At 38.1% G+C, this 57,671-nt stretch carries 61 protein-coding genes and 1 riboswitch (2 of these 62 running past the window's edge); of the genes, 18 read left to right on the forward strand and 43 right to left on the reverse strand.

The annotated features are described in order from the left end of the window. On the reverse strand, positions 1 to 1,095 hold the 5' portion of the coding sequence (locus tag HXV90_RS09615) for an acetyl-CoA C-acetyltransferase (RefSeq protein ID WP_269898875.1). Its footprint begins 90 nt before the window's first position; the window shows 1,095 of its 1,185 coding nt (coding positions 1–1,095); the start codon lies at positions 1,093 to 1,095; its stop codon lies off the left edge, out of view. Positions 1,096 to 1,302: 207 nt separating this feature from the next. Here HXV90_RS09615 and HXV90_RS09620 point away from each other — a divergent pair, with 207 nt between their 5' ends. Further along, positions 1,303 to 2,274: an alpha/beta hydrolase gene (locus HXV90_RS09620; protein ID WP_036080551.1), complete on the forward strand. Its 972-nt coding sequence runs from the start codon at positions 1,303 to 1,305 to the stop codon at positions 2,272 to 2,274. A 48-nt stretch (positions 2,275 to 2,322) separates the two neighbouring features. Here HXV90_RS09620 and HXV90_RS09625 read toward each other — a convergent pair whose 3' ends face one another. The 3 genes from HXV90_RS09625 to sirA form a co-directional block, all read right to left on the reverse strand. Then, entirely contained in the window at positions 2,323 to 2,826 is a 504-nt protein-coding gene (locus HXV90_RS09625; protein WP_048391314.1) for an S-ribosylhomocysteine lyase, read from the reverse strand. 110 nt (positions 2,827 to 2,936) lie between these two features. Beyond that, a complete protein-coding gene (locus HXV90_RS09630; RefSeq protein ID WP_004232154.1) occupies positions 2,937 to 3,155 on the reverse strand; it encodes a YneF family protein in 219 nt (72 codons plus the stop codon). 98 nt (positions 3,156 to 3,253) lie between these two features. Beyond that, a complete protein-coding gene (gene sirA / locus HXV90_RS09635; RefSeq protein WP_004232148.1) occupies positions 3,254 to 3,679 on the reverse strand; it encodes a sporulation inhibitor of replication protein SirA in 426 nt (141 codons plus the stop codon). A 337-nt stretch (positions 3,680 to 4,016) separates the two neighbouring features. Here sirA and HXV90_RS09640 point away from each other — a divergent pair, with 337 nt between their 5' ends. The 5 genes from HXV90_RS09640 to HXV90_RS09660 all read left to right on the forward strand — a co-directional run bounded on the left by HXV90_RS09640 (position 4,017) and on the right by HXV90_RS09660 (position 7,467). After that, positions 4,017 to 4,373, forward strand: coding sequence for a lmo0954 family membrane protein (locus tag HXV90_RS09640; RefSeq protein ID WP_269898876.1), 357 nt, complete (start codon positions 4,017 to 4,019; stop codon positions 4,371 to 4,373). 15 nt (positions 4,374 to 4,388) lie between these two features. Next, positions 4,389 to 5,027 (forward strand): PspA/IM30 family protein, encoded by a 639-nt coding sequence (locus tag HXV90_RS09645; protein ID WP_269898877.1) that lies wholly within the window; start codon positions 4,389 to 4,391, stop codon positions 5,025 to 5,027. 112 nt (positions 5,028 to 5,139) lie between these two features. Further along, a complete protein-coding gene (gene liaF, locus HXV90_RS09650; protein ID WP_004232142.1) occupies positions 5,140 to 5,823 on the forward strand; it encodes a cell wall-active antibiotics response protein LiaF in 684 nt (227 codons plus the stop codon). Further along, positions 5,820 to 6,860, forward strand: a complete 1,041-nt coding sequence (locus HXV90_RS09655; RefSeq protein ID WP_016992954.1) for a sensor histidine kinase — start codon at positions 5,820 to 5,822, stop codon at positions 6,858 to 6,860. Before liaF ends, HXV90_RS09655 begins: the two co-directional genes overlap by 4 nt. After that, positions 6,835 to 7,467 carry a response regulator transcription factor gene (locus HXV90_RS09660; RefSeq protein ID WP_269899037.1) on the forward strand — a complete coding sequence of 211 codons (633 nt, stop codon included), beginning with the start codon at positions 6,835 to 6,837 and terminating at the stop codon, positions 7,465 to 7,467. Before HXV90_RS09655 ends, HXV90_RS09660 begins: the two co-directional genes overlap by 26 nt. A 45-nt stretch (positions 7,468 to 7,512) precedes the next feature. On the opposite strand, the gene HXV90_RS09665 is transcribed toward HXV90_RS09660, so the two are convergent. The 3 genes from HXV90_RS09665 to HXV90_RS09675 form a co-directional block, all read right to left on the reverse strand. Continuing rightward, positions 7,513 to 8,160 carry an HAD family hydrolase gene (locus tag HXV90_RS09665; RefSeq protein ID WP_269898878.1) on the reverse strand — a complete coding sequence of 216 codons (648 nt, stop codon included), beginning with the start codon at positions 8,158 to 8,160 and terminating at the stop codon, positions 7,513 to 7,515. Between the two features lie 109 nt (positions 8,161 to 8,269). Then, positions 8,270 to 10,264 carry a transketolase gene (gene tkt / locus HXV90_RS09670; RefSeq protein WP_269898879.1) on the reverse strand — a complete coding sequence of 665 codons (1,995 nt, stop codon included), beginning with the start codon at positions 10,262 to 10,264 and terminating at the stop codon, positions 8,270 to 8,272. 126 nt (positions 10,265 to 10,390) lie between these two features. Then, complete coding sequence (locus tag HXV90_RS09675) at positions 10,391 to 10,624, reverse strand: DUF896 domain-containing protein (protein WP_004232132.1); 234 nt, start codon at positions 10,622 to 10,624, stop codon at positions 10,391 to 10,393. Positions 10,625 to 10,811: 187 nt separating this feature from the next. Here HXV90_RS09675 and HXV90_RS09680 point away from each other — a divergent pair, with 187 nt between their 5' ends. The 4 genes from HXV90_RS09680 to def all read left to right on the forward strand — a co-directional run bounded on the left by HXV90_RS09680 (position 10,812) and on the right by def (position 12,920). Beyond that, positions 10,812 to 11,345, forward strand: coding sequence for a GNAT family N-acetyltransferase (locus tag HXV90_RS09680; protein ID WP_269898880.1), 534 nt, complete (start codon positions 10,812 to 10,814; stop codon positions 11,343 to 11,345). Between the two features lies 1 nt (position 11,346). Then, on the forward strand, positions 11,347 to 11,880 hold the full coding sequence (locus HXV90_RS09685) for a DJ-1/PfpI family protein (protein WP_269898881.1): 534 nt from the start codon (positions 11,347 to 11,349) through the stop codon (positions 11,878 to 11,880). A 280-nt stretch (positions 11,881 to 12,160) separates the two neighbouring features. Then, entirely contained in the window at positions 12,161 to 12,352 is a 192-nt protein-coding gene (locus HXV90_RS09690) for a helix-turn-helix transcriptional regulator (RefSeq protein WP_066036592.1), read from the forward strand. Next, positions 12,345 to 12,920 carry a peptide deformylase gene (gene def / locus HXV90_RS09695; RefSeq protein WP_269898882.1) on the forward strand — a complete coding sequence of 192 codons (576 nt, stop codon included), beginning with the start codon at positions 12,345 to 12,347 and terminating at the stop codon, positions 12,918 to 12,920. The genes HXV90_RS09690 and def overlap by 8 nt, the downstream gene beginning before the upstream one ends. Before the next feature lie 30 nt (positions 12,921 to 12,950). Here the strand turns inward: def and HXV90_RS09700 are convergent, their stop codons facing one another. Then, positions 12,951 to 13,616, reverse strand: coding sequence for a YneB family resolvase-like protein (locus HXV90_RS09700; RefSeq protein WP_004232122.1), 666 nt, complete (start codon positions 13,614 to 13,616; stop codon positions 12,951 to 12,953). Beyond that, positions 13,613 to 13,927 carry a cell division suppressor protein YneA gene (gene yneA / locus HXV90_RS09705; RefSeq protein WP_048391327.1) on the reverse strand — a complete coding sequence of 105 codons (315 nt, stop codon included), beginning with the start codon at positions 13,925 to 13,927 and terminating at the stop codon, positions 13,613 to 13,615. Before yneA ends, HXV90_RS09700 begins: the two co-directional genes overlap by 4 nt. Before the next feature lie 166 nt (positions 13,928 to 14,093). On the opposite strand from yneA, the gene lexA reads away from it, so the two are divergent. Beyond that, complete coding sequence (gene lexA / locus HXV90_RS09710) at positions 14,094 to 14,711, forward strand: transcriptional repressor LexA (RefSeq protein WP_004232118.1); 618 nt, start codon at positions 14,094 to 14,096, stop codon at positions 14,709 to 14,711. A gap of 107 nt (positions 14,712 to 14,818) precedes the next feature. Here the strand turns inward: lexA and HXV90_RS09715 are convergent, their stop codons facing one another. From HXV90_RS09715 to HXV90_RS09765, 11 genes are all read right to left on the reverse strand, one after another. Next, on the reverse strand, positions 14,819 to 15,541 hold the full coding sequence (locus tag HXV90_RS09715) for a gamma-glutamyl-gamma-aminobutyrate hydrolase family protein (RefSeq protein ID WP_048391332.1): 723 nt from the start codon (positions 15,539 to 15,541) through the stop codon (positions 14,819 to 14,821). Between the two features lie 33 nt (positions 15,542 to 15,574). After that, entirely contained in the window at positions 15,575 to 16,327 is a 753-nt protein-coding gene (locus HXV90_RS09720; RefSeq protein ID WP_269898883.1) for a prepilin peptidase, read from the reverse strand. Between the two features lie 64 nt (positions 16,328 to 16,391). After that, positions 16,392 to 17,084 carry a hypothetical protein gene (locus HXV90_RS09725; protein WP_048391335.1) on the reverse strand — a complete coding sequence of 231 codons (693 nt, stop codon included), beginning with the start codon at positions 17,082 to 17,084 and terminating at the stop codon, positions 16,392 to 16,394. Then, the gene (locus tag HXV90_RS09730) at positions 17,081 to 17,674 is read right to left on the reverse strand and encodes a PilN domain-containing protein (protein WP_257961756.1); all 594 of its coding nucleotides are present in this window, start codon (positions 17,672 to 17,674) and stop codon (positions 17,081 to 17,083) included. Before HXV90_RS09730 ends, HXV90_RS09725 begins: the two co-directional genes overlap by 4 nt. Continuing rightward, complete coding sequence (pilM, locus tag HXV90_RS09735) at positions 17,674 to 18,648, reverse strand: type IV pilus biogenesis protein PilM (RefSeq protein ID WP_066036585.1); 975 nt, start codon at positions 18,646 to 18,648, stop codon at positions 17,674 to 17,676. The genes HXV90_RS09730 and pilM overlap by 1 nt, the downstream gene beginning before the upstream one ends. 112 nt (positions 18,649 to 18,760) lie before the next feature. After that, the gene (locus HXV90_RS09740) at positions 18,761 to 19,219 is read right to left on the reverse strand and encodes a prepilin-type N-terminal cleavage/methylation domain-containing protein (RefSeq protein WP_269898884.1); all 459 of its coding nucleotides are present in this window, start codon (positions 19,217 to 19,219) and stop codon (positions 18,761 to 18,763) included. A gap of 56 nt (positions 19,220 to 19,275) precedes the next feature. Beyond that, a complete protein-coding gene (locus HXV90_RS09745) occupies positions 19,276 to 19,752 on the reverse strand; it encodes a prepilin-type N-terminal cleavage/methylation domain-containing protein (protein ID WP_054550585.1) in 477 nt (158 codons plus the stop codon). Between the two features lie 125 nt (positions 19,753 to 19,877). Next, the gene (locus HXV90_RS09750; RefSeq protein ID WP_269898885.1) at positions 19,878 to 21,083 is read right to left on the reverse strand and encodes a type II secretion system F family protein; all 1,206 of its coding nucleotides are present in this window, start codon (positions 21,081 to 21,083) and stop codon (positions 19,878 to 19,880) included. Beyond that, positions 21,080 to 22,126: a type IV pilus twitching motility protein PilT gene (locus HXV90_RS09755; protein ID WP_269898886.1), complete on the reverse strand. Its 1,047-nt coding sequence runs from the start codon at positions 22,124 to 22,126 to the stop codon at positions 21,080 to 21,082. Before HXV90_RS09755 ends, HXV90_RS09750 begins: the two co-directional genes overlap by 4 nt. A 10-nt stretch (positions 22,127 to 22,136) precedes the next feature. After that, entirely contained in the window at positions 22,137 to 23,807 is a 1,671-nt protein-coding gene (locus HXV90_RS09760) for a GspE/PulE family protein (RefSeq protein WP_370635348.1), read from the reverse strand. A 17-nt stretch (positions 23,808 to 23,824) separates the two neighbouring features. Next, complete coding sequence (locus HXV90_RS09765) at positions 23,825 to 25,156, reverse strand: G5 domain-containing protein (protein WP_269898887.1); 1,332 nt, start codon at positions 25,154 to 25,156, stop codon at positions 23,825 to 23,827. Positions 25,157 to 25,522: 366 nt separating this feature from the next. Between HXV90_RS09765 and HXV90_RS09770 the strand changes: the two genes are divergently transcribed. The 3 genes from HXV90_RS09770 to HXV90_RS09780 are packed head-to-tail and all read left to right on the forward strand — an operon-like array spanning position 25,523 to position 28,083. Beyond that, entirely contained in the window at positions 25,523 to 25,948 is a 426-nt protein-coding gene (locus HXV90_RS09770; protein ID WP_269898888.1) for a type IV pilus modification PilV family protein, read from the forward strand. 5 nt (positions 25,949 to 25,953) lie between these two features. Beyond that, complete coding sequence (locus HXV90_RS09775; protein WP_269898889.1) at positions 25,954 to 26,394, forward strand: PulJ/GspJ family protein; 441 nt, start codon at positions 25,954 to 25,956, stop codon at positions 26,392 to 26,394. Positions 26,395 to 26,424: 30 nt separating this feature from the next. Continuing rightward, entirely contained in the window at positions 26,425 to 28,083 is a 1,659-nt protein-coding gene (locus HXV90_RS09780; RefSeq protein WP_269898890.1) for a polymer-forming cytoskeletal protein, read from the forward strand. A gap of 46 nt (positions 28,084 to 28,129) precedes the next feature. On the opposite strand, the gene HXV90_RS09785 is transcribed toward HXV90_RS09780, so the two are convergent. The 5 genes from HXV90_RS09785 to HXV90_RS09805 form a co-directional block, all read right to left on the reverse strand. Next, positions 28,130 to 30,217, reverse strand: coding sequence for a DUF2339 domain-containing protein (locus HXV90_RS09785; RefSeq protein ID WP_269898891.1), 2,088 nt, complete (start codon positions 30,215 to 30,217; stop codon positions 28,130 to 28,132). 81 nt (positions 30,218 to 30,298) lie between these two features. Next, on the reverse strand, positions 30,299 to 30,550 hold the full coding sequence (locus HXV90_RS09790; protein ID WP_054550579.1) for a phage holin: 252 nt from the start codon (positions 30,548 to 30,550) through the stop codon (positions 30,299 to 30,301). Positions 30,551 to 30,859: 309 nt separating this feature from the next. Further along, complete coding sequence (locus HXV90_RS09795) at positions 30,860 to 32,215, reverse strand: YjiH family protein (RefSeq protein ID WP_103117620.1); 1,356 nt, start codon at positions 32,213 to 32,215, stop codon at positions 30,860 to 30,862. A gap of 388 nt (positions 32,216 to 32,603) precedes the next feature. Then, positions 32,604 to 32,924 (reverse strand): monooxygenase, encoded by a 321-nt coding sequence (locus tag HXV90_RS09800; RefSeq protein ID WP_269898892.1) that lies wholly within the window; start codon positions 32,922 to 32,924, stop codon positions 32,604 to 32,606. A gap of 14 nt (positions 32,925 to 32,938) precedes the next feature. Continuing rightward, positions 32,939 to 33,862, reverse strand: coding sequence for a DsbA family protein (locus tag HXV90_RS09805; RefSeq protein WP_269898893.1), 924 nt, complete (start codon positions 33,860 to 33,862; stop codon positions 32,939 to 32,941). Between the two features lie 165 nt (positions 33,863 to 34,027). Here HXV90_RS09805 and HXV90_RS09810 point away from each other — a divergent pair, with 165 nt between their 5' ends. Continuing rightward, positions 34,028 to 34,600 (forward strand): TetR/AcrR family transcriptional regulator, encoded by a 573-nt coding sequence (locus tag HXV90_RS09810; RefSeq protein ID WP_269898894.1) that lies wholly within the window; start codon positions 34,028 to 34,030, stop codon positions 34,598 to 34,600. A 63-nt stretch (positions 34,601 to 34,663) separates the two neighbouring features. Here the strand turns inward: HXV90_RS09810 and HXV90_RS09815 are convergent, their stop codons facing one another. The 5 genes from HXV90_RS09815 to HXV90_RS09835 form a co-directional block, all read right to left on the reverse strand. After that, positions 34,664 to 35,425 carry an IucA/IucC family C-terminal-domain containing protein gene (locus tag HXV90_RS09815; protein WP_112117543.1) on the reverse strand — a complete coding sequence of 254 codons (762 nt, stop codon included), beginning with the start codon at positions 35,423 to 35,425 and terminating at the stop codon, positions 34,664 to 34,666. Then, positions 35,422 to 36,249, reverse strand: coding sequence for an ABC transporter ATP-binding protein (locus HXV90_RS09820; protein WP_054550571.1), 828 nt, complete (start codon positions 36,247 to 36,249; stop codon positions 35,422 to 35,424). The genes HXV90_RS09815 and HXV90_RS09820 overlap by 4 nt, the downstream gene beginning before the upstream one ends. 48 nt (positions 36,250 to 36,297) lie before the next feature. Then, positions 36,298 to 37,338: a FecCD family ABC transporter permease gene (locus HXV90_RS09825; RefSeq protein ID WP_066036575.1), complete on the reverse strand. Its 1,041-nt coding sequence runs from the start codon at positions 37,336 to 37,338 to the stop codon at positions 36,298 to 36,300. Further along, positions 37,331 to 38,347, reverse strand: a complete 1,017-nt coding sequence (locus HXV90_RS09830; protein WP_269898895.1) for a FecCD family ABC transporter permease — start codon at positions 38,345 to 38,347, stop codon at positions 37,331 to 37,333. Before HXV90_RS09830 ends, HXV90_RS09825 begins: the two co-directional genes overlap by 8 nt. Positions 38,348 to 38,470: 123 nt before the next feature. Beyond that, on the reverse strand, positions 38,471 to 39,481 hold the full coding sequence (locus HXV90_RS09835) for an ABC transporter substrate-binding protein (RefSeq protein WP_048391385.1): 1,011 nt from the start codon (positions 39,479 to 39,481) through the stop codon (positions 38,471 to 38,473). Positions 39,482 to 40,039: 558 nt separating this feature from the next. Here HXV90_RS09835 and HXV90_RS09840 point away from each other — a divergent pair. Next, positions 40,040 to 40,345, forward strand: a complete 306-nt coding sequence (locus tag HXV90_RS09840) for a CotD family spore coat protein (protein WP_016991980.1) — start codon at positions 40,040 to 40,042, stop codon at positions 40,343 to 40,345. A gap of 98 nt (positions 40,346 to 40,443) precedes the next feature. On the opposite strand, the gene glnA is transcribed toward HXV90_RS09840, so the two are convergent. The 3 genes from glnA to HXV90_RS09855 all read right to left on the reverse strand — a co-directional run bounded on the left by glnA (position 40,444) and on the right by HXV90_RS09855 (position 43,619). Then, the gene (gene glnA, locus HXV90_RS09845) at positions 40,444 to 41,778 is read right to left on the reverse strand and encodes a type I glutamate--ammonia ligase (protein WP_004225810.1); all 1,335 of its coding nucleotides are present in this window, start codon (positions 41,776 to 41,778) and stop codon (positions 40,444 to 40,446) included. A gap of 55 nt (positions 41,779 to 41,833) precedes the next feature. Further along, a complete protein-coding gene (locus tag HXV90_RS09850; RefSeq protein ID WP_112117538.1) occupies positions 41,834 to 42,211 on the reverse strand; it encodes a MerR family transcriptional regulator in 378 nt (125 codons plus the stop codon). A 154-nt stretch (positions 42,212 to 42,365) separates the two neighbouring features. Beyond that, the gene (locus tag HXV90_RS09855; RefSeq protein WP_112117537.1) at positions 42,366 to 43,619 is read right to left on the reverse strand and encodes a methionine gamma-lyase family protein; all 1,254 of its coding nucleotides are present in this window, start codon (positions 43,617 to 43,619) and stop codon (positions 42,366 to 42,368) included. A gap of 341 nt (positions 43,620 to 43,960) precedes the next feature. On the opposite strand from HXV90_RS09855, the gene HXV90_RS09860 reads away from it, so the two are divergent. Next, complete coding sequence (locus HXV90_RS09860) at positions 43,961 to 44,566, forward strand: trimeric intracellular cation channel family protein (RefSeq protein WP_004225816.1); 606 nt, start codon at positions 43,961 to 43,963, stop codon at positions 44,564 to 44,566. A gap of 51 nt (positions 44,567 to 44,617) precedes the next feature. Here HXV90_RS09860 and cobT read toward each other — a convergent pair whose 3' ends face one another. Next, on the reverse strand, positions 44,618 to 45,673 hold the full coding sequence (gene cobT, locus HXV90_RS09865; protein WP_269898896.1) for a nicotinate-nucleotide--dimethylbenzimidazole phosphoribosyltransferase: 1,056 nt from the start codon (positions 45,671 to 45,673) through the stop codon (positions 44,618 to 44,620). Positions 45,674 to 45,764: 91 nt separating this feature from the next. After that, positions 45,765 to 45,940: riboswitch (cobalamin riboswitch) on the reverse strand. 408 nt (positions 45,941 to 46,348) lie between these two features. On the opposite strand from cobT, the gene HXV90_RS09870 reads away from it, so the two are divergent. After that, positions 46,349 to 46,744 (forward strand): hypothetical protein, encoded by a 396-nt coding sequence (locus tag HXV90_RS09870; RefSeq protein ID WP_269898897.1) that lies wholly within the window; start codon positions 46,349 to 46,351, stop codon positions 46,742 to 46,744. Between the two features lie 43 nt (positions 46,745 to 46,787). On the opposite strand, the gene HXV90_RS09875 is transcribed toward HXV90_RS09870, so the two are convergent. The 9 genes from HXV90_RS09875 to cotE all read right to left on the reverse strand — a co-directional run. Next, entirely contained in the window at positions 46,788 to 47,090 is a 303-nt protein-coding gene (locus HXV90_RS09875) for a rhodanese-like domain-containing protein (protein WP_009371183.1), read from the reverse strand. Positions 47,091 to 47,185: 95 nt separating this feature from the next. Then, positions 47,186 to 47,416 carry an RNA chaperone Hfq gene (gene hfq, locus HXV90_RS09880; protein ID WP_004225825.1) on the reverse strand — a complete coding sequence of 77 codons (231 nt, stop codon included), beginning with the start codon at positions 47,414 to 47,416 and terminating at the stop codon, positions 47,186 to 47,188. A 97-nt stretch (positions 47,417 to 47,513) separates the two neighbouring features. Next, positions 47,514 to 48,416, reverse strand: coding sequence for a tRNA (adenosine(37)-N6)-dimethylallyltransferase MiaA (gene miaA / locus HXV90_RS09885; RefSeq protein WP_269898898.1), 903 nt, complete (start codon positions 48,414 to 48,416; stop codon positions 47,514 to 47,516). After that, the gene (locus HXV90_RS09890) at positions 48,403 to 49,320 is read right to left on the reverse strand and encodes an alpha/beta fold hydrolase (protein ID WP_269898899.1); all 918 of its coding nucleotides are present in this window, start codon (positions 49,318 to 49,320) and stop codon (positions 48,403 to 48,405) included. The genes miaA and HXV90_RS09890 overlap by 14 nt, the downstream gene beginning before the upstream one ends. A 3-nt stretch (positions 49,321 to 49,323) precedes the next feature. Beyond that, entirely contained in the window at positions 49,324 to 50,970 is a 1,647-nt protein-coding gene (locus HXV90_RS09895; protein ID WP_112117525.1) for a glycerol-3-phosphate dehydrogenase/oxidase, read from the reverse strand. Between the two features lie 18 nt (positions 50,971 to 50,988). Further along, positions 50,989 to 52,482, reverse strand: coding sequence for a glycerol kinase GlpK (gene glpK / locus HXV90_RS09900; protein WP_054550562.1), 1,494 nt, complete (start codon positions 52,480 to 52,482; stop codon positions 50,989 to 50,991). An 18-nt stretch (positions 52,483 to 52,500) separates the two neighbouring features. Beyond that, the gene (mutL, locus tag HXV90_RS09905) at positions 52,501 to 54,363 is read right to left on the reverse strand and encodes a DNA mismatch repair endonuclease MutL (RefSeq protein WP_269898900.1); all 1,863 of its coding nucleotides are present in this window, start codon (positions 54,361 to 54,363) and stop codon (positions 52,501 to 52,503) included. 15 nt (positions 54,364 to 54,378) lie between these two features. Continuing rightward, on the reverse strand, positions 54,379 to 56,949 hold the full coding sequence (mutS, locus tag HXV90_RS09910) for a DNA mismatch repair protein MutS (protein ID WP_269898901.1): 2,571 nt from the start codon (positions 56,947 to 56,949) through the stop codon (positions 54,379 to 54,381). Positions 56,950 to 57,077: 128 nt separating this feature from the next. Beyond that, positions 57,078 to 57,671 carry the 3' portion of an outer spore coat protein CotE gene (gene cotE / locus HXV90_RS09915; protein ID WP_269898902.1) on the reverse strand. Its footprint extends 63 nt past the window's final position, so the window shows 594 of its 657 coding nt (coding positions 64–657); the start codon falls outside the window, past its right edge; it ends in the stop codon at positions 57,078 to 57,080.

Genomic DNA, 57,671 nt, shown 5'->3' on the forward strand with positions numbered 1-57,671 from the left:
ATGTAATAGCGTTACCAAAATCCGAGCACCACTTGCACCGATTGGATGACCAAGAGCAATAGCACCCCCGTTAACATTTAGTTTATCATGATTAAAGCTTAATTCACGATCTACAGCAATCGATTGTGCTGCAAATGCTTCATTTGCTTCAATTAGATCGATATCGTTTAAAGTAATATCAGCCTTTGTCAGCGCTTTTTGTACTGCTTTTACAGGACCTGTCCCCATAATTGCAGGATCTACACCAGCACTAGCATTCGCTGTAATGATCGCCATTGGTTGAATGCCTAGCTCTTGTGCTTTTTCCTTTGACATCACCACTACCGCTGCCGCACCATCATTAATACCAGACGCGTTCGCTGCTGTGACAGAGCCATCCTTTTTAAATGCTGGTCGTAGCTTACCTAATGATTCTGCTGTCACACCTGCTCGGGGAAATTCATCTTTATTGAAAAGCAGTGGCTCTCCCTTGCGCTGTGGAATCTCAACAGCAACGATTTCATTTTCAAACTTGCCCGCTGCAATTGCTGCCTCTGCACGTTGCTGAGAACGAGCTGCAAAAGCATCCTGCTCTTCTCGAGAGATTTGATACATATCACATAAATTTTCAGCTGTAAAGCCCATATGATAATCGTTAAAAGCACACCATAGGCCATCTTGAATCATTGTATCTACTACCTTTTGGTCGCCCATTCGGAAGCCTTCTCGTGCATTTTTTAAGACGTATGGAGCCTGGCTCATATTTTCAAATCCACCTGCAACAACAATCTCTGCATCTCCCGCTATAATCGCCTGTGTTGCTAAATGAACAGCCTTTAAACCTGATCCACATACTTTATTAATTGTTAAGGCTGATACCTCTTGAGGTAACCCCGCTTTAATTGCCGCTTGACGCGCTGGATTTTGTCCAAGTCCAGCCGATAAAACATTCCCCATAATAACCTCATCGACCTGTTCACCTGCTACGCCAGCACGCACTAATGCTTCTTTAATAACAATGCTACCTAACGTTGTCGCTGGTACGTCTTTTAATGTCCCCTGAAATGAGCCGATTGCTGTACGCACCGCACTCACGATTACTACCTCGTTTGTCATAATCATTCTCCCCTTTTCCCCGTTCAAGAATCAACACTGCATGCATATGCTACTAGCAGATATGTATATTTTAACAAATATTTTGACGATTTTCGATAATAGAAATAATCGCAGTTTTGCCAAAGATATTGTAAAATGTTGACGTGTTTTAAACAATCTTAGTTGGGAACATTACAAATAAGAAACAGCATGTGGAGGTGTTTTATGATGAAAAAGAAGATGCTTTTATTCTCTGGTATTACAACAACGCTAGCCGCCGCTGCAACAGGTCTGTTTGGCTTCGCGCTTTCCAATAAATTAATGTATATCCAACAAAAAGACCCTGAATTTATACGGGAACGAGAAACGACCGCAAAGCGCTTTGATGAAGCTTGGTACAATAAAAACTTGAAATGTGAACTGAATATTGATTCTCCAAATGGCTATACAATTCGAGGCATTATGTTTCAGCCATTGCAAACAAATAACACTATCATCATTTGCCACGGTGTTACCGAAAATAAAATAAATTCCGTGAAATATGCTCGCCTTTTTGAAAGACTTGGCTATAATTCTGTTATATTTGACCACCGTCGCCATGGTGAATCTGGAGGCAAGACAACAAGCTATGGCTACTATGAGAAAAACGATCTTGATGCCGTGGTGAAAACAGTAAAAGCCATGATTGGAGAGGATGCTATACTTGGCATTCACGGTGAATCGATGGGTGCTGCAACCATGCTCCTCTATGCAGGAACAGTCGAGGATGGCGCTGATTTTTATATCTCAGATTGCGCGTTCTCGGACTTTTCTATGTTACTCAAACAAATTGCGAAAACTGAATTTAAATATGGCTCCATTATTCCTATTCGTTTTGCTGACTTTTTTGTTCGTCTTAGAGATGGTTACTCATTTAAAAGTGTAACACCTGCCGAAGCCGTCACACATATTGAAAAACCTGTGCTCTTTATCCATAGTATTCCAGATACGTTTATTCCAGCTTCCATGTCACTCGATCTCTACAATAAAAAAACCGGTCCAAAAAAATTAAAACTTTTTGATACGGGGGCACATGCACAGTCCTTTAATGAAAATATGGATGAATATGAGGATTTAATTCATGATTTTTTAGACAATTTTATTTATCAAAAAATCAATCGGGATTCTTCTTCTTCGAATGTCATTCCATTCCATTTTTAGGGCAATGAAAAACCTTGCGTCATTTTACTCGCAAGGTTTTTATTTTATTTAATCTTCAAAAATAATATGCCATTCATCACGTTTCGCTAAAAACTCTTTCGCTAATGCTTGGGCCCCTTCTAAACTATGGCTAGCAGCCCAGCCACATTGCACTTCATTGCAGGCAGGCACTGCGGTTGCCTTTGTCACATCTGTAAATGTGTTCTCTAAAATAGCTAATAAATCCTCATAATCATTATGATTGATCAAGGACACATAGAAGCCTGTTTGACAACCCATTGGACTGAAATCAACAATATGATCAGAGTAATTACGGATAATGTCAGCAGATAAATGCTCCAAAGAATGCAATGCAGGCATTTCCATATGCTCCTTATTTGGCTGTTTAAAGCGAATATCGTATTTATATACTTCATCGCCATTTTTGCCCGTTTTCACACCTGCTAAACGAACATAAGGTGCCTTCACTTTTGTATGATCTAGATCAAAACTTTCTACATTTGTTTTTTCTTTTTGCAATATACACAACTCCCTTCCGTATAGTAACTCCATTATACATAGTTTCCCGATAGAGTTGTATGATTTTTAAGAATTATTTAAATACTATTAAAAATAAAAAAACAACTAGTTAAGCTTGAACTAGTTGCTCGGAACATTCCAAATTACTTCTGGAATTTATTCATTTGCGCCATCATTTGACGTACTTGCTTTTCAGACGGCGTACGACCCATTTGCGCCATCATCATACGAATCATTTGCTCATTAATAGGTGGGTTTTCTTTCAAATATTTCATCATAGCTTGACGAGCGAAATAGAAACCAAGTGCTGCGCCCGCTGCTAATGCGATAATTACGATAATAATCCAGCCCCATGTAGGCATACAACCAACCTCCTCCACTACAATATACCGAGAAAAACTCTCCACGCTCCATTATACACCAAATAATAGCGTGTTACTATATATTGTAGTGAATTTTCCTAGTGCATTGTATACTTCATCGGCTTTAACCACCCACACTCATTATCCTGTTTATTAAAAGCAATAAAACGTTCACTCATTTTAGCAAGCATTTGAAATAAATCTAAATCTAGCATTCGCGAACCTTCGCAATAAACACAAATTTTACGATCTACTAAATAAATAGCCATTTTACCTTTGATCGGATGTTCTAAAAACAAAGCATTACGAGCTCTTTCTAGGTGTGCATATTTGGAATCAAGTTGATGCTCTAACATGGCTGCAATCTCCTCAAAACGAACGGATTCACATATATATGCAAGCTCTTTTAAGGATTTCTCATTGGCATCTTCACAACCTTGCATCATCTCTAACAACTTACGCTCTCTGCCAAAAATAAACGTTAAATGCTCTTCTTTTATCTTATATATAGAATAGGTTCTCACCAGAAATCCTCCTTCGCTCAGTTTCTTTTTCATAAGTATAGCTCATTCAATCTTGTTTATTTGTCAAACGAAGGAGGGATCTCTCTTCTATTTTTGTCGAAAAAATTCTAGTTTCGGGTCTATAAATGACTTTATGACAAATGGTATTTTCAACCAAAAATAATTAATATTTTTCCAAAAACAAGAAAAAGTCTTATTAAACACGGCTAAAAACCTTCTATTTTGCTGCTTAGATGGATCTCAGCCTCAAGACCTAGTTCAAAATCAATTTCGAGTCCGTTTTAGACAATCTTGTAAATAGGTAACATAAAGGTACAAACGAAAGGAGCTAAAACAAATGAAAAAATTTCTTTTATTAACTGGAGGCGTCATTGCAGCATGTGTTGCACTAGCGTTAATTGGACCACTGGCGGGGTTATTATTCTCTGGATTATTTGTAGCACTGGGCATGCACTTCTACATTGCTAGTAAGTCATCTTTTGGTAAAATTTTCTGGTTTACAGTTGGTCTAATCGGTGTCCTATCAGCAGTGTCTAACATTCCAGCAATGGTAGGTCTTGCTGCCATCGCCATTATCTATGTTATCTATAAAAAATGGAATGGCGAAGATGTAAAAATCCCTACAATTGAAGAAAAAAAAGAAGAAGATCCGTTTACAAACTTTGAAAAAGAATGGTCAAATTTAACAAAATAAAAGGAGCGATTTTAAATGAACTTATTTCAACGTTTTAGATATACAGTAGAGGCAGACTTACACCAATTATTTGATAAGAAGGAACAAAAAAATCCGATTGCGATGTTAAATCAATACATTCGTGAAGCAGAAAAACAAACAGAACAAACAGGCAAATTATTAGAGCGACAAGGGCAATTAAAAGAAAAGCTAGAACAAGAATATAAAGAAAACGCTGATTTACTAGCGAAACGTGAATCTCAATTAGCATTAGCAAAATCTAGCGGAGAGCAAGACTTAATTGATTTCGCTACGGATGAAGTAACAGCTTATTCAGCTCGTAACCTTACATTACAAGCTAGCATTGAAGCAAGTACTCGTGAATACTTCGAGCTCGAGCGTAAATTTGAAACAATGAAGCATAAAATTAAAGATATGAAAGTACGTCAATTACAGCTGATGGGGAAAGAAAATGTAACTCGCGCCCATCATCAAATGGATGGAATGATTGCCAAAAATAATAAAACAAACTTTGAAGATTTAGAAGCATATATCGATAAATTAGCTTATCAAATCGATAAAGACCATGAGCTTACAACTTTTGAGGCAAGACTGGCAGAATTAGAAAAAAAAGCAGTAGAAGAAAGCTCAACACTGCTAATTGAAAATAAATAACATGGTATAATGAAAGCAATGCGCCAACATTAAAAGGCGCATTCTTTCACGTTTAAGAATAGAGGGTCCCATTCCCTCTCTTATACTATTAGTAGAAGGAAGGGTGACCCTCATGCAAAATTTCACAACAAATAAGCTCACATTTTGGGTTCTTTGCTTCTTTTTACTCGTCTTTGTGGAGCTAACTATATTTAATAATGGTGGTGCCTTCTGTTTATTGATTGGGGCTGTACTTCTTTATTTAAGTTTTTCCAAAAAAGTTCGATTTTTTAAATGGACAGGAATTTTCTTTATTGCTATTGCTTTGTTCACGATGTGGAGCTTACGTTTATTTATCGTCATCATGCTCTTATATATGCTCTATCAATACTTGCAAAGAGAAAACGAGCCAAAAGTAGTTGGTGCAGAGCTATTTGAAAAGCTTCCTGCAATTAAAAATGACCTAATTGGCACAATGCCAGCGCCTATAGAAGCTTATAAATGGCAAGATGTACAAATTCAGCGCCTTGCAGGAGATATTACCATTGATACAACGCAAACGATTTTACCAGCTGGCACTAGTCTTATTACAATTCGACAAGGTATCGGTAAAGTTCAAATCTATGTTCCTTATGAAATTCCATTCCGTTTACAGTATACGACGTTATTTGGTGAGCTCTCCTGCTTACACGTAGGGCCGCAACGTATAGTAAATGAAAGTATTACTTTCTCAGACGGCAACCCTGAGGATGCTAAACGTGTACTGATTATTCATGTCGCAACCTGGCTTGGAGATTTGGAGGTGCTACGAAAATGATAGCATTTATCTCAAGATTATTTACATTATTTTTTATTTTAATGAGTGCTGTTTTCGGTCTTCTTGTTGCACTATGGGGCAATCCTGATGAAAAAACATGGGAGCCCTTATGGCAGCAGAATTACGATAATATCCCTCTAGGTGGCATCATCATAGTTAGCCTGTTTATACTTAGCTTCCTGTTTGCTAGCTGGATCAGTATGACTGCAAGGGCACGAGAAGCGCAGGCAACACGAATAGTGAAACAACTGATCGAGCCTGATTTTGTTTTTCCTAAAAAACAAGCTCTTCCGAAATCGTTAAAAAAAGCACTTGTCCAAACGAGTGAATTAATTGATACGCAACGTAAAAGTTTACAGCGTTTGTCCAATGAACGGGCTGAGGCCAATGATAAAATTATTCAGGAGCGTATTATTGCTGAACGCCAACGACTAGCTAGAGAACTCCATGATTCTGTGTCACAACAACTATTTGCTGCCTCTATGTTACTATCTGCATTAACTGAAAATGACGAACATGCTACTAGCTTAAAACAGGTGGAGAAAATCGTTCAGCAGGCACAGCTAGAAATGCGTGCATTACTGCTACACTTACGGCCTGTTGCTTTACACAATAAAACATTGGCACAAGGCTTAGAGGAATTGATTATTGAACTTCAGCAAAAAGTTTATTTCCATATAGAATATGAATTAGAAGAAATGGCCTTAACTAAAGCAGAGGAAGATCATTTATTTCGTATTGCACAAGAGGCACTCTCCAATACGCTGCGTCATGCCAAAGCAAGTGAGGTGGAATTACTTCTTGTGGCACGAGACGACTTAGCTATTTTACGAATTCAAGATAATGGTTTAGGCTTTGATGTGGAGGAAGATAAATCCACATCATACGGTTTACAAAATATAGCTGAACGAGCAGTTGAAATTGGCTGCACCTATAAAATTGTATCAGTGCCTGGTGAAGGAACAATTGTAGAGGTTAAAATTCCTTTACAAAAGGAGGAGGTCAATGTCGATGATACAAGTGCTCATAGTGGATGATCATGAAATGGTACGGATTGGTGTGTCAGCCTATCTTTCAGCACAGCCGGATATTACGGTTGTAGGTGAGGCTGAGAACGGTAAAGAGGCTGTGGAACGTGCCCTAGCGCAAAGGCCTGATATTATTTTAATGGATAATGTGATGCCTGTTATGACAGGAGCAGAGGCAACAGTGGAAATATTAGCAGCATGGCCTGAGGCAAAAATCATGATGGTGACTAGTTTTTTAGATGATGATAAAGTATATCCTGCCTTAGAGGCTGGCGCGGTAAGCTATATTTTAAAAACATCTAATGCCAAACAAATTGCAGATGCTATTCGAAAAACGATGGGTGGCGAAACGGTATTAGAGCCAGAGGTCACTTCCAAAATGATGCACCGCATGCGCCACGGCAATAGTACGCCACTATACGAACAATTGACTGAACGTGAAATGGAAGTATTATTGCTAATGGCCCAGGGTAAAGCCAATCAGGAAATCGCTGATGAGCTATATATTGCCTTGAAAACGGTAAAAACACATGTTAGTAATATTTTAGCAAAGCTAGAAGTTCAAGATCGTACTCAAGCCGTCGTCTACGCCTTCCAAAACGGACTTGCTAAATAATCCTACATAAAAAAACTGCATGCTGACATGCAGTTTTTCGTGTTTTTAGAGGTATTTTAGGAGATCATTTACATGGTCCACAATATATGTAGGCTCTTCATTTTTTAATTCTTCTAGCGACCCAAAACCATATGTCACACCGATGGCATCGATTTGATTTTCACGAGCGCCGATTAAATCATATTTTCGATCCCCAATCATAATAAATTGCTCTTTTGGATAGGAATCAAGCTGTTGAAGTACCTCTGCAATAATCTCACCTTTGGCAGAACGTGAACCATCTAAGTGACTTCCTACGACAAGATCGAAATAGGACTCTAGCTGAAAATACTTTATGATTTGCTCCGCAAAGACAGTTGGTTTTGAGGTGGCAATAGTTAGTATATATCCTTGTTGCTTTAAATGAGCTAACAAAGCTGGAATATCTTCATATAGTTTATTTTCAAACATTCCCCTTTCCGTAAATCGTTCTCGGTAATCTCTAATTGCTTGCGTTATTTGTGTATCATTGAATCCATAAATTTCTTGAAAAGATACTTGTAATGGTGGTCCAATGAATGGTTCCAGTTCATCCAAATCATTCACCATGACGCCCGCCTTCTGTAAAGCATATTGCACTGATTTAGTGATTCCTATTTTGGGATCAGATAATGTTCCATCTAGGTCAAATAACACAACTTTATAGTTCTTCATTCGATCACCCTTTTTATGGAGTTTTCACATACTGTGTTTGCCGCTAAAAAAAGTACCACAACACTCAGTTGATGTTTAAATCGCTGAGTATTGTGGTATTTGTTGTAAATTATAGTGCTTTCACTTTTGCTACTACGTTTTCAACAATGAAGCCGTATTTTTCCATTACTAATTCACCCGGAGCAGATGCACCGAACTTATCAATTGCTAGAACATCGCCTTCAAAGCCAGTATATTTATGCCAACCGAATGATGCCCCCATTTCAATTGCAAGACGTTTTGTAACAGCTTTTGGTAGAACAGATTCTTTGTAAGCTGCGTCTTGTTTTTCGAAGCGATCCATAGATGGCATAGAAACAACTGCTACATCTACACCGTCTGCTTTTAATGCTTTTTGTGCTTCGACAGCAAGCGAAACCTCAGAGCCTGTTGCAATTAAAATAGCATCTGCTACTTCTTTTGTAGCTGGAGACACTGTGTAAGCACCCTTTGCTACGCCCTCACGTACTGTTTCAATAGAAGCGTCAAGAACAGGTAAGTTTTGACGAGATAATACAAGAACAGTTGGTGTTTTTTCTGCTGCTACTGCAAGCTCCCACGCAACTGCTGATTCATTTGCATCCGCAGGGCGAATAACAGATAGGTTTGGCATTGCACGTAATGATGCAAGGTGTTCGATTGGTTCATGTGTTGGACCATCTTCCCCTACTGCAATCGAATCATGTGTGAATACATATGTTACAGGAAGACCCATTAATGCAGATAGACGAATTGCTGGACGAACGTAATCAGAGAATACGAAGAATGTACCACCGAATACATTTAAACCACCGTGAAGAGCCATTCCGTTCATAGCAGCACCCATTGCAAATTCACGAACACCAAACCAGATGTTACGTCCAGCATAGTCGTCTGCTGAGAAATCTCCTGCACCCTTCATCGTTGTTTTATTGGAGCCAGCAAGGTCAGCTGAACCACCAAAGAATGAAGGTGTTTTCTTCGCAATAGCATTAATTGCATCGCCTGAAGAAGAACGAGTTGCTACAGATTTACCAGCTTCATATACAGGTAACTCAGAAGCAAAGTCTTCTGGTAATTCACCATTCATCGCTTTCTCGAATTGAGCTGCTAACGCTGGGAATTCTTCTTTGTATGCAGCAAATTTTGCATTCCAAGCTTCCTCTGGTTGTGCGCCTTGCACTTCAGCAGCCGCATTAAATGTATCGTAAACTTCTGCAGGAATTTGGAATGGTTCATGTGCCCACTCATAGGCAGCCTTCGTTAAGACAACTTCATCTGTACCAAGTGGTGCACCGTGAGAATCTGCTTTACCAGATTTATTTGGAGAACCAAAACCAATCACTGTTTTCACTTCAATTAATGTTGGCTTGCCAGTAGATTTTTTGGCTTCTTCAATGGCTGCATTAATAGCATCTACATCTGTACCGTCTGCCACTTTTAAATAATTCCAACCATAAGATTCAAAGCGTTTTTGAACGTTTTCTGAAAATGACTTTTCTAAGTCACCATCTAAAGAAATATCATTAGAATCGTAAAGTACGATTAATTTTTCAAGTTTTAAGTGACCAGCTAATGAACTCGCCTCTGCTGCAACACCTTCCATTAAGTCACCATCGCCACATAACGCAAATGTGTAGTGGTCAACAATGTCATGACCTGGTTTATTGTAAGTAGCGGCTAAATGGCGCTCAGCCATTGCCATACCAACAGTCATAGCGATTCCTTGTCCAAGAGGACCAGTTGTTGCCTCTACCCCTACTGTATGACCATATTCAGGATGTCCTGGTGTTAATGAATCCCATTGGCGGAAGTTTTGAATTTCTTCCATTGGTAAACCATAGCCTCCAAGGTGAAGTAAGCTGTATAAAAGCATTGAACCATGACCTGCTGATAGTACAAAACGATCACGGTTAAACCATTTTGGATTTGCTGGATTATGGCGTAATTGTTTTGTCCAAAGCGTATAAGCCATTGGCGCTGCTCCCATTGGTAAACCTGGGTGACCAGAATTTGCTTTTTCAATAGCATCGATTGACAAAGTTCGGATAGCATTAATTGCTAAAAGATCCGCGTGTTGAGTCATTATATTGTGACATCCTTTCTCGTCCTATATATTGTTCTTTTACAGTTTAGTCAACATTGCTTTAGAAAACAATGCTTTTGTTATACTATTTGCGTTTTCATACATACTTTATTGAATTGTGTCACATTAATTTAGAAATTTATTTTTTTGTGCTTGTTTTACCTTCTCAGGAGTTACATCATTTCCTTCTGCATCTACCACTTTAACGTTTTCAATCGTATCTCGCATAGTTGCTCTAAACGTATCTAAATACTCCTTGCGAAGCGCTGTTCGCTCCTTTGCTTCTTCCTCTGTTAATTGTCCGCTTTTTGCTTTAGCAGATAATTCATTAATTCGGTTAATTTTTTCCTTTGATAACATGGTTACACACCTTTCAGTACCTAGCTTAATGACCTCAGTATGCAAAGTATAGCATGGTTTCCCTTAAAATGCAGTTATACCAACCCTTAAAAACACTTCTTAGCCATTATTTACATGACTTCCAGAAGTTAGAGGTGTATAAATAATAATAAAAGGAAAAATTTGATAGATAATAGGAGGAGCTATCATGAACATCACAACACCTAGACTACTTATTCGAACATTTGAAGCCCAAGATTGGCAGGCTGTTTATAGCTATATGTCCGACAAAACGGTCATGCACTATATGCCAGAGGGTGTGTTGAATGAAGATCAGGTTCAAAATTTCGTAACAGAGAATAGCAACGAGCAAGCAAAACATTTCGCCATTGTTTTACGTGAACAACAGCGAGTCATTGGTCATCTTGTTTTCCACAAATACTTTGGCGACCATACGTATGAAATTGGATGGGTTATGAATCCTGCCTATCATAATCATGGCTATGCTTCTGAAGCTGCTCTGGCCCTATTAGATCACGGCTTTAATAAAATGAAACTTCATCGAATTATTGCCACATGCCAGCCAGAAAATATCGCTTCTTACCGAGTCATGGAAAAAATCGGAATGCGCCAAGAAGGATTTTTCAAAAAATGCATTCCTTATGGAGAGACATGGTGGGATGAATACTATTACGCTATTTTAGAGGAAGAATGGAACAATCTAAAGGTAAGAGGTGTATGAAATGAAGAAAACTGCGGTGTTATTATACCCACAATTTAGTGAATATGAATTGAGTGTTGCTTTGTCCATATTAATGCAAGGCGGTAAACCCATCATCACACTTGGATCGAATACCAAACCTATCAGAGGAGAATCTGGTTTAAATTGTATAGCTGATTTATCCGTGAATGAGGTAGAGCTTGACGATATTGATAGTCTACTATTACCAGGCTGTATGGATATTTCTACATTACAACTTGAAGAGAGCTTAATAGACTTCATTCGTCTTCTATCTGCAAAAGGAGGAATGATTGCAAGTATTTCTAGCTCCCCTTACCTATTAGCAAAAGCAGGGGTCTTAAAGAACAAAAAATATACAGTAGGACTACCTTTAGATGGCATGGAGCAGTTAGGATGCTTTGAACTTCATAACTATTCAGATGAACTAGTGGTACAAGATGGAAATATCATTACAGCAAGAGGAAGAGGTTTTATTCCTTTCGGTATTTGTTTCGGGCATGCGTTAAAGCTAAATTTTGATGAAAATTGGTATTAAGTGATGACTTAAAATCCAAATGTCCAATTAATCGGGCATTTCATGTTATTGAAAAAAGATGATGTCATTAGTAGAATGAGAACTTTTAACAAGGCTGTGGGGTGATTTCCGTTCCGTCAGCGTGCCACAGGAAAGCAAGCAGCCTGCACCGGAAATCAATTTCTCCCCTTCAATTGACTGTTTTGTTTTTCACACCAAAAAATGTCCAATTAGTTGGACATTTTTTAATTCTTATCTTACGATATATGTCTAATACTTTGGACAAAATGGAGGGATCTTTCTGAAGAACATCATCAAAATTTTAAGAAAAAAATTAGGCATAACACAAGCTGCGCTTGCAAAAGAATGTGGAGTTGTGAGACAGACCATTAATAGTATTGAAAATGATAAATATGATCCGACCCTTGAATTAGCTTTTAAGATTGCTAAGGTTCTTAATAGCCGTATTGATGAGGTATTTATCTATGACTAAATTTCACCCAAATTATATGATTACAATGAAGGACTTCGTGAAAGAACACTCAGCAATTTTAAGAAAACAAACTCAAGAAGTGTCGATACCCGTGACCAATAAGGACCGAAATACCCTCCTAGCCATGCTACAATATCTGAAAAATAGCCAAAATCCAACGCTAGCAAAAAAATATAAGCTTCGCCCTGGAAGTGGACTCTCTGCTAATCAAATTGGCGTAGATAAACGAATGTTTGCTGTACTCTTTGATGACCAAGAAATAATGCTGATTAACCCTAAAATAATGAGTCATTCCCTTAATATGATTTATCTACCGGAAGGAGAAGGCTGTCTATCTGTAAATCGACCTGTCCCTGGTTTTGTACCGAGATATGAGAGAATTAAAGTCAAAGCTTACGACATCGATGGACATGAAATTATTGTACAGTTACAGGGCTACGGGGCCATCGTTGTACAGCATGAAATCGATCATTTAAATGGCATCATGTTTTATGACCGAATAAATAAAGAGCACCCTTTCCAACTGCCAAATCATGTTATCATCGAAAGCTTTTCTTCCCTTCAGTAGTTTTTTACAAAAAAAAAATTAGCAGGAATATTATTTTCCTGCTAATCTTTCTTGGTGCTCTTGGAAACGACGATGTACTGTCGCCTTACTTACCTCAAAGCCTAACCCTCTAAGCGTTATAGAAATTTCTTCAAAGGTAAATCCACGTTTGCGTAGTTTCACAATTTCCTCTACAGGTAGATCTTTTCGCTCCTGCCCCTGCGGATTACCTCGATTCGATAAATTATTTTCTGGACGATAACCGTTTTCTACAGCACGTCGCATACCTCGTCGAATTTTAGCATTATGGATTCTACGCTGATATTCCTCTACAATCGCTAAAATTTCAAGCAGCATCGTATCCATTTCATTTAATTGGACTGGGCCTGCATCACGCATAGAAAAAACATCAGTTGCTGACTTTTGTAATAAATGTAATACAGCCATCCTTGCATTGCCTCGTCCTAAACGAGTTTCATCTTGGACAAAAAGAGCATTAATGTTCTTATCTTTTATAAAATCAAGCATTTCTAGCAAGCCTTCACGTTCTACATCATAGCCACTATGTTGATCTTTAAACACGCCCTTCACCGCATAGCCTTGCTCTTTAGCATAGCGCAGCAACTCTTCCTGCTGGCGCTCTAATGAGGAGCTTTGTGTTTCTTTTTCAGTACTTACGCGACAATAGACAACAGCCGATAGTTGATTATTTATCATTGTTCATTTCTCGCAATTTCGATAGTATTGATGGGACTGGCTTGATCACTCACTACAGGAATAACTAGAGATTTTCCCGCTACAATTTTAATATCTGCTAGTTCATTTTCAGTTTTTACAAGCTTTATCCAATCATCAGTACTCATTTTACCACGATATTGCTCGGCTAACGACCACAAGCTATCCCCATGTTCGATTTGAATTTCTGCGTAACTAACTTTTCCTGGATCAGTAATGTAAAGGTATGCTGCAAATAATAAACAAGCTCCTATTAAAATTGAGATATGTGTGTTTTTCTTAAACCATGTCATAATCATTACCCCTTTTTAAGAATGTTTGTTCGGAATGTATGTTCCCATAATAAAGCGAACAAACGTTTTTGTCAAACACTTTTCGAACCTATGTTTGCATACATGTTCGCATTCTGTTATACTATCAAATAAGAAGAATGATTTTAGAAAAAAGAGGTGAGCACTCATGAAAAAAGTTTCGAAAAGACAAGAGGACATTTTAGCTTTCATTAAGGAAGAGGTACGAGCTAAAGGATATCCACCATCAGTACGTGAAATTGGTGAAGCAGTTGGACTTGCTTCCAGTTCAACTGTTCATGGACATTTAGCTCGATTAGAACAAAAAGGCTTTATTCGTCGAGATCCAACAAAGCCACGCGCAATTGAAATTTTAGAGCCTGAAGAATCCATTCAAAAACAACAGGTGATCCATGTCCCACTTGTCGGGAAGGTTACAGCTGGTTCTCCAATTACAGCAATTGAAAATATTGAAGAATACTTCCCATTACCCGATACGTATGGCACAAGTGAAGATCAATTGTTCATGCTAGAAATCATGGGGGAATCAATGATTGAAGCTGGGATTTTAGATGGAGATTTAGTCATTGTAAAACAAAAGGCAACAGCTAATAATGGGGATATTGTTGTAGCTATGACAGCTGAGGATGAAGCAACTGTAAAACGTTTCTTTAAAGAGAAAAACCATTTCCGTTTACAGCCTGAAAATTCTTCTATGGAACCAATTATAGTCGATCAAGTTTCTATTTTAGGACAAGTTGTAGGTCTTTACAGACGTGTACATTAACGATTAAAGCAGATTTTGAGGATTATGTTCCTTCTAAGAGCATGTATCCTCTTTTTTACGCAAAAAAAGAATCCACATATGATTGGATTCTTTGTACAATGCCTCTTCTAAGCTTCCTTCTTAAATTTTAAGCTCGCTTCAATAAAGGCTGAAAATAGCTTTTGAGCACTCTCATCTCCTGCTATGGCTAGTTCCTCAGGATGCCACTGAACAGCTAAGCAAAATGGCATCTCCTCATGAACTACCGCTTCGATAATACCGTCGTTAGATTTTGCCGCTACTTTTAATTTTTCTGCTAAAACATTCACCGCTTGATGATGAAATGAATTCACTGCTATTTTCTCTTGTTCAACGATAGTCGCTAATAGATTGTCAGCAATAACCTGTACAGAATGGGTAGCTACAGCTCGACCTGATTGCTGCATATGTTGGAGTAACTTGGTACTAAAGTGATCACTATCAATATCCTGATATAAGGTACCACCTAATGCAACATTTAGTATTTGAATTCCTCGACAGATCCCGAAAATAGGCATCTTACGTTGGAATGCGGCTTCAATCAATGCTAACTCAATCGTATCTCGCGCTGGATGAATTTTTCCAAGCTTTAATGAAGGCTCAGCCCCGAATAGAAATGGGTGCACATCATGACCACCTGATAATAATAAACCGTCTGTAAGGGCTAAAATCTGGGCTGCCTCTTCTTCTACTCCAATTGGAATAATCAGTGGAATTCCACCTGCTTCAATGATGCTTTTACTGTAAGCAGCATTTAATCGAGAGGATAAATCATCCTCAACAAAGGCTGTAATACCAATAATCGGTTTCACTTGCTTCCCTCCAAATTCTTGAAAATTGCACAATTACCAAAAGCCTAGATACCAATTAATTAATACATCGCCATAGAAATAAACAATAACTGCGGCCAATGCAATAGATGGCCCAAACGGAATGGGTGTTTTTCTCCCCTGTTTGTTTTTCGATAACATGGTAATCCCGACAATCATACCAATAACTGCAGCTAAAAATAGCGTTAACAGTGTATCAATCGTACCCAGAACGAGACCAATTAAAAAGAATAATTTAATATCGCCTCCACCCATGCCACCGTTTGATAGCACAGCAATGATATATAATATGCCAAAACCAACCACAGCACCCACTAGAGAGTCCCACCACGGTGTTAATGGTGACAGCACTCGTCCAATAGCTAGCAAAGGTAAAAAGAATACTAACACCTTATCTGGAATTAGCATATAGGCTAAATCTGATACAACGATAATAACTAATAAGGAGATAAAAAAGAGTGCTACTATCAATTCTATGCCCCAGCCTAGCTGCCAATAAGCAAAGGCAAATAATACACCTGTCATTAATTCTATGACTGGGTAAACCCAAGAAATTTTATTGCCACAACCACGACATTTTCCTCCTAAAAATACATAAGACAAAACTGGTACTAAATCAAGCGCCGTCAGTCGTCTCTGACATTTTGGACAATGTGAAGGAGGATGTACAATCGACTCCTTCTGTGGTACACGTAAGCCAACTACATTATAAAAAGAGCCAAAGACAAGTCCAAATAAAAAAATAAAGATCGTATAAGCCATTTCCAATTTTATGTCCTCCTAAACCAATAGGCGCCCATACAAATGCAGTATGGTGCGCCTATCAATAAAGTTATTGTTGTTCTTCGTAATAGAACGTTGTCACTTGCACTGTTGCCTTTAACGTAAGATCTGCATCTTTCTCAAGCTGTGCCTGCTCTCCAGGCAATTTAAATTCAATCTTATCGGTTTTCATGACACGCTCTAATTGTTCAACCTCCTGTAAAAAGCTTTCAAGAGAATTAAAATCAAGCGCACCCACCTCTAATATAAAAGTAACAAGCTTTAAATTAGTTGGTAAAGAGTCCTTCGAAAGAGATGCAATCGGTGTAGTAGTCTCCTTGTTCTCCTGATCACCATTGACCTCTGCTTCAGCCTGCTCCAACATATTAAGATCATTCGATACATCTGAAGGTGTCACAGTGCCGTCCTCACCTTGAACAGTTAAAGACAGTATACGAGTTCCTGTCACCTCTTCAATCTCAGCTAAATCAAGAATAATCTTTTCAACGGCTCTTGTTGCAGGTAGCTTTTGTCTTAAGGCTAATATATTGATAGTAGGTTGTCCCTGCTCTTTGTCTAATTGTGCTAGTTGTTCTTTGACACTAGCTAATTCTTGCTGCACCTGCAATACATTACTCTCTTTTTCATTCACTTCATCCAATTTTGGTGAAAGCAAATAATAATACAGCGCAAATAAAATAGCAGCTATCAGCGCCAGTAACAAGATCATAGATGAATTTTTACTACTCGTTAATTTATTCATGAGCGTCGTCCTCCAGCTAAATACATAAAATCGATTGTCGCTGTAATGGACACTGAATATCGCGGTACTTCTTTAAATTTTTGTTGGGGTGTTAACACCCTTTGTTCACCTAGCTCTATTTCAAAGTTTGAGACAGTGTTAATTTGAGCATCTGTAAAATAGCTACTCATTAAAAGTCGCTCCACATATTTCGATATATCTGTCATCGTTTCAAAATCCACTTCAATATTCACCGAGTTCTCTCCAAAAACATAGCTACGTAAATAGGAATGAGTTGGTAATAAAGTTTTTGTTTCATCAATTAACGGTGTTACAGGATAAGAAACGCTTTGAATAAAAGTTACTGACTCTTCCAACGAACCCTGATCGACATTTTGTCGTGCGTCTAGCTCTTGCTGCAATTGATCAAGCTGTGTTGTTAATGCCTGTTCCTCTGCAGTCAATCGTGACAATTCACTTTTGGATGTAAAAAATAAAAAAAGTAAATAAGCTACAATAAGTCCCACAATGACAATCACCAAGCTATAAAAAAGCTTGGGAGAGGTTGTTCTTTTTTCAAGTTGTGGTAAGAGGTTTATATCTGGAACCATTAACGAACCTCCTTCAAAGCTAAGCCAAGCAACGTTGAAAATTCTCGCTTAAAGCGAGGAAACGATTTCTCAATTTTTTTCCCATCGACAACCCTTAGTGGTGGTTCTAAATTAGAAGCGAGTAAGTTCCCAATTGATTTCAATAGTGGGTTATCGCCAAGCATGATAATTTCATCCACTGTTTTTTCACCTTTATGTAAAGAAAACTTAAAGAAATTCATCATCCGATCAATCTCTAAAACCTGATCCATTACGACCATTTGATAATTCTCTGATTCGCCATTATAAATAAATTGATAGCTAAACTCATTCTCTTTCTTTCCCAGCCATTGCGTCATATCTACTTCAATGGTTTGATAGCGCAAAAACTCCACTTGGCCATTGGAAAAAATACTGATAGAGAGTTCATTAATCGACCATTCTGCAATTAAATATGTTTTATTAGGCATTAATAAGGACATGTGCTCTAATAAGCGTATATTACAAAGCGCACGAATATCGGCAGCTTCGGGTTCTAATGAAACATCTAACAGCATCCCTACTAGTTTCGTAATCTCTTCAGAAGGCGCAGCAAATAAGATAGCCTTGCCATCCTCGGCATCTGCATCATACACATCAATTAAAGGGTCTTGAAATGGTAAATGAATAGAATGTCCCAATTCCATTTCAGCATATCCTCTTAATTCCTGAGGCTTTACATCTTTAGGGTGCTCAAAGTTTTTTAATAGAACCGTCGTATCAGGGACAAACATACGAACAGCCTGTTTTTTCCCTGTCCATTTCATTACTTGCTCTTTAATCACCTCAAAAAGAGCTACCTCATCGATAATAGTTCCATTTTCAACGATTCCAGCTGCTAAAGGGTATTCATAGCCCTGCCACTGATTAGGCTCTGGTCCTTTCGCCACAATCGCACGCAGCACATAATCCTTCAGTTCAATCGAAACATGCGACTTTCTTTTTCTCTTAAACATGTGAAAAGACCTCCTTATCCTACTCAGTATAAATGATTTTTTCAATTAGTCATCCATTTCCCAGCCAGAAACGCAAATTTTCTTGCGCTTCTGAGTGGGTTGGGAGGACTGATTATTGCTTTGGAGTTTCTGAAGTAGACGCAGGTTTTTCTCCTGCGCTTGTTAATGCTTTATTTAGCTCTTCTTCAGTTACTTCAGTACTTGTTAATTTAAGATCAGTTTTCATATTACTAAATTTAGGGTAATTAATAGACCATACTTCATCTTTATAAGTAACCTTTGTACCACTATCTAACTTAATTCCATCTACGAAAGGTTTTAGTTCAGTATCATTACATACATTTTCTTCAGCTTTACAAGATCCATCAATATAAGCAATCTTAGCCCCCGCTAGAATATTTGATGCTTCTGCTAAAATCGCACGGTCCTTCGACTTATTAATAATATTACCAATTGCAGGTACAGCGATTGCTGCGATAATTGCTAGGATAACAATTACAGCTAATAGTTCAACTAATGTTAAACCTTTCTCATTTTTCAATAGTTTTTTATTTTTCCATTTTTTTAACATAATGAAATCCTCCTTAATAGTTTTATATGAAGTGTGTGTACACGCGCTTCTGAACATTATGGCGAAGCTGCACAATCTCGCCCAATACATTTGCCACCAGTTCCCTTGCTGCCCTTACGAATATCGTCTGCAATATGCTGTAAGGTGGCATTATCAAAATTAATATATTTTCCATTGCTGTAATAAATCGCATGCGCATTGAAGTAGTAGGTGCCTTCGATAAATTGGACATTGGCACTCTGACCTTCTTTATCTGCCTCTAATATTTTACCGGCACTGTCTAGATACCCGTCGGATACTAATTTTTCCACTTCGACGATTTGCCATTGATCAGCGGTTGGATGCTCCATAAAATAAAACTGTGCGGCATGAATAACATTGATGGCATCTGCCTTTAATGCCTTATAACGTGAATTATCAATGACATTACTTATTGCTGGAATTGCAATGGCAGCAACGATAGCTAGAATAACAATGACTGCCAATAACTCGACTAATGTCAAGCCCTTTTCGTTCTTTACCCTAATTTCCATGTCCAGTCTCTCCTTTAATACTTAACCATGAAGATACCTACTTGCCGCTTCCTTTTGTTAGCAAATCTAAGTAGATATTTCCCATTAAGCGGAACAAAAGGGCATCCATATCAATATTGTAAACATTACATATTTTCATATAGTTGGAACATTGGTAAGAATATAGCCGCAACGATGACTCCTACAACTAGAGCCAGTACCACAATCATTAAAGGCTCAATGAGTGACTTCATGGTATCGACAGCACGGTTTACTTCCTCTTCATAAAAATCAGCGATCTTTTCAAGCATGTAGTCCAAGGAGCCTGTTTTCTCACCAATTGAGGTCATTTGTGTAACGAGTGGTGGAAAGAGCCAGCTTTTTTCAAGTGGCTCTGATAATGTGCCACCCTTTTCTAAATTATCGCGCGCTTCCAGTACTACTTTACCCATTACCGGATTACCACCAACCTTTTCGACAATTGTTAAGGCTTGTAAGATTGGTACGGAGCTGCTAAAGAGTGTTGACAAGGTTCTTGTCATTCTCGCGATAATATCCTTTTTCAATAGCTGTCCAAAGATTGGCATACGCAGTAAAAATACATTGACGGCATAATGAAACTCTTTATTATTTTTATAGAAATAGTGTAGGCCCACTACTAATACCAATAGCCCTAAAATTACAAGGTACCAAAACTGAATGAGCCAATCACTAATACCCACTACAATGACCGTTATTAACGGCATTTCCAAATTCATTTCCTTAAATGCATCCATAAAGGTTGGCACAATGAACACCATTAAAAACATACCAACCACTAGTGTTAAAAGCGATAAAATTGCTGGATAGGTCATGGCAGATTGAATTTTTTTCTTAATGTTGTATTGCTTCTCTAGTGTGCTTGCAAGACGATCTAATGTATCGTCGACGTTCCCTGTAGCCTCACCAGCACGCATCATATTAACAAATAGCAATGGGAACACTTTTGGGTGTTTGCCTGCTGCATCTGAAAATGCCATACCATTTCGAATATCCTCTTCAACCTGCATCAATGCTCGCTTTAGTGGTTTACTCCGTGTTTGCTCGCCCAAAATATGGGTCGCTTCAACGACGGGAACGCCAGCACGAATTAATGTCGCATATTGTCGACAATAAATAACAAATTCCTGGTGCTTTACTTTTGTCCCAAAAGCAATATCTTTATGTAAAATGCTATTTGACTCCTGAAGTTCTCGTGCATTAATTCCTTGTGCTCGAAGCTTTTCCATGGCTACCTTTTTATTCGGTGCCTCGATAATGCCCTTTTTAGGTGCTCCTGTTTTGGTACGACCACTATAACGAAATATCGTCAACTATAATCACCAGCGTTCATATATGGTCTTGCATCCTCTAGAGAAATTTTACCTGTCGTAATTAGGTGTTGCATGGAATACTCCAATGTGTGCATACCTAATGCTTTACTTGTCTGCATCACACTTGGAATTTGGTGAATTTTTTCGTTACGAATTAAATTTGAAATAGCAGGTGCCTGTACTAAAATTTCTGTCGCAGCAATACGCCCTTTTACATCCTTACGTACAAATAAACGCTGAGAAACAATACCTTGTAGTACATTCGCAAGCTGCACACGAATTTGACTCTGCTGATGCGGTGGAAATACATCGATAATACGGTCGATCGTCGTTGGTGCACTACTTGTATGAAGTGTAGCCATGACTAAATGCCCTGTTTCAGCAGCCGTAATAGCCGTTGAAATGGTTTCATAATCTCGCATCTCCCCAACTAAAATAATATCTGGGTCCTGACGCAACGATGCTCGTAAACCATTGGCAAAGCTCATTGTATCGACACCAATCTCCCGTTGATTGATGACAGACTTCTTATGTGTATGCAAATATTCAATTGGATCCTCTAACGTAATAATATGTTTAGATCTAGTTTCATTGATATGATCTATCATTGCTGCCAAGGTAGTTGATTTCCCTGAGCCTGTTGGGCCAGTTACTAAAATTAAGCCTTGTGGTTTTTCCGCAAGCTTATATAACACCTGTGGCATATTGAGTGCTTCAATAGAAGGAATTTTAGCCTCAATTAAACGAGCCGCAATCGTCACTTCATTTCGCTGATGGTATGCATTGACACGGAATCGACATTTCCCAGGCAATGAAAAGTTAAAGTCCGTTTCTCCCTTATCCTCAAATTCCTGTTGTTTATGGACAGGGAGAATGACCTTTACCATTGCCTTCAAATCCTCTGTTTCAAGTGGGACTGTGCCATATTGCTCCAGCTGCCCATGGATACGATATACTGGTGGAATACCTTTTGTTAAATGAAGATCAGATGCTTTCTCTTCAAATGCACGTGTTAATAATTCGACGATTGAATATGCTGTCATTTTTTCACCCCTAGTCTGCACTTGCAACACGTAATATTTCTGATGTGGTTGTTTGGCCTGCTACAACCTTTTGTAATCCATCCACTAATAGGGTATGGAAACCTTTTTCTTTCATATAATCACGGAGGACGCGATCACCAACACGATTTAAAATCATATCTTTTATTTGGCGATCAACAGGGAGGATTTCATGAATCGCCATCCGTCCTCTGTAGCCAGTATGATTGCAGGCAGGACATCCACGCCCTTTTTTACCATGTGTTACGCCTTCCACCCCATTGTCCTCAAGTATTTCAAGTTCACGAGAAGTGAATATATATGGTTCAGCACAATCACGACAAACTTTTCGTACAAGGCGTTGCGCCATGATTCCTACAAGAGAAGAGGATAATAAAAATGGCTCGATCCCCATATCATGGAGCCGTGAGATAGATTCGATGGCACTATTAGTATGCAGTGTACTTAATACTAAATGGCCTGTTAGTGAAGCACGGATAGCAATTTGAGCTGTTTCAAGATCACGAATTTCCCCTACCATTACAATGTCGGGGTCCTGTCGTAAAATTGATCGTAACCCTACCGCAAATGTTAAGCCAACTTCCTCTTTTACTTGAATCTGATTGATACCATCTAACTGATATTCCACTGGGTCCTCAACCGTAATAATATTGACGCCTTCTTCATTTAAATGGGAAAGGGCCGCATATAACGTAGAGGACTTACCTGAGCCTGTTGGTCCAGTAATCAGCATCATACCGTTTGGATGGGCTATCATTTTCCTGAAAAGTGCTTCATTACTTGCACTAAAGCCTAATTTATCAATATCATTGGCTGAATTGGTTAAATCTAAAATACGCATAACTACCTTTTCACCATAAACTGTTGGTAGTGTCGCTAAACGGATATCGACAGGTCTAAAATTAACATTGGTTTTAATACGTCCATCCTGCGGAATACGATTTTCAGTAATATTTAAATTCCCCATAATTTTAATACGCGCCAATACGACATTTTGCATGTGCTTTGGCAAGGATCGCTCAGTACGTAGCACACCATCAACTCGATAGCGGACACGAAGCTCTGTTTCTTGTGGATCAAAATGGATATCGCTAGCGCGCTGTGCGACACCATTGGCAATAATTTGATTCACTAAACGAACAATAGGTGAATCCTCATTCTCTATTTCCTCTTGTGTTTCCGTACTTGTGGCAGCCAAATCCAACATGGCCGCATCCATTGATTCCTGTAAATCATAGTATTTTGTTATCGTCCGATATAAATCATCTTTTGCCGCAATACTTGTCTCGATTTGACAGCCTGTCGTCATACGAACTTCCTCGATGGCAAAATAATCCATCGGATCTTCCATTGCAATAAACAATTTATTTTTTTCTTTGCGAATCGGCATAATATTTGTCCGCTTTGCAAGTTCAGCTGGAATTAGCTGTAATAATTCGGGACTAATTGAAAACTGATTCAGGCTGATATGAGGGATACCCAGCTGGAATTCTAAGACTTCAATAAGCTGCTGCTCTGTTAGGAAATTTTCTTTAATAAGGAAATCTCCAAGCTTCTCATTTTTCATCTTAGTAGTTAATGCATACTCTAGCTGGTCAGCAGTGATAACACCTGATTCCACCAGTAAATCCCCTAAACGTTTACGCCCTGGCTTCATTGCCATAAACATACCTCCCATCGTTATGGACTTGTTTGTACAAAATTACCACCCTTATCATAATAGCCATAGACAATTTCTGGTCCATCTTCTTGCTTTGTTACCTCTGGTGTTGAAGGTTTCACATCAGGCAAGCCATTGCCATCTAAATCCACTTCTAAATCCGGATCTGATGCACCCGCCCCTACGTTCTGAGTAGGCGTTGTGATGATAATAGGCTCCTGCGAAGAACGCGTAACAATTCGATTTTGAGGTGCATAATAATCTCTACTAATGAATTGTTCTTCTGTTGCTCCATTCTCTACAATGGAACGATAAACTTCGACTCTTGAACCCTCTTTACCCTCTTGCTCTACTCTTTCCTGTCCAGCCTTTAAATCCTCCGAATAGCGGTAAATAATGCGTGGCTTTACAATTTTATCCTTGCTAACACGTACTGTTATGTCCTTGTCTTTCGCGGCTGCAAAAACTTCTATCTTTAATTGATTACCCTCTATAGATGCTTTCAGTTTACCGAGCTGTTCAGACCGATTAATAAATTGTAAGTCCTTTGCTAATGCTGCATTGATATCTGCTTCAATTCCCTGCTGCAAATAGCTTGGATTTATTTCCTGAGAATGTCTTTCTAAAATTTCGTAGTCCGTTTGAAGAATTACACTATATAGCATTGATGCCACAAAATCTAAACCTGCATCATTGACAACCCCAGCCTGTTCACCTAAAAGTGTAAGCAATGAGATGGATTGATTTGGAACTAGATTTACATCATTTAATAACGGGATGATTTTCGCTACCCCTTGACTATTTACTGGTAGCTCGGCAATCTGAAAGGCAATCCTTTCCCCGGTTTGCATGGAATCTTGATTGATAACAGCTTCAACCTTATGCTCCTTCAAATAGCTGGCTTGTAAGATTAGTTTTTGTAGTGTTTTATCTGTATCCCAAACACCTGCTTCATCTATTTGCTGCGTAATTGCTTCATTGACGGTAACAGGAATGGGAATATGAACTACTTTTTCTTTTTGCCAAAAAGCATACCAAGGCTTTTTTGTCAGCATTTCGTACTGAGCAATAGCTGCTGATGGATCAAAAGCAACTTGTTTCGAGTCAATGGTTTTGACTATCCCCTCACTAACAATTTCCATTTCGGTACCTTGCCATTCTGAAATTGCATTTTGTAGCGTTGTTGCTAAATCTGCGGTTTTCACATCATGGATCTCAATACCTCCAATGGTTGAAGATTTAGGACCTTCTTTAGCAAAAACTGTGTCATTTAGCACAAATGATGGAACAAAAAATCCCACGATTAGAACAATTACCAAAAACAAGCTAATTATTTTTATGTATGTTTTCATCCACATCATCCTTTATTTAACTTAGTGGTTTTTCTATTTATATACAAATCATACTACAAGTATGGTATTCTGGCACTACTAAAAATGCAACTTTGTTCCGGTTTTTCTTTTGACATTTACACAAAAATTCAAAATTTCTTCAATACTTAGTTAAAAAGAACTACCAATGAATCTAAATACTAATTAGATGCAAGTTTAGAATTTGTTATAATATCTTTGATAGTTATTTTTATCTAGTTTTAAATAATAAGTTTACCTTAAAACACCAATAGAATAAGAAGAGGCTTTCAAATTAAAAAATTTGATGTAGTCTGCTGAAAAGAACTAAGTTAAACAATCAAAATTACGGCTAACTAGGAGGGAATCATGAAAAAAACTAATCTTATAAACCGAGAGCATGGCCTAACCTTAATCGAAGTTATTGCCTCAATCGTTTTAATCTCTATTATCCTTTTAAGTTTTATGGGGATGTTTTTACAAACTAGCAAAACCACAGCAACCTCTGATGATATTGTAAATGCTACATATATTGCACAAAAGGAAATGGAAAGTATTTATGAATATCGAAATGACCCTATAGAAACAGTGTTAGAAACGCAGCTAGATTATAATAATGAATCTACTAGTGAAAATAGCATTACTTGGGTAAAAACAGTCGATGCTGTACATATTTATGTAACATTAAAACAACAAGACAATTTAGGACTAACCCCTATTATTATAGAAGTCAAAGAAGATATGAACATCAAGTGTAAAATAGAAAATAGATATAAATTGAATTTAGGAGGCTGATATAAATGCGAAGAAAACATCAGCAAGGATTTACCTTAGTCGAAACATTAGCCGTAGTGGTAATAATCAGTATTATCTCTGTTCTTCTATTTAGCATATTAAGTTCCAGCACATCAACACACCAAAAACAAGCTAAAAAAAACAAAAATTTACAGGATACTTCTTACGCCCTAAAATTAATTACCAAGGATTTTCGGAAAGCAACGCAATTTGATGATGCTACTGATACATTTACAACCAGAGATGGACAACAAACATATATCCTTTCTAACAATACAATTACCCGCAATGGAGAGATTATTGCAACAAATATTAAAGAATTTGAACTAAAAAATAAAAATCATAATACTCAAAATAAGCCTATCATTCTAACTATACGTATAAAAAATACATCAGATAAAGAAATAAGTTCAGAATTAACTTCACGGGGCATGAAAACACCATAAGAGTAAAATCTTTAAACGAGGAGGAGTTCTATGAAAAAAAATAAAATATTATTGAAGAATGAGCATGGTTATGCTTTTTTACTTGTTTTTTTCACTATTATTTTAATAACAGTGTTGGGATTAAGTATTTTAAAGGTTTCGAATAATACTTTAAAAACCTCTGATCATGAACGAGACGATCAATCAGTTTACTATATTGCAGAGGCCGGATTAAACTATGGACGTGAGTATTCTCGAAAAATATTTGAATCTGCCAAAAGTTCAGCAACTACAGAATATCAACAACAAAAAATTGCTTATGAGCAAAATCCATTACTTGATCCTCCAGATTTTGAAAAAATTTTAAAAAGAAAATTAGAACAATTAGGATATCCTACTAAAACCGATGAAGAAGGAAAACCAATAAAATTAGAGGAAAGGTTTAGCGATTTTAATACACCTACATTCGAAGACCAATTTAAGCATACCCCTAAAGCAAATGTACTTCTTACACTAAAAAGTGCAGCTAGCCTTCAATATATAATTGAGGCAAAAGGTGAGTTTGAGGGAACATCTATAAACAGGACATTACAACAAAGTATAGCTGTGGAATTAAACTATTCAGATGGTAATGGCGACATAGAAGACGGTAGTTCTCCTAATGAAGGATCAAATAACGGGTCAAATAGCGGCGGACATTTTGTTCCAAAAGAATATACTGTCCAAACGAAAGGTGACATTATTCTAAATGGTGGGGGTAAAATTATTGGTAATGTAGCAAGTGCTGGAGGAAAAGTTAAATTAACCGGAGGCACAGAAATTACAGGTAACATAGGTGTTTCTCCCGAAAATCTTGATGTCCCTGAATATCTTAATAAATTTAAAGATCAAACCACTCAGGCTCAAGATTTTCCTGCTGGCAATGCACTTGCACCGTTTCCAGATGAGAGAATAAACGATCTATCCCAATTAAGCTATCCTCCAAATGAAGAAGTAGCAGCCAGCCAATGGAATAAAACTAACATAATTAACAATGGCAATTTCCTAGCAGATAACTGGATGACGAAGGATTACACACTTAATTTAACTGGAAATACACATTTTAAGGAATTTAAAGTGGCTGAAAACAATACAATTACCATTAATGTGGGCGATACAGATAAAGACCTCTATATTGAGGATCTAAATGTTTTACAGGGACATATTAAAATCATTGGTACAGGAAAGTTGAATATTTATGTGAAAGACTCACTACGTATTAAAGGCTCATTTAATGACGGCGGTGATGTTAGTCAAATTAATTTTTTATATAGTGGTTCTAAATCGTTAGCTCTTACAGATGAAACAAAGCTTAATGGCTCTCTTTATGCAAAAGACGCCGATTTATCATTTACAGGCGGTGTTGGTGTTAAAGGAAATATCTATTCTGGTGGAAATAACATTACATTTAATGGTGGTTTTAATTCAGAAGGGCAGCATATTATTGCACCGAATGCCGATGTAAAAGTAGTGGCAGGCGCACATATTAAAGGTGCAATTGTTGCAGATAGAATTATTGTAGATGGTGGTGCTTCCATCACCTTTAGCGAAAGTAATGCTTCAAACGGAAATGGAGGAAATGGAAACGGCAACAACAATCAACCAAATATACCTCCTGCACCATCTCCACCTAAAGTAGATATCATTGAAGATATTATACTAGAAACGTAAATTAGCACATGGATAATAAAATTTTATTGTCCATGTGCTTTTCCATTCAATCATTTTTCCTCAACAACCTACCCGACAATAGCATTCCAATACCACCAATGGTAATAAATAGAACAGCTCTAATCAGTAAATCAAGGGCAGATAAGTCAAAGAAAATTAGCTTAATAAATGCGATAACTAAAATAATAAAGCCTGTTGTGCGCAATGTTTTTAAATGACGTGTGGAACTAATCCATAGTGATACACTAGCAGTTAAGAATAATGTAATAGTTGTAAGAGCGATACTTAGCTTCCAATCAAGTGCGTTGTTAAATGTAAACTGATGGATCAGTCCCCATATCGAAATCATCGTGAGCACAATCCCCGTACTTACAATGGCGTCCACATATTTCCCCAGACGGTCCTCGTACAATCGATAAATAATTCCTTTTACAAGCACATCAGCGACAATCGCTACAATCACTGCTAAATAAATTAATCTAGTGATAGTGTTTAAGCTTTCCAACATTGACACTCTAGTGCTGATCATCAAGGAGACTAGAAGGAAAAATGCACCAAGTACTGGCGTTAATGCACGTCCTTTGTAAGTTTCCTCTACAAATAAAGAACCAGTAAATAAGACAGCTAGTAAGATACACACCATATATGGAATGCCATTTGTGGCTGTAAAGTATACGGCATCTAGCTTGCTAATATAGGCTAAGAAATAGCCAACTGTGACCACTGCTAAAATATCGATTACATACAAATCCTTCATGACCTTTTCAAAAGGTGAGAGTGTCTCTTTTGGACGTCTTGCATATAAATAAATAATGATGAAATAGATGATTGGCATAAATAAGCTTAAATGATCGATGCTGAAAAATGGACTTGGTTCATGGAAAATAAAGTTTAGTGTAAATGTCATCACAAGGGAAAGTGAAGTAACGACCTTCATCATACTTGCACGTATTCGTAAGCTCATCATCACGCCTGCAAATGCAATCAAAGGATACAATAAATCATCCACTTTATTCGGAATATTCAATAGAATTATCATATTACAGAAGGTGATAAACGCAAGTGTCACAGCACTATCCAGTACCTCCTGCCATTTTTGACGATAGCTATAAAACGCTACAGCGCCAAATAAAGCCATAAAAATGAGGAGTAGCATTTCTCCATTTTCAAGAGAACGAATGATTAGGTTCAGCAGTAATAAACTAAATGAGCCTAAAGAAAATTGGAGTCCGATGTGAAGTGGCTTCCATTTGGATTGTGCGTTATACAGTAAACACCATATTGCATAAAAGATTGCTAGAATCACAAGTAAGCCAAGTGCAAAAACTACTTGCTGATCACTATTCATAAATGCTACAACACTCACTGCTAGCACTGAAAAGAATGTGGCAATATAAAGGGCTAGCTTTTGCTTGTGCTGGTAAATAACTAATTGCAATGCAGCAAACAATACGACCACAAATAATAAAATAATGACCGCACTAAAATCCATATATTCTAGTAAGTAAGGTAGTAATAATGATGTAAAGGCAACAAAAACAGTTAATGCTTCATTTTTCTTCAAATAGCTAATAGCAATACCATAGCCAATATAAAGCAGCGTAATGCCTAGTGCTGGAATAAGACCAATGATTTCATATAATATGGCACTTGCTGCGGTTGTTAAAATACCGACAATAAATGCCCCACCATATAAAGAAATCGTTATAGCCGATGAGCCTACTTTCCTACGCTCTAGTACATAGGCAATAACCGCCAATCCCAACGATAGTACATAGGCAAGGATGATTTTCACGCCATCCGATAAATAGCCATAGTCACTGACAAGTTTTAGACCCCAAAGTACGCCCATTACTAAAATAACCATGAATACTTTTGGAAGTGCCCACATAACACGTTCCTCCATCGATGGCTGTGGTTGCACTTCTTTTTCCGCTACTTTAGTCTGGATAGGCTTCGACTCCAGTACTGGTTTGGGTTTAATTGGTTCTGATTGCTTGATCATCGACTGTCTGGCATCAAGAGTATTATTTTTTTCAGTGCTTTGCGAACCTTTTAATATTGACAACTCCTGACGTAAATCTGCCATTTCCTCCTCGAGCTTCGCAATTCTGCGCTCCAATTCAAGGGACATTCAATCATCCTCCCCACTTTATCAATTTTCTAACATTATAACATATTTATCCTTATTGTAAAATTACACTTTTTGTTCATTTTATCTCGGTCTCCGATACATTAACGCACGTTCACTATCACTAGTGCCACGTGTGGTTGGATCGACAATGACCCCCATTAACACAAAAATGGATAAGACTGTATTTAAAAGAGATGATATTTGCTCACTCATCACACCCGTAAAATCATAGCCAAAAATTGCAGCCACTTGTTGTGCGAGTAAGAGCAACAATGAAAATAGCCCTAGTAAAAATGGAATATGTTGAAGACGAACCTTCCAATTAATTCTCATAAAAGCTCACCTCCCCCCCTCTTGCCACAGTATATGCATAGTGGTTATGTGACACATATGCAAAAATGGAACTCTTGCCAAGTTACTAGGATTTTTTGATAATATTTTGTGATGCAAGCTATTTTCAAACGCAGAAGGCATATTCATATATTTTGTTAGGTTGCCGTATTGTAGAAATGGAAAAGGAGTGAAACGTCCCTACCAATACCAGCTACCTCCCCATTTTTTTATGGCGTCAAGAAATTTTCTACCGTTGATATTTCAACAACATTGAAAAATGCCAAGTCCATTTAAGACTTGGCATTTTAGTTAGAAGAGTAGATGACCAACCAATGCTGCAATTGGAAGAGAAATAAGCGTACGTAGTATAAATAAGACGACTAAATCCAAAAATTTCAATGGAATTTTTGTACCTAAAATAAGTCCACCTACCTCAGACATATAGATCAGCTGTGACACAGAAACAACAGCAATAACAAATCTAGTAACTTCCGATTCAATCCCTGCACCTAAAATAGAAGGTAGAAACATATCGGCAAAGCCTACGACCATTGTTTGCGCTGCTTCAGCCGCTTCAGGCAAGCCGAGGACGGTTAAAATTGGTTCAAACGGTTTTCCTAAAATCGCAAAAATACTTGTAAATTCAGCAAGCATTAAGGCAATTGTCCCAAAAGCCATAACGATAGGGGCCACACCTACCCATAAATCAATTACATTTCTAGAGCCATCTTTGAAAAATTGTCGAGGATCACGATTTGCATGTGCAACAGCAAGTGCATTTTCTAAACCATGTGAAACAGAATTATAGCCATCTGGTAATTTCTCACGTGAATAATCCACTGGTGTCCCATCTATATACGTATCCTCCTTTTTCGCAAGTGGATAGATTCGAGGCATAATAATGGCTAATACAATTCCACAAAGGACTACTGTCAAATAATAAGGAATAAAATAGCGTGCCAAATGTACAGTATCCAATACAACGATACAGAATGTGATGGACACTACTGAGAAACTTGTGGCAATAATCGCAGCTTCTTTTTTTGTGTAGTTCCCCATCTCATATTGTTTACTGGTCATTAACACACCTATTGTGCCATCACCTACCCATGACGTAAGAGCATCGATTGAAGAACGCCCTGGACTTTTAAACAGTGGCCGCATAATTTTCACCATCATTGTCCCGAAAAATTCAAGTAAACCGAAGTTTGTTAAAAATGGTAAAAGGAAACCCGCAAACAAAAAAATGGTAAATAAAAACGTCACAAGTCCCTCATTTGGATCCATGAGAAGTCCACCCGTATTTTCATTATTGATGGCAGAAGGTCCAAAATTGAAGACCACCATTGAAGCAAAGGCTAAACCGATAATACGAGTAATTGTCCAAAACCAATTAACATAAAACAATGTATCCAACATACTAGGTTCTTTAGCATTTTTACGAGGGATAAATTTCGCTATAAGTGCACCAATTGCAGAGATGGCAAACATTCCAATTGTAAAATAGCTAATGATCGGGGCCACAATCCCCGCTAAAACATTGGCTAATATGGCAATGGGTACTTTCCAGCCCTCTTCCGTTAAAATGGGGGTCATAAATAGAAAGACACCAATTAAAGACGGAATAATGAAGTAAAAATATGTAGCAACAGAATACTTTTTCATTTTTTTATAAAACCTCATCTCTTTTAATCTCAATAATTTATGTATTTTGCATAACAACAATTAAAATAGTGTTTATAAGAAACATTTATTTATCAATTGTTGAACTACTATTTAAGCAAAAATATGTTGTTTTCATTCAATATCTCATCCCTCCTTCTGCTATAGAACGATTTTAAAAGCTTTGAAGTATTGAGCATTAAACAGAAAAACACTCAAATTATTCATGTTTTTATAACATAAACGTGATATAAAACTATTGTAAACGCTACAACGCAATTGGTTCAACCTCACAATATTCTGAATATTTATTCATCCTTAAAAATAGAAAAGCCTAACTTCTTAATTAGAAATTAGACTCCTGTGAATTAGCTAGCAATTCTAGTATGCATCAGCATTTTTTTAATTGTTTTACTGGACCTTTCGTAACTTCAGTCAGTTTTGAATTGATAGCAAAGATTTTTGCGTTGATAGTAGTGATTCCAAATTCAGCTAGCCGTTTTGAATGCATTGCTATATATTGTTCAGCTGTGCGTTTTGATTCAAATAGATAGATGCCGCCCGCTTCGTTTGTTTCAGGGCTCTCTGTCCAAATTTTCCACAAAAGTCCTTCCTCTTCATAAATACTTTTTGCTAAGTCAGAAAACGCTTCTGTCATCACATCACCAAATGGTCCATCCAATTTAAAATCTACCTGTAATACATATGTCATTGCCATTCTCCTCATTATTTAGTAGTAATATAACATTCACCAAGTATTTCCTTCATTTCATATTGATCTGATGAAAGCTCTTTTTTCACATAAGATATAACCTCTGACTTTTCCAAATCATACATGACTTCAATTTCTTTCGAAAATAGAAGCTTTTCTTTTCCAAGCAAGCTTAAAAGAGATGGCTGTTGTTTTGGTTGCAGCTCTTCAAAATTGAGAACCTGTTTGAGTCCTTCCACATAATTTACAAATGGACGCCCACCAACAATTTTCAACCCTTTATTATCTTCATTCATCATAATAATAGTTGGAAATCCTCTTACGCCTAGATTTCTTGCAAGGTCAAAATCTTCATTTAATAACTGTTGCCCGCTTGTTTGTTCTGATTCGTTTACAATAGCCACTCCATCAAGCCCCAGTCTATTTACAATGTCAATCATAACGGATGTATCTGCAATATTTTGATTAAATACGAATAGCGCTTCTCTTGCTCTGCGCAAATATTCAAATGCTATAGCATCATGCTGATTTTTTTGAATCACTTTAAAAACACGAGATGGTGGATAGGATGATTGCACTGGATTGTTCATCATCACTGTTCCATCTATTGGCATGCGATAATATTCTCCAACTTCTCTCCAGTGTCCTACAACGTCAGCAGGTCCAGATATTCCATTAGCAGGGTCTACTGGACCATCACCCCATTTTTCTAGTAATCCTCCCATAATCGTATGAAAGTTAAAATAGTGTCCGTACTGCTCGATAAAACGTCGAAGAACGGGTTCGAGTGCCCAACAATGAGAACATATTGGATCCGTTACATAGTATACTTCAATGTATTTCTTTGGTTGATTAAAATCAATTATCCCCAATTCCTCCTCGCCAGCTACTCCACATACACCTGTCTCTAAATCACAAACCATTGGATGATTCTTCAATAGACTATCCCCTTTTCTTACTTTCATTAAATATAAATATATAACTCTCTTATTTGCCTTACAGTTGTATTTTATTCATAATAAAATCATCAATAAACCAATAATCTATTTGAATTGTTGTTTATACAACACTTTGAAGAAATTGTTTAAAAAGGAGTGTAAGTAATGACCTCATCTAAGACAGATCTTCGTGTTATACGGACTCGTAAATTAATCATGGATTCTTTCATTACACTTTCTAGTAAAAAAGAGTTCAAGGATATAACGGTTAAGGATATTACGACAGAGGCCATGATTAATCGTGCGACTTTTTATTATCACTTTGAAGATATATATGATTTGTTAGAGAAGGTCCTATCAGAAGTATTATTAATTAATTTGAATGATGACTTTCTACAACATAACGAACTTAATGAAGGAGCTTTCATTATTCTCTTTAAAGCGATAACTAATTTTCAAAAGTCATTGTCTAATCGTTGTCATAGAGGCTATGAAGAGACAATTGCTCGCATTATTAGAGAGCAGCTTGAAATTATCTTTTACAAAATGTTATTGAAACAAAATGCAGCTACAGAGAACGAAGCGCTAAAAATGACTGCTGTAATATTAAGCTGGGGAATCTATGGCGCTTCTATAGAATGGAGAACTAACAATCAGGAGATACAGCCCGAAGAATTTATCAAACCTGCAATTCCTTATTTAATGGCAGGTATTGATGGCAAAAATAAAAGTGAATAAACACCTATGAAATGCTATAAGTGTTTACTCACTTTTGGTGGTTTAGAGATTTTGTTGTTATGATTATCTTTTTATTTTTGGACAGGAGATACAATAATCATTTGCTTCATCAGAGGTATGATAATAGAAACAACATGTTTTTCTCAAGCGTACAGGTTGCTCCGATTCCATAATTGTCACTTTAGGACCACAATAGTCCGTCAAAGGATTTTTTCTCTCTCCAAAAATGGAGCCTGGTGCTAGGTTTACAATATAGTGATAATCCTCTTGTATACGAGCCTTTTCTTGCTCACTGGCTCCTTCCCCTATTTTCGTTTCATAGAGCCAATTCACATAAATAGCTGTGTTTTCCCATAAGATTGTTTTTGGAATTTTACTTATTTTCGCTAATGACTGCCAAACCTTCGCTAAATTATTCGCAAAGATTTCTCTAAGAACCTCATCACGCCATTTTTCACGGTCTTCTGTAGGTATTGACACTGTGCGATCGATTAGCCGAATAGTAGGAAGCCAAGGTTTTGAAGATTCCGCTTCTACCCACATATTTTCAATTCTGCAATGTAGTCCTTTATCGTATCTGGACATAGCATAGAAGGCTGAAGCTATCGTTAAGACGCTATAGCGCTTCGCAAACAACGATGCAGTAACTAGGATAGAAGGCGATTGAAAGAAATGGGCAATTTTTTGTAAATAATCTAGAGCTTGTTCATTGTCCAATAAATTTTTGGCATATAAAGAGTATGTAGCATCTACTGCAGGCTCTATCGACAATCGATACTCTCTTAGTAACACGGATGTTTCTTCAGCTGACAGTGATAGGCTCAACAGATCCCTACCTCCTCTAATTCCACTGTTTGAACTGTTCGCCCCTTGCCATGTGGCACACATAAAGGTGTACCAAAAAGCGGATCTTTAATAATGGTACAATCCATACGAAAAACAGCCTGGACCATCTCTGCTGTCACCACTTCCTCTGGCTTGCCTTGGGCATAAACCTGTTTATTACGTACCGCCACAATATGATGGGCATAGCGACAGGCTAAGTTTAAATCGTGTAATACCATAACGACGGTACGCCCTTCCTTGTCATTTAAATCAAATAGTAAATCTAAAATTTCTACTTGATGTGCCATATCTAAATAAGTCGTAGGTTCATCTAGTAAAATAAGATCTGTTTTTTGCGCTAATGTCATAGCAATCCATACACGTTGCCGCTGACCACCTGATAATGCATCTACTGGACGATCGGCAAATTCAGTCATCTGCGTTACTGCAAGCGCATTGTTTACAATTTTTTCATCCTCCGTAGACCATTGCTTTAACCAACTTTGGTGTGGATAACGACCTTGCTTAATCAATTGCTGAACAGTTAATCCTTCTGGTGCAACAGGGCCCTGCGGTAGAATAGCTAAACGTTTCGCTACCTCTTTCGTTGAAATGGCATCTAGTTTATTCTCATCTAAAAAAATTTCACCCGACTTCGCTTTTTGTAATCGTGCAAATGTCCGAAGTAGTGTAGATTTTCCACAACCGTTGGCCCCAACTAGTACTGTAATTTTTCCTTTTGGTATTTGAAGATTCAAATCCTCTAAAATAAGATTTTCTCCATAGCTTACATGTAAATTTTGTGCTTCTAAGACATGTTTCAAATTCCTGTCACCTTCTTCTCCCGCTTTTAACTTTTTTATTATGAAGCTTTATTGATTGCGCGTTCTAAATAATAAATAAATAAAGAATGGTGCGCCAATTGCAGCAGTAAAGACTCCTGTAGGTAAGTCCTTTGGTAAAAAGGCTGTGCGTGCCACCATATCAGCCACAATGACAATGATTCCACCTATAATAGCTGTCACAGGAATTAATCCTGCAAAGGAACGCCCAACAAGCATTCTGCTCATATGAGGGGCCACTAATCCAACAAAGGCAATGCCACCGGCAAAAGCTACTGCAGAACCAGCTAGCATGACACTAATGAGTAGAAAAAGTAAACGATACACTTGTACTTTTACTCCTAGCCCTATCGCTATTTCATCGCCTAATTCCTTCACATTCACCGTTCTTGCTAAAATAAATGTTAGTGGCACTAAAATGACTAGCCATGGTAATAGCAAAAAGACATCCTGCATATTGGCCCCATACAAACTACCTGTCAGCCATAAATAGGCTTTCGTTGTAGCGGCTACATTACTGATTACAAGCAGCATCGTCACAACCGCCTTTGCTAAAGCTGAGATGCCAATTCCAATTAGCACCATTCGAATTGGTGTGACTCCTTTTCTCCATGATAGTAGGTAAATGATGAAGGAGACAATACCAGCACCTAATATAGCAGCTAACGGTAAAAATTGAATGCTGACTGATCCCATAAAGTACACAATAAAAATAATTGCCCCCATCGATGCTCCGCTCGTTATACCAATAATATCTGGGGCAGCAAGAGGATTACGGATAATTCCTTGTAAAATTAAACCGGCCACTCCCAGCGCAGCACCAACTAATAAGGCCATCAACACACGCGGGAGCCTTAATGTATGTAAGACAAAATCGTAATCTCCATTGCCATAGCCTAATAATTCTTTCACCACAGTGACAGGATGGATAAACTCGCTCCCCGCAGATAAACCAAGAACCGTTATGAGGACTAATAATAAGCTTAAAAGTAGTAGAATCCAAGCCGTTCTTTTAGCAATTTGAAAAGATATACGATTAGTTTTCGTTCGAACCGACACATAATTAGGCATTTTTTGCTAACCCCTTTCGTGCAATATAAATGAAGAAAGGAGCTCCGATTAAGGCTGTCATGACACCAATCGGCATTTCCAATGGCATAATCACATATCTTGCCGCAATATCAGCCAACAGTAGCAATATTGCTCCCAACACGGCACTGTAGGGAATAATCCAGCGATAATCCGTGCCAACAAGATGGAGCGCCATATGAGGGACAATCAAGCCAATAAAGCCTATTGAACCTGCAACAGCTACTGAACTGCCTGCAAGTATGATAATAATTATGCCTAGCGTGATTTTCGTGAGCATTGTTCGTTGTCCTAATCCTTTGGCAATATCATCTCCTGATTGTAAAATATTGATTGAACGCCCCAGAAATATTGCCACAACTGTCACTCCTAAAATAAACGGTAGGACAGGCACGAGCATTTCAATACTACGCCCCGATACAGAACCCGCTAACCAAAACAGGACACTTTGTAAACCTTGTTCATCGATGACTAAAAGCCCCTGCGTAAACGAGACAAATAGAGCTGTAATCGCTGCACCAGCTAATACTATTTTTATCGGTGTTAACCCATCTCTTCCTAATGAGCCTAGGAAAAAAACCATCGCGCCCGCTGCACCTGCCCCTAAAAAGGCAATCCACATATAGCTCATTAAAGATTGAACGGAAAAAAGAGTAATAGCACTGACAATAAAAAATATGGCCCCTGCATTAATACCTAAAATATCAGGAGCTGCTAAAGGATTTCTTGTTAATGCTCGCATTAATGCGCCCGCAATGGCAAGGCTTGCGCCAACTACTGTAGCGATCACAGCTCTTGTAAATCTAGATGTTCGAATAATGACATGCTCCTTGTTAGCAGCATCAAAATGAAAAATAGCATCATAGATTGACGAAAAAGGTATGGACGTTTGACCAATAGCTATGCTGAATATAAATGCCAGCAAAAGAATCAAACAGCTGATGAATAAACCTATTTGTTTCATCGGTGTACTGGAAAGAATAATTCTCATGTTATGCCAACTTTCTTGATCCACAATTTAGCTTATGTAGGTTTCAATTATGCTCAAACACTACAATGAGAGGGCTGCTATTCAAGTATTCTCTAACACTTTTAACAGCCCATCCTTCATTCACTATTTTTCTAATTCAAACTTGTCATAAATATCATCTAGCATTAAATTAGCACTAGTAATACCACCTGCTAGATTCCAATTAATTTCATCTACCTGATAAACTTGATTCGCTTTCACTGCGTCAAGCTCTTTCCAAAGTGGATGGTTTGTCCAATCTTCATAAGTTTTTTTCACTGTCTCATCATTTTCCATAAACATATAAATAACATCAGCATTCATTTGTGTGATGCTTTCCTTGTCAGTTAGCTTCACAATTTCTAAAGAATCATCTGTTAAATTTTTAGGACCTTGGAATCCAAGCTCAGATAAAATAGAACCCGCATAACCTGTCACATAAATACGAGCATGGTCTGCTCTGAAGTTGACAACAGAAACATGGAATGGCCATTTATCGCCAAGCTTCTCTTTGATTTTTGTTTGGAAATCAGCTACTCGTGTATCCCAATCGCCAAGTAATTCATTCACCTTATCTTCTTGATTCATTGCTTGACCCATCATTTCAGCTGTTCCTTTGAAATCGAAAACCGTTTCATGAGCAACTGTTGGTGCAATCTGCGATAACTGATCATAAATTTCTTCATGACGTACTTTAGAAGCAATAATTAAATCTGGTTTAAGCTTTGCAATTTCTTCAAGGTTTGGTTGTGTTTCTTGTCCTACAATTGCAACGCCATCAAGCTCATTCTTCATATAATTATAAACAGGCGCTTCTGCCCAAGATTCTACTACCCCAACTGGTTTAATGCCCATAGCAACTGCAACATCTGTTGCGCCTTGATATAGTGTAACGATTTTTGTAGGTGTGCCTTCAATCGTTGTAGTACCCATTGCATGTGTAATCTCACGACTAGAAGATTCTGATTCAGTGTTGCTTTCTTCTGCTTTGTCGTTCTCTTGTGAACTACTGGAGTTCGATGTTTTCTCCCCACATCCAACTAATAATAACGCGAAGGTTAATAGTAGTGTGAAAAGTACAAAAAAGTTCTTTTTTTGCAGTGATAATTTTGGCATACATTTCCTCCTAAGAAATAATCGACAACGATAATCATTATCAATTAAAGAGTATACTGTACGATTGTTTTATTGACAATATCTATTTTTTCAAAAAACATACTTTTTTAATAAAAATTTATTTTACATTATGACGCTAGGAAGAACGTTATTTGAAAAACCTATTCATCGTGTAGAAAACCACGCATTTGGCTGGTTGTTAGACTCATTATCTTCACTTTGAAAATATGTGCTATTTTGTTCACTACTGTTAGAAATGAAAGAAGTTTTGCAGCATGATCGAGGAGGAGGATCATCGCCCTTTGGAAAGGACGATGATGGAACGGAAAACGCCTCGCCCTGCGAAATTGCTTTTCCTGCCGTTGACATCATCATTTTCAACAATATGTCATGCTTTCATTTCACTCAAAGACGTAGGCAAATTGATTATAGATTTTCTACTATTTTAGTTAATTGTTAGATTTACCTATGCATTAATAGGCAAATAAATAGACCCTATCGACGTATATCTCATATCTTAATAATGAACTACAACTTATCAAAACAGGAGGTAATAACATGTTTCAACGAAGACGCCATCCGGCAAAAGGTCCACACTGCTGTCCGCCACAAATGATGCCAATGCAATATGATCCACCACAATTTTTACCACCAGAGCAATATGTACGCACAAATTATATCCATACGGTTGTTCCACACGTACAACCTGCACATGTTACAACAGTGAACAAACATATGATTGATCATCAGTATTATTTCCCATGCACAGAATCTGTCGTGAATGAATGCTGTGAAACACATACAATGTGCGGTATGCCACCTAACCCTTGCCATATGCCACACCATCATAAACATATGCGCTAATACTAAAATAACGATGGGGTTGTCATATGACCCCATCGTTCCTAATATGTTCAGAAAAAAACCGAGTACCCTTTATCAGGCACTCGGTATCTTTATGATTAATACATTTTTAAATATTGATCGCGTTCCCATTGATGAACAGTTGTACGGTACATATCGAACTCGATTTCTTTTGCTTCTTTAAAGTTTGCATAAATATGCTCACCTAATGCTTCCTGTGCTACTTGATCTTTAGCAAGTAATGTTAGTGCATCATCAAGTGCTGCAGGTAGGTTTTCAATACCATTTGCTTGACGCTCTTCTTCCGACATCACATAGATGTTGCGGTTAATAGCAGCAGGTGGTGTTAGGCTTTGACGAATACCTTCAAGACCTGCTTCTAAAATAACAGCCATCGCTAAATATGGGTTTGCAGAAGGGTCTACAGAGCGTACTTCAACACGAGTTGAAAGGCCACGTGCAGATGGAATACGAATTAATGGTGAACGGTTTTGTGCAGACCATGCTACATAACATGGTGCTTCATAACCTGGTACTAGACGTTTATAAGAGTTAACTGTTGGGTTTGTTACAGCTGTGAAACCTTGTACGTGTGCAAGAACACCCGCCATGAATTGCATAGCTGTTTCAGAAAGACCTAATTCTGTAGATTCATCATAGAACGCATTTTCTTTGCCTTTAAATAGTGACACGTTAAAGTGCATACCAGAGCCTGCTTCACCAAATAGTGGTTTTGGCATAAATGTAGCGTGTAAGCCATGTTTACGAGCGATTGTTTTAACCACTAATTTGAATGTTTGGATGTTATCACATGCAGTAACAGCATCCGCATATTTAAAGTCGATTTCGTGTTGTCCTGGAGCTACCTCATGGTGTGATGCTTCAATTTCAAAGCCCATTTCTTCTAGCTCTAACACAATATCACGACGGCAATTTTCACCAAGATCTGTTGGCGCTAAATCGAAATAACCACCATGGTCATTTACTTCTAATGTTGGTTCGCCTTTTGCATCTAATTTGAATAAGAAGAATTCTGGCTCAGGCCCTAAATTGAAGCTTGAGAAGCCCATTTCTTCCATTTTTTTAAGAATACGTTTTAGGTTGTTACGTGGGTCACCAGCAAACGGTTCGCCTTTCGCAGTGTAAACATCACAGATAAAACGTGCTACTTTCCCTTTTTCAGAAGTCCAAGGGAATACTACGAAAGTATCAAGATCAGGATATAAATACATATCAGATTCTTCGATTCGAACGAAACCTTCAATAGATGAGCCATCAAACATCATTTTATTTTCAAGTGCTTTGTCTAATTGACTTACAGGAATCTCAACATTTTTGATAGTGCCAAGAATATCTGTAAATTGTAAACGAATAAAGCTTACGTTTTTTTCTTCGATGAGACGTTTAATGTCCTCTTTTGTGTATTTACCCACAGTTTTCCACACTCCTATAATTTGTCTAGCTTTTATGTTTACCCTACCCTATTTATTAATAGAATCGAGATAAATCCCCTCTTCGGATGGACGATTTTTGCATGCGCTGTGCTTGACGCATTTCTTCACGCATAATTTGGCGTAATTCTGAATCACTTAAATCTTGCTCATCAGTTGTTGCAACAGGACTTTTCTTTTTAGCAAATATTTTTTTAATCTTCGCCATATTCATACCCTGTTCTAAGTAATCTTTAACCTCAAGCAATGTGTCGACGTCATTTAGTGAAAACATACGTCGATTGCCTTCTGTTCGGTGCGGCTCAATTAAATGGTGTTCTTCATAATAACGAATTTGTCTTGCCGAAAGCTCTGTTAATTGCATCACGATACTCATCGATAATAACGGCATAGTTCGTCTAATTTCACGACTCATTTAAGTCCTCCTCCAATACCCGCTTATCATATAACGAAATTTTTTTACTGTCAACCAACCATGTAAGGTTATCTAACATGGTTGGCACTATTTTTTTCAATTCGATTAAAAATTGTAAAAAACTATTCATATTTAAGCTTTATCTATTGTCTTGTTATGCTTTTTGAATGGCTTGAACCGCACTGCAAATAGCAAATTTAACGTGTTCATATGTTAGTCCCCCCTGGATAAATGCTGTATATGGAGGTCGTATTGGGCCATCCGCTGTTAGCTCAATGCTGGACCCCTGAATAAATGTTCCAGCTGCCATAATGACATCATCTTCATAGCCTGGCATATAGGCTGGTTCAGGAGCATAATGGGCATTTATCGGTGAGTTCGCTTGTATTTCACGACAAAAATCAATCATTTGCTGAGCCGTTTGGAACGATACTGATTGAATTAAATCTGTACGCTTCGCATGATAGCTCGGAGAAGTGCTCATGCCGATTTCCTCAAGCATTGCAGCTGTAAATATCGCCCCTTTTAGTGCTTGCGATACAACATGTGGTGCCAGGAAAAACCCTTGATAAAAATCACCTAGTGTATTTAATGTGGCCCCCGCTTCTGCTCCAATACCTGGAGATGTCATACGATAGGCACATTTCTCCACTAAATCTGCGCGTCCAGCAATATAGCCACCAATTTTAGCCAAGCCTCCACCTGGATTTTTAATGAGTGATCCTGCCATTAAGTCAGCCCCGACCTCTGTAGGTTCCTGCGCCTCTACAAACTCGCCATAGCAGTTATCTACAAAAATAATAGCTTTCGGAGCTATTTTACGTACCTTTACACACATTTCTGCAATTTCTTCAATTGTAAAAGATGGACGTGTGGCATAGCCTTTTGAACGCTGAATCGCAATCATTTTGGTTTGTGCTGTAATGGCCGCTTCTACACCTGCCCAATCAATAACCTGATTATCTAGTAAATCCACATGTCGATAACCGATTTTATAATCTTTCAGTGAACCTGTATCTTTATCACCACCATCGACAATGGATTGCAATGTATCATATGGCTGCCCAGAAATATAAAGCAGCTCATCACCAGGACGCAAAACACCGAATAGACTAAGCGTGATTGCATGTGTGCCTGAAATAATTTGTGGTCGGACTATGGCTGCCTCTGCACCAAATACCTCCGCATAAACACGCTCTAGATTATCGCGCCCCTCATCATCATAGCCATAGCCGTTTGATGGGTGTAAATGATAATCACTTACTTGATGCTTTCTGAAAGCTGCTAGCACCTTCTGCTGATTGTAGAACGCCATTTCTTCTACATTGGCATGATAAGGCCGAACTTGCTCCTCTACTTTTGCCGCTAACGATAGCGTTTCTGTTGATAAATTTGATGTAAACGTCATTCTTTCTTCTCCATTTCACAATGTCTCGCATTTCAATCAGTAAGATTTATTGACTATCTAAATTGACTTCAATCACTCTAGAATTCCCTAACCAACTACTGGTATATGAACGCTTTTGACGAATGTTTTTCTTTATTTTAATCACATTTTATCAATTTGTATGTGCACCTGTAAAACTTGCCTATTGTTTCTAAGAGGATTTTACGCTAAGCTAATGTGCGGACTCATTTCAAGATGCGTATTTAATGACCGATTTTGGCTATTAAATTCATAGATTCTGTTACGTAAAAAGTCTTTTAACTTTTAATAAAGTTTATTTATTGATAGAAGGGGTGAAAGGGATGGCTTGGGAGGTTTTTAGTATTATAGGAACAATTGCCTTTGCTATTTCTGGGGCAATTATTGCCATGGAAGAAGAATACGATTTATTCGGTGTATATATACTTGGTATTGTGACTGCTTTTGGTGGAGGAGCTATCCGAAATTTACTCATTGGACTACCTGTCACAACACTTTGGGGACAGGATATGATGTTTCAAATAGCGCTTGCTGCGATTACGATATTCTTTATTTTTCCGCATCATCTGATTCAACATTGGCATCGTTGGGGTAACTTCACAGATGCGATTGGCTTATCAGCATTCGCTATTCAAGGCGCACTCTATGCTGTTAAGCTTGATATGCCAGTAAGCGCAGTCATTGTAGCTGCTGTTTTGACAGGTTCAGGTGGGGGTATTGTACGAGATTTATTAGCTAGAAGAAAACCATTAGTTCTCCGTGATGAAGTTTATGGTGTTTGGGCAGCTCTTGCAGGATTGCTAATCGGATTCGAGGTTTTTACAGGAGACATTTTCCTTTATATTTTATTCGCAGTGATTACAGCTTTACGTATTCTTTCCTATATGATGAAGTGGCGCTTGCCATTACGAAAGTTAAATCGTGCATAAACACCATTCAGCCAATGACCAAAAATTAAGTCATTGGCTGTTTTATTGTTTTTATCTTTTTAACAACTGCATTGATTCTTCTAAAGTCGCCATGTTTTTCATCATCGAGCAAGCTGCATCTAAAATCGGAAAGGCTAAGGCTGCTCCAGAACCTTCGCCTAAACGCATATTCATGTGCAACATTGGTTCAATGCCTAGTAAGGCAGCGGCAATTTTTGCCCCTGGTTCCTCTGAAGCATGGGAAGGAATGATATAATCGATTACTTTTGGTTCGAGCTTATAAGCAATGAGGGCTGCTATAGTTGAAATAAATCCATCAATGACAACGGGTTTACGATGGGCAGCAGCGCCAAGAATAATACCTGTCATAGCCCCTATCTCTAACCCTCCAACCTTAGCCAGAACATCAATAACATCATTTGGATTAGGCTTATTTAAGGTAATTGCTTTTTCAATAACTGCCGCTTTATAGGCAATGCCTCCTTGGCCTACTCCTGCACCAAACCCCGTTACTTCGATAGGGTTGCATCCCGTTAAAACAGCTAATATCGCAGCACTTGGTGTTGTATTGCCGATGCCCATTTCTCCAGTCCCAAGTACATCAGCACCTTTTATGATTTCCTCAGTGGCCACACGGATTCCTACTTCTATCGATTGAATGGCTTCTTGTTTGGCCATAGCTGGACCATGTGCCATGTTATCTGTACCATATTTAATTTTATGAATAATGACACCTGCATCAAGTGGAATATCTTCTTTTACACCCACATCTACTGTGACCACCTTTGCATTGGTAATCCCCGCAATCGCACAAACGCCTGTACCCCCCTTAGGAAAATTTAATGTTTGAAAGACCGTAACATCTTGTGGATTCGTGGTTACACCTTCCTCGCAAACACCATGATCTGCAGCACAGACAATCATCACTTTTTTGTTGACCGTCGGATATAATTGTCCTGTTATACCAGAGAGCTGTACGGCAATTGATTCTAGTTTACCCAAGCTACCCGGGGGCTTACAAAGCGCATCAATCCGCTTTCTAGCTTGCTCCATACTTTTCATATCAGCCCCCTGAATGTTTTGAATCGTGTCTTGTAATAATTGCATGATTATTTCTCCTCTCGTTCTCATAAGACAAAATAAAAAGTCTGTAGTTTATTGTCATGACAAATAAACTACAGACTTTTCCATCATCTATATCTTCTATAGCATGTAGGCAGGTCTCCTGGCTCAAGTTCAACACCTCATAGTACCTTCCCAGCAATTTGCTAGTGGCATACACTATGAAATTCCCTTATACAGTGGCGGGTCCGCTAAAGCTTTTCACTTTATTCCCTATTCTCCCTAATGGGCACCTATTGCTTTTATGTAATTATGTTAAATCTACTTTACAACTTTTTTAGTGTCAAGAGGGAAAATTTTTTTGAGTGTTAACTTAGTACATACTGTATTCCCAATATAAGCTTATCAAGTGCTTGTCACAATAAATGATTCCTTCACTTGATTCCTAGTCTTCCATAATTAGTGCTTTTTAGAATTCTCTATGTCTAACACTCGGCTTGTACAAAAATCCATTACTGAATCAATTGCCATAACAAGTAAACTACAGACTTTTCCATCATCTCTACCTTCCATAGCATATGTTCTGCCAATTCACTGAGTAATGTTGAACATAAAAGTTGAAACCTTAATAATCTGTTCAATGTAAACATAAATTATTTCTATGATTAAAATTAGGGTAAGTATCAATAGTAAAACGATGAAAAGTTAGGAGTAGATACGATGAATACAAAACAATTAAGAAACGCTATTGCTGAAACCTGTGAAACGCACGATAGCCTCTATGCCAAACTCGTAAAACCGATCAATCAGTTGTTAATCAATATCGACGCTTCGATCAGTGAAGAGACAGCAAATAAAATACTAGAAAATTTAAAGTTATTTCATAGTGGTGATAAATACATTACGGAGTGTCATTTCGAGGAGAGTCAAAATTTCTTGAAAGATGGCATTGAGCTTCTCCAAAAAGGGGATTTGGCGAATGGAGCACTACAAATTTATGGAGCTGGTCTAAACTTTGCTAGTTATGCTTCAAAAGTGCAGGGACAAAAAAATGTTAATATCTACAAAAACTTTGAAGAGAATTTTAATTTTATCATGGATGCCTTGAAAAAATAATCATGAAAAAAGAAAGAGTGTATACTCTTTCTTTTTTCATGATTTATTTAAATTCTAATTCTCCATCATAAGCCAGCATGCCGCCTTCAAGGTTTGTTACATCAAATCCTTGTGCCTCTAAGTAAGCACACGCATTGGCAGAACGAGCTCCAGCCTTACATACAATAATATATGGCTTTTCTACATCTAATTCCTCTAAACGTTCAGGGATAGTTCCGAGTGCAATATGTTGAGCACCTGGGATCATGCCATGGGCTACTTCATCCTCTTCACGTACATCGATAATATATAGGTCCTCATTTGCATCTAACAGATCTAATAATTGTGTTGTTTCCATTGTTTTCATAAACTTTGTCCTCCAAAATATCAAATTCCACTATCATTATAGCTTGTAGCAAAAAAAACAGCCAGTGTGAGAACACTAACTGTTTAACAAACTTATTATACTTCTGTCTCTAAAAACTCTATTTGTTTTGCTGGTACGAATGTAGAAATGGCATGCTTGTAGATTAGGTGCTGCTTATTCTCAGCATCAAGTAGTAATACTGTAAAATTATCATATGATTTCACAGTCCCTTTTAACTGAAATCCGTTTAACAGAAATACAGTTACAAAAACACTGTTTTTACGTAGTTGGTTCAAGAACGTATCTTGCAAATTGATTGATTTCATCAAATAGCCTCCCTACTAACTTTCTACCTCTTCATTCCTATAGTAGCACGTTCTACCAATTTATCAATTAGTAATTTTTAGAAATTTTTCTTTATTCTTATAATCGATCATCCGGCGTAATAAAATGGACATCCATTTTATTACGGAAATAAGTAAGCTGTCTTTTTGCATAGCGACGGGAATTTTGTTTTAGGCTATCAAGGGCTTCCTCTAGGGTACATTTGCCATCTAAATAATCATATAATTCTTTATACCCGATGGCTTGTATAGACTGTACTCCACGGATATTTTGCTGCCATAATCCCTTCACCTCTTGCAGAAGACCATTTTCCACCATTAAATCAACACGACGATTAATACGGTCATATAGCACGTCACGGGACATGTTTTGACCTAGACCTAAAATAACATGGTCGTAAAGGGGTACTTCCCCTCGATTTTGCGCTTCAGCTGCTTTTGATACACCGCTTAATTCCAGCATTTCTAATGCACGAATAACACGACGTGTATTGTTTGGATGGATTGTCTCCGCTGTTTGAGGGTCTAGTTGTTTTAGTTTGTCATGCATTGCCTCAGGGCCAAGCTTTGCTAATTCCTCATAGTAGGCTTTTCGTGCTTCTTCATCTACTTTTTCATCAGTAAATTGGAAATCATAGAGGACAGCTTGTACATATAAGCCAGAGCCTCCTACTATTATAGGTAATTTTTGACGAGCTTGTATTTCCGCGATCTTCGCACGTACTAATTTTTGATAATCTGCTACCGAAAAAGATTCTGTAGGCTCTAAAAAGCTAAGTAAATGATGAGGAACGCCCTCCATCTCTTCTTCGGTAATTTTAGCTGTCCCAATATCGAGCCCTTTATAAACTTGCATGGAATCACCATTAATGACTTCACCGTGATATTTTTTTGCCAGTTCAATGCTTAATGCCGTTTTACCTGAGGCAGTCGGTCCTACTATTGCTACGACCTCTGCCTGCTGCAATTTAGTTTCTATCATATTTTTCTAACCACCGTAATAAAACTTGAAAGACCGCTTCTTGATTGTCTTCATTTAAAATTTCATGTCGTTTATCCTCGAATAAATAAACCGTTACATCCTCTACTCCCACCGCTGCTAACTGTTCAGCAACTTTGTAAACGCCTAGCCCCCGTTCACCAACCGGATCTTTACTGCCACTAATCAAGAGAATAGGGAGGTCTTTTCTTACTTTTGCTAATTCTCTTTTACGATTTAGTGTGGCAAAGCCAGTTGTTAAATCCACGAAAAATTGATTCGTTGGAATAAAGCCACAATAGGGATCATCGATATACTTTTCCACCTCTTGTTGTACTGAACATAACCAATCATAGGCAGTCTTCGGATTAGGAAATTGCTTATTAAAGCTACCAAAGCTCAATTGATTTAACAGCTTACTTTCAGTTTCTTTTCCTAGTCCCTTAGCTAAAGCCTTGGCTACTAGATTTCCTACAGCATGCAAGGCTGTCACATTTCCAGTGCCACAGAGAATAACATTATCTACTTGCTCTCCGTATAATTGAATATAGCGTCTAGTAATGAAAGAACCCATACTATGGCCAAAGAGAATTAATGGTACATTAGCGTATGGTACGTGAAGTTGTGTAATCACTTCATGAGCATCTTTTACTACACGCTCAAAGCCGTTTTCTTCAGCAAAAAAGCCCAATGTCCCATTATATGCTGCCGTTTCACCATGCCCACGGTGATCGTGCATCGTCACAACATAGCCTGCTGCGTTGAGTGTTTTCGCAAATGTTAAATAGCGACCGCTGTGCTCTGCCATGCCATGCAAAATGTGAATATGTCCAATACATGGCGTTGAAGGCTCCAATGTTCGCGTGAAGACAAATTGTTTATCCGACATTTGAATATAACGCTCCATCCCTTACTCCCCTTCTTTCACAAAATTTGTTGCATCGTTAATGGCTTGCTCTAATTCAGCAATATATCTATTTTTTTGCTCCTCTGTATAATTTAAGCGTTGTTGCATCACCTGAATCACTTGCTGTTTATAAAGTTTTACTGCTTCAATATCGAAGTATAATAAACCAGTCCGACGGATAAAGAAGTCGCTTGGTGTATAGACCATTTCGGCTTCAATGCCATACAGTAGCATCGCATGTAAGGCAAGAGGCATTGTACTACCATGTTCATGTAAAAATTTCACCCGATCAAATAAGGCATCTACATTCGTGCCATACTTTTGTACGAGATGCTTGGCTTCATCATAATTTAAGCCATATTGTACGCCTTCACGAGCTTTATAGGCAATATAGTCCGGGAAATTAATAGCGTTAATTCCCTTTGCACCAGAAAGTGCTAGCTCACGTGTTAAACAGGCACTTGCATGCTTGTAGCGACGGGACTTCACAATTTTATCCACAATCGTTTCAGCCATTTGGCGATAGCCCGTAAGCTTGCCACCCGCAATCGTCATTAAACCACTTGGCGCTGTCCAAATTTCATCTTTCCTTGAAATTTCTGATGGATCCTTACCTTTTTCATAAATCAGAGGTCGGACGCCTGCCCAAGAGGATTCAATTGTGTCTCTTGTGATAGTAGCAGTTGGAAAGACCTTTTTAGCAGCCTCAATTAGATAATCCACATCTTGCTGTGTTGCCACTGGATGTACAGGATTACCTTCATAGACAGTATCCGTAGTCCCTACATAGGTTTTGCCATCTCGTGGAATGGCAAAGGCCATACGACCATCAGCAATATCAAAATAAACAGCTTGCTTTAGCGGGAAATCCTTTTGTTTGAGGACAATATGAACGCCCTTTGTTAGACGTAATTGCTTGTTATCTGCTACTTTATCTTTTTGTCGTACGTCATCAACCCAAGGACCCGTTGCATTCACAATTTGGGCGGCATGGACATTGAGCATTTTCCCCGTCACATGATCCCTCACTTTAATGCCAACAAGCTTTTTCTTTTCATAAATAAATTCCGTCATTTCAGCATAGTTGAGGCAAAGCGCTCCATATTCTACAGCCTTTTTTAATACTTCAATTGTTAGACGGGCATCATCTGTACGGTATTCTACATAATAGCCACCGCCGACTAAGCCATCTTGATTGAGTAAAGGCTCTAATGCCAGGGTTTCCTGAGCATTTAACATCGTTCTACGTTCATGTTTTTTGACGCCCGCCAAGCGGTCATAGACCTTTAATGCCATAGATGTTGTGAAGGGACCGAGTGAACCCTTTTTATATAAAGGTAATAGCATTTTTTCAGGCGTTGTGACATGTACAGCATTATCATAAACAATTTCACGCTCTCGCCCTACCTCGGCTACAACTCCTACATCAAATTGCTTTAAATAACGTAGACCACCGTGAATCAATTTGGTTGAACGGCTCGACGTACCAGCTGAAAAATCCTGCATATCAATTAATGCGACAGAAAGGCCTCTTGATGCGGCATCTAATGCAATTCCTGCACCTGTTATACCACCACCAATGACTAATACGTCAAAGCTATAGTGCTCTAGATAATATAAAATTTTTGGTCGCTGCTCAAATGAAAACATACCTTTCTCCCCCAATAGCTATGATTTAAAAATTCGTGTTGCCTCTACAGCCTTCTGCCATCCTGTATACAGAGCTGTGGCTTGTTCTTCATCCATGTGAGGTTGATAGGTTTCCCCACTCACCCATAATGCAGATAAAGCCTCTTGGTTTGGCCAGAAGCTTGTCGCCAGCCCCGCTAAATAGGCTGCACCGAGTGCTGTTGACTCATTCAGTTTTGCTAGCTCTACTTGTAGCTGTAAAACATCACTTTGGAACTGCATTAAAAATTGATTTTTGACAGCTCCACCATCTACACGGAGTACTTCAATCGGAGTACCTGCTGCTTCTTCCATTGCATCTAGTACATCTTTCGTTTGATAGGCTAATGATTCTAGTGTTGCTCGAATAAAATGTTCTTTTGATGTTCCACGTGTTAACCCAAAAATGGCGCCACGTGCATCTGTATCCCAGTAAGGTGTACCGAGTCCAACAAAGGCAGGGACAACATAAACCCCATCGGTATGATCTACTTTTCTAGCATAGGATTCAGAATCCTCTGCTGTACGAATCATCCTAAGTCCATCGCGTAGCCATTGAATAGCTGATCCTGCTACAAATACACTACCTTCCAATGCATAGGTCACTGTCCCATCAATTCCCCACGCAATGGTTGTCAATAAACCATTTTCCGATGTCACTGCCTGCTCTCCTGTATTTAATAGCATAAAGCAGCCAGTGCCATACGTGTTTTTAGCCATTCCTTTGGTAAAACAAGTTTGTCCAAAAAGTGCGGCTTGCTGATCACCCGCAATTCCAGCTATCGGAATTTTTTCTCCAAAAAATATACTTGGAGCCGTTTCTGTATATATTTCTGATGAATTTCTCACTTCTGGAAGCATGGACATTGGGATAGCTAAAAGCTCACAAAGTTCCTCATCCCACTTCAATTCATGAATATTGTAGAGCATTGTTCGAGCTGCATTTGAGTAATCGGTCACATGAGCCTTTCCCTTTGATAATCGCCAAACAAGCCATGTATCAATCGTCCCAAATAATAAATCCCCATTGTCTGCCTTTTCACGAGCGCCTTCAACATTATCTAAGATCCATTTAATTTTTGTCGCTGAAAAATAAGCATCTAAGCGAAGCCCTGTCTTTTGCTGAAAATGTTCTTCCTGTCCTTGTTCTTTTAAGGTATTCACAATGTCCTGTGTTTGGCGTGATTGCCAGACAATCGCATTGTAAATCGGCTGACCTGTGTGTTTATCCCACACCACTGTTGTTTCGCGCTGATTGGTAATGCCGATCGCATGAACCTCACTTGCTTCATGGCCACTTTCGGTTAATACCGCCGCAATAACGGACAAGATAGAACCCCATATTTCATTGGCATTATGCTCTACCCAGCCAGCCTTTGGAAAAATTTGTTGAAATTCTTTTTGTGCTACATGAACAATTTGACCTTTTTTATCAAATAAAATGGCTCTTGAACTTGTCGTTCCTTGATCGATCGCTAAAATAAATTCACCCATCCATTTTCCCCCTCTCCCTTACATAACCCGTTTAAACATTTTTTCCACTTCATATGATGTAAAGTGAATAAGCACTGGACGTCCGTGTGGGCATGTAAATGGATTATCTGCATTGCGTAAATCTCGTAGCAATGTTTCCATTTGCTCTTTTGTTAAATAATGATTGGCTTTGATTGACTTTTTACAGCTCATCATAATTGCGGCTGCCTCACGTAGTTTTTTGATATCAGCCTTTTTAGTTGTCAACACCTGTTCAATTAAATCCTCAATGATTTCCTGTTCCTCCCCTTGTGGGAACCAACTCGGATGCTCACGTACAACAAAAGATGACTGTCCAAATTCCTCTAAAAATACGCCTACAGCTTCTAATTCATGCCTGTGTTCTCGTAAGATCAGTGCTTCATCTGCTGCATAATGGAATGTTAGTGGTAACAATAATGCCTGACGTTCATGAGGATTAACTTGACCGACTTTTTCACGGAAGAATTCGTATTTAATACGTTCCTGAGCAGCATGCTGATCAATTAAATAAAAACCATCCTCCATTTGTGCGACAATGTATGTGCCATGGATTTGTCCCACTACTTCGAGTTCAGGAAAGGGTTCCTTCGTAGGCATCTCTTCTAATATTTCCGACTGTACGGCTATTGTTACTTCATCAATTGTTTCAGCCTCTATTTGTGATGTAGGCTGCCAATTTTCCTCTCGAACCATAGAAATAGGCTTAGGCTCAACTATCTGTTCAAGATTGTTTTCTTGAATGGTTTGGACATCATATAATTTTTCTACGATGGCATTCATTTTCTCCACATCGATCTTCGGAGCAGGCTTCCAAATGTTTAATTGCTCAGTAGCTGGTTTAACTATTTTTTCTTTCTTTTCCATTTGTGGGACTCGAATAATGTTGCGTATTGTTTCACGAATGGTTTCCTCTATTAACTTTAAAAGCTCAGCCTCTTTACTTAAACGAATTTGATGTTTTGCAGGATGCACATTCACGTCTGTTAAGTAAGGATCACCCTCTATATATAGAACAACTATTGGGAAGCGCTCGATAGGTAAATACGTATGGTAAGCATCCACAATGGCCTTTTGTACTAAATAATGCTTGACCCAACGACCATTAACAAATAGAGACATATAATTTTTAGAAGCACGTGTTACCTCTGGTAAGGATACAAAGCCAGAAATTCGATAATCATGTGACTCGCCTTGGAATGACACCATTTTCTTCGCATTATGTATTCCATAAATAGCTGCTAGCACTTGTTGTACATCTCCTCGGCCATTTGTTTGCAGTAGTTGTTGACCATTATGCAATAATCTGAATGCTATTTGTGGATTACCAAGTGCGAGGCGATTCATCAGGTCTATTGTATGCCCTAGTTCGGTTTGAATGGTTTTCATATATTTTAAACGGGCAGGTGTATTAAAGAATAGCTGGGAGACTGTTAAATCAGTCCCTTTACGTAACGGACCAGGTTTATGAGTGAGGATATGTCCACCTTCAAGTTCTAAATGTGTTCCAGATTCACCATTTGATGTAATCAATGTCATTTTAGAAACAGAGGCTATGGATGCTAACGCCTCACCACGGAAGCCAAGTGTTCGAATACGAAATAAATCATGTTCCTGATGAATTTTACTAGTAGCATGACGAGAGAATGACATTAGTGCATCCTCTTCATCCATACCGCTACCATTATCTATTACTTGAATAGAAGTGAGACCTGCTTCTAGTAAAAAAACATCAATGGACGAACTCCCAGCATCAATAGCATTTTCCACTAGCTCTTTGACAACAGAAGCTGGCCTTTCTACTACCTCTCCTGCTGCGATTTTATTGGATAGCCATTCGTCCATAATTTGTATGTTTCCCACTAACGTATCACTCCTTTATTTTTTAGCGTTCACTAGCTCTTGCTGTAGCTCATATAAAATATTCATTGCCTGCATCGGTGAAGTACCTAGAATATTTACCTTTTCTAATTTCTTTAGCACCTTTGTCTCGGCTGGGGAAATCGGTTCGTCTTCTGTAAATAAAGACATCTGTATTGGTTGTTCAGCTATCACCTGTGTTTCGGCAACTACTTCTTTCCCTGCCTCAAAGTTCTCAAGTAATACACGTGCTCTAGCTAAAATTTCCTCAGGTAATTGAGCAAGCTGTGCCACATGTATACCATAGGATTTATCAGCCGCTCCTTTTTTCACCTTATGCAGGAAAACGACCGTACCATTTTTTTCAGTGGCTGAAACATGCACATTTTGTAAGCGTGGCAAATCCTTTTCAAGTGCTGTCAATTCATGATAGTGCGTAGAAAATAACGTATTGGCTCCTATTTTGTCATGAATATATTCCATCATCGATTGTGCCAAGCTCATACCATCATAGGTCGATGTTCCACGTCCAATTTCATCAAATAGCATTAAGCTATTTTTTGTTGCATGCATAATAGCATGTTGCGATTCAAGCATCTCCACCATAAATGTAGATTGTCCTGCCGCTAAATCATCAGCCGCCCCAATCCGAGTAAAAATTTGATCGGTAATTGGTAGCTTCGCTTTTTCAGCAGGTACATAGCAGCCCATTTGAGCCATAACAACAATTAATGCTACTTGACGCATATAAGTACTTTTACCAGACATATTCGGCCCTGTAATAAGCATCATATTGTTCTGCTCTTCTAGCACACAATCGTTTGGTACATACATTTGCTTGTTCAGCATTTTTTCAACGACAGGATGGCGTCCTTCTATAATTTTAAGGGCACGTCCACCGTGAAATTCTGGTTTCGTAAATCGATATTTTTCTGAGACGCTTGCAAAACTTAATAAGACATCCAATTCACTAATGTTTGCTGCTAGTGCTTGGACACGCGGAATATAAGTTTTTAATACATCACGAATTTTTACAAACAGGTTGTACTCTAATGTTAAGCTTTCTTCTTCAGCATTTAAAATCAATGCTTCTTTTTCTTTTAGTTCCTGTGTAATATAGCGTTCCGCATTCGCCAGTGTTTGTTTTCGCTCATAGCGTGTTAAATCTGCTAAATGAATATTTGATTTTGTAATTTCTATATAGTAACCAAAAATGCGATTATAGCCTATTTTTAAATTTTTAATACCCGTTTTCACACGCTCTTCTTGTTCAAGTTGGGCAATCCAATCCTTACCATTACGAGCGGCATAGCGAAGTTCGTCTAAGCGTTCATTATAGCCGTCACGGATAACATCCCCTTCTTTAATGGTAATAGGGGGATTATCTGTAATCGCTTTTGCTAATAATGCCTCGACATCTGAGCATGTATCAAGTTCCGCACCTAATTGCTGTAATGTTTCTTTATTTGAACCCACCAACTGCTGTTGAATAGTTGGCACTTGGCGTAAAGAATCACGCAATTGGGCTAAATCTCGTCCACCCACATTGCCAAAAGCAACACGACCAGCCAAACGCTCTAAATCATATACTTGTTTTAAGGATGCTTGAAGCTCTGTTCGTACAAAATATTCTTCCAATAAATCCGTAACAATCGCTAGTCTAGCCTCTATTGCTGAACGTGTGGCAAGCGGTTGGTGTAGCCATTGCTTTAATTTCCGTCCACCCATCGCTGTCACGGTGTCATCTAATAGCCATAAGAGTGTACCCTTTTGATCGCCACCACGAATCGATTGAATCAGCTCTAAATTGCGCTTTGAGCTAGAATCAATGCGTAAATAATTTTTAACTTCATTAAACGTGAATGCCTGAATATGTGATAAAGATCTCATTTGTGTTTGGTCAATATAAGCTAACAATCGAAGACACGCAATTTGTAACGGTTTTGGTACAGCTTCTAGATAACTTGCTGCTTTGTCCATAGGCATTTCATTCACTTCAATTGAAAGTACGATCCCAGCATTGACGGCATGCTCTGCTAATAATAGCTGCAAACTATCCGTGACAATCAGTTCTCGAATTCCGTAAGCCTGCATTTGCATTAATAAGGCTTTTCCATCGCCTTCAATAGAAGACGCTACGGCTTCACCTGTGGATAAATCTAAATAAGCATAGCCAAATGTTGTGTCATCTAATTGCTCTGCCGCTCCAATAAAATGATTAGATTTACCATCAAGAGCCTTTCCTTCCATAATTGTTCCTGGTGTGATAAGCTGAACAACTTCACGTTTGACCACACCTTTTGCTTGCTTTGGATCTTCTGTTTGTTCACAAATAGCCACTTTATAGCCTTTTTGCACAAGTGTTTCAATATAATTTTTAGCCGAATGATGCGGCACACCGCACATTGGTATTCGCTCTTTTGCGCCTGCATCTCGGCTTGTTAATGTAATTTCTAAAATTTGTGAGGCATTGATTGCGTCCTCAAAAAACATTTCATAAAAGTCACCTAATCTAAAAAATAAAAAGGCATCTTTGTAATCTTCCTTTACCTGTAGATACTGTTGCATCATTGGTGTATATGTTGTCATATCACTATTTACCTCGCTCTTGCCTTATAGATATATTTATTATAACAAAAGATACATGCGAAACGCTTTATTCACCTTTTTTAAGATGCTAGCATTTCGCATGTATCAAAAAATGATGTTTTTTAGACTTATCTTGGTCGTTCATCAGGAAACGATGAAGACTCTAACACATACCTACCTTCTCCTTCAGGACTTGAAGAGGAGGAGCTAGAACTAGAGCTTGATGAGGATGAAGATGAACTTTCATCATTAAGGCTCCAATCTTCTTCATAGTCTAGTGGATGGACACTAATACAAATTGTTGTTTCACCCATTACCTCAACAACTACTTCACGTTCCACTACAATTTCAAACTTTGTACCACATGGAGAGATAATCGCTTCAATACAATTTGGTTCTTGTATCACACGTACACGAACATCATCACCAACGCTAATTTCACCGTCTCGATAGTGAAGCTTCACTTTGTCTTTATAGTGAATCGTTTCAGAAAACACAGCTGTTTTCGAATGATTACTATAGGCATACCAAACATTGACATCAAATTTCCCTGTTACTTCTACAAATTTCCCGACTCTTTTTGCAGAGCAAGTGTGATTGATTACCCAGCACCCTAAAATACTTGTCGGTTTATTTGTTGGTGATAATGTTACACGTTCTTCCGTTCTCTTCTTCCCTTTGGCAACTACTGCTTTCGTCACGATTTGTCGTAAACGTTTCAG

Origin of the sequence: Lysinibacillus sp. JK80, from assembly GCF_027557635.1 — a bacterium.
Taxonomy (GTDB): domain Bacteria; phylum Bacillota; class Bacilli; order Bacillales_A; family Planococcaceae; genus Lysinibacillus; species Lysinibacillus capsici.

Bases quoted from the DNA above. Each gene is read 5' to 3' on its own strand.
- HXV90_RS09875 (WP_009371183.1), bottom strand. From the start codon at position 47,090: ATGAAAACAATGGAAACAACACAATTATTAGATCTGTTAGATGCAAAT.
- HXV90_RS09645 (WP_269898877.1), top strand. From the start codon at position 4,389: ATGAACTTATTTCAACGTTTTAGATATACAGTAGAGGCAGACTTACAC.
- yneA (WP_048391327.1), bottom strand. From the start codon at position 13,927: ATGACATGGTTTAAGAAAAACACACATATCTCAATTTTAATAGGAGCT.
- HXV90_RS09790 (WP_054550579.1), bottom strand. From the start codon at position 30,550: ATGAGAATTAATTGGAAGGTTCGTCTTCAACATATTCCATTTTTACTA.
- HXV90_RS09620 (WP_036080551.1), top strand. From the start codon at position 1,303: ATGAAAAAGAAGATGCTTTTATTCTCTGGTATTACAACAACGCTAGCC.
- HXV90_RS09835 (WP_048391385.1), bottom strand. From the start codon at position 39,481: ATGCCAAAATTATCACTGCAAAAAAAGAACTTTTTTGTACTTTTCACA.
- HXV90_RS09810 (WP_269898894.1), top strand. From the start codon at position 34,028: ATGACCTCATCTAAGACAGATCTTCGTGTTATACGGACTCGTAAATTA.
- mutS (WP_269898901.1), bottom strand. From the start codon at position 56,949: ATGACAACATATACACCAATGATGCAACAGTATCTACAGGTAAAGGAA.
- HXV90_RS09725 (WP_048391335.1), bottom strand. From the start codon at position 17,084: ATGAATAAATTAACGAGTAGTAAAAATTCATCTATGATCTTGTTACTG.
- glpK (WP_054550562.1), bottom strand. From the start codon at position 52,482: ATGGGTGAATTTATTTTAGCGATCGATCAAGGAACGACAAGTTCAAGA.
- miaA (WP_269898898.1), bottom strand. From the start codon at position 48,416: ATGATAGAAACTAAATTGCAGCAGGCAGAGGTCGTAGCAATAGTAGGA.
- HXV90_RS09870 (WP_269898897.1), top strand. From the start codon at position 46,349: ATGAATACAAAACAATTAAGAAACGCTATTGCTGAAACCTGTGAAACG.
- HXV90_RS09640 (WP_269898876.1), top strand. From the start codon at position 4,017: ATGAAAAAATTTCTTTTATTAACTGGAGGCGTCATTGCAGCATGTGTT.
- HXV90_RS09850 (WP_112117538.1), bottom strand. From the start codon at position 42,211: ATGAGTCGTGAAATTAGACGAACTATGCCGTTATTATCGATGAGTATC.
- HXV90_RS09890 (WP_269898899.1), bottom strand. From the start codon at position 49,320: ATGGAGCGTTATATTCAAATGTCGGATAAACAATTTGTCTTCACGCGA.
- HXV90_RS09840 (WP_016991980.1), top strand. From the start codon at position 40,040: ATGTTTCAACGAAGACGCCATCCGGCAAAAGGTCCACACTGCTGTCCG.
- HXV90_RS09760 (WP_370635348.1), bottom strand. From the start codon at position 23,807: ATGGCAATGAAGCCAGGGCGTAAACGTTTAGGGGATTTACTGGTGGAA.
- HXV90_RS09625 (WP_048391314.1), bottom strand. From the start codon at position 2,826: ATGGAGTTACTATACGGAAGGGAGTTGTGTATATTGCAAAAAGAAAAA.
- HXV90_RS09740 (WP_269898884.1), bottom strand. From the start codon at position 19,219: ATGTTAAAAAAATGGAAAAATAAAAAACTATTGAAAAATGAGAAAGGT.
- HXV90_RS09745 (WP_054550585.1), bottom strand. From the start codon at position 19,752: ATGGAAATTAGGGTAAAGAACGAAAAGGGCTTGACATTAGTCGAGTTA.
- liaF (WP_004232142.1), top strand. From the start codon at position 5,140: ATGCAAAATTTCACAACAAATAAGCTCACATTTTGGGTTCTTTGCTTC.
- HXV90_RS09795 (WP_103117620.1), bottom strand. From the start codon at position 32,215: ATGAAAAAGTATTCTGTTGCTACATATTTTTACTTCATTATTCCGTCT.
- cobT (WP_269898896.1), bottom strand. From the start codon at position 45,673: ATGCAATTATTACAAGACACGATTCAAAACATTCAGGGGGCTGATATG.
- HXV90_RS09700 (WP_004232122.1), bottom strand. From the start codon at position 13,616: ATGATAAATAATCAACTATCGGCTGTTGTCTATTGTCGCGTAAGTACT.
- HXV90_RS09665 (WP_269898878.1), bottom strand. From the start codon at position 8,160: ATGAAGAACTATAAAGTTGTGTTATTTGACCTAGATGGAACATTATCT.
- HXV90_RS09855 (WP_112117537.1), bottom strand. From the start codon at position 43,619: ATGACGTTTACATCAAATTTATCAACAGAAACGCTATCGTTAGCGGCA.
- HXV90_RS09770 (WP_269898888.1), top strand. From the start codon at position 25,523: ATGAAAAAAACTAATCTTATAAACCGAGAGCATGGCCTAACCTTAATC.
- pilM (WP_066036585.1), bottom strand. From the start codon at position 18,648: ATGTTTAAGAGAAAAAGAAAGTCGCATGTTTCGATTGAACTGAAGGAT.
- HXV90_RS09660 (WP_269899037.1), top strand. From the start codon at position 6,835: ATGATACAAGTGCTCATAGTGGATGATCATGAAATGGTACGGATTGGT.
- HXV90_RS09730 (WP_257961756.1), bottom strand. From the start codon at position 17,674: ATGGTTCCAGATATAAACCTCTTACCACAACTTGAAAAAAGAACAACC.
- HXV90_RS09630 (WP_004232154.1), bottom strand. From the start codon at position 3,155: ATGCCTACATGGGGCTGGATTATTATCGTAATTATCGCATTAGCAGCG.
- HXV90_RS09775 (WP_269898889.1), top strand. From the start codon at position 25,954: ATGCGAAGAAAACATCAGCAAGGATTTACCTTAGTCGAAACATTAGCC.
- HXV90_RS09655 (WP_016992954.1), top strand. From the start codon at position 5,820: ATGATAGCATTTATCTCAAGATTATTTACATTATTTTTTATTTTAATG.
- HXV90_RS09780 (WP_269898890.1), top strand. From the start codon at position 26,425: ATGAAAAAAAATAAAATATTATTGAAGAATGAGCATGGTTATGCTTTT.
- HXV90_RS09755 (WP_269898886.1), bottom strand. From the start codon at position 22,126: ATGACAGCATATTCAATCGTCGAATTATTAACACGTGCATTTGAAGAG.
- HXV90_RS09685 (WP_269898881.1), top strand. From the start codon at position 11,347: ATGAAGAAAACTGCGGTGTTATTATACCCACAATTTAGTGAATATGAA.
- HXV90_RS09765 (WP_269898887.1), bottom strand. From the start codon at position 25,156: ATGAAAACATACATAAAAATAATTAGCTTGTTTTTGGTAATTGTTCTA.
- hfq (WP_004225825.1), bottom strand. From the start codon at position 47,416: ATGAAATCAATCAATTTGCAAGATACGTTCTTGAACCAACTACGTAAA.
- lexA (WP_004232118.1), top strand. From the start codon at position 14,094: ATGAAAAAAGTTTCGAAAAGACAAGAGGACATTTTAGCTTTCATTAAG.
- HXV90_RS09825 (WP_066036575.1), bottom strand. From the start codon at position 37,338: ATGCCTAATTATGTGTCGGTTCGAACGAAAACTAATCGTATATCTTTT.
- HXV90_RS09680 (WP_269898880.1), top strand. From the start codon at position 10,812: ATGAACATCACAACACCTAGACTACTTATTCGAACATTTGAAGCCCAA.
- HXV90_RS09785 (WP_269898891.1), bottom strand. From the start codon at position 30,217: ATGTCCCTTGAATTGGAGCGCAGAATTGCGAAGCTCGAGGAGGAAATG.
- tkt (WP_269898879.1), bottom strand. From the start codon at position 10,264: ATGACTCAACACGCGGATCTTTTAGCAATTAATGCTATCCGAACTTTG.
- HXV90_RS09830 (WP_269898895.1), bottom strand. From the start codon at position 38,347: ATGAGAATTATTCTTTCCAGTACACCGATGAAACAAATAGGTTTATTC.
- HXV90_RS09895 (WP_112117525.1), bottom strand. From the start codon at position 50,970: ATGTTTTCATTTGAGCAGCGACCAAAAATTTTATATTATCTAGAGCAC.
- def (WP_269898882.1), top strand. From the start codon at position 12,345: ATGACTAAATTTCACCCAAATTATATGATTACAATGAAGGACTTCGTG.
- HXV90_RS09675 (WP_004232132.1), bottom strand. From the start codon at position 10,624: ATGTTATCAAAGGAAAAAATTAACCGAATTAATGAATTATCTGCTAAA.
- HXV90_RS09860 (WP_004225816.1), top strand. From the start codon at position 43,961: ATGGCTTGGGAGGTTTTTAGTATTATAGGAACAATTGCCTTTGCTATT.
- HXV90_RS09800 (WP_269898892.1), bottom strand. From the start codon at position 32,924: ATGACATATGTATTACAGGTAGATTTTAAATTGGATGGACCATTTGGT.